General features: G+C 47.4%; 59 protein-coding genes (2 of these 59 running past the window's edge). 57 read left to right on the top strand and 2 right to left on the bottom strand.

Annotated features, from left to right (window positions below; all coding sequences use genetic code 11):
• The 15 genes from IEW26_RS16130 to trmD all read left to right on the top strand — a co-directional run.
• Positions 1 to 857, top strand: partial view of a beta-ketoacyl-ACP synthase III gene (locus IEW26_RS16130; RefSeq protein WP_111270071.1) — the 3' portion only. 133 nt of this gene lie to the left of the window's left edge; 857 of the gene's 990 nt are visible here — the last part of the coding sequence; its start codon lies beyond the left edge, outside the window; it ends in the stop codon at positions 855 to 857.
• A 25-nt stretch (positions 858 to 882) separates the two neighbouring features.
• Positions 883 to 1,815 carry an ACP S-malonyltransferase gene (fabD, locus tag IEW26_RS16135; RefSeq protein ID WP_188593107.1) on the top strand — a complete coding sequence of 311 codons (933 nt, stop codon included), beginning with the start codon at positions 883 to 885 and terminating at the stop codon, positions 1,813 to 1,815.
• A gap of 39 nt (positions 1,816 to 1,854) precedes the next feature.
• Positions 1,855 to 2,604: a 3-oxoacyl-[acyl-carrier-protein] reductase gene (fabG, locus tag IEW26_RS16140; protein ID WP_145402801.1), complete on the top strand. Its 750-nt coding sequence runs from the start codon at positions 1,855 to 1,857 to the stop codon at positions 2,602 to 2,604.
• Between the two features lie 151 nt (positions 2,605 to 2,755).
• Positions 2,756 to 2,989, top strand: a complete 234-nt coding sequence (gene acpP / locus IEW26_RS16145; RefSeq protein WP_024630176.1) for an acyl carrier protein — start codon at positions 2,756 to 2,758, stop codon at positions 2,987 to 2,989.
• 175 nt (positions 2,990 to 3,164) lie between these two features.
• Positions 3,165 to 4,403, top strand: a complete 1,239-nt coding sequence (gene fabF, locus IEW26_RS16150; protein ID WP_188593108.1) for a beta-ketoacyl-ACP synthase II — start codon at positions 3,165 to 3,167, stop codon at positions 4,401 to 4,403.
• Positions 4,404 to 4,416: 13 nt separating this feature from the next.
• Positions 4,417 to 5,115 (top strand): ribonuclease III, encoded by a 699-nt coding sequence (gene rnc / locus IEW26_RS16155; protein WP_110893220.1) that lies wholly within the window; start codon positions 4,417 to 4,419, stop codon positions 5,113 to 5,115.
• Positions 5,116 to 5,303: 188 nt separating this feature from the next.
• Positions 5,304 to 8,873, top strand: coding sequence for a chromosome segregation protein SMC (gene smc, locus IEW26_RS16160; RefSeq protein ID WP_188593109.1), 3,570 nt, complete (start codon positions 5,304 to 5,306; stop codon positions 8,871 to 8,873).
• A gap of 84 nt (positions 8,874 to 8,957) precedes the next feature.
• Positions 8,958 to 9,965 carry a signal recognition particle-docking protein FtsY gene (ftsY, locus tag IEW26_RS16165; RefSeq protein ID WP_188593110.1) on the top strand — a complete coding sequence of 336 codons (1,008 nt, stop codon included), beginning with the start codon at positions 8,958 to 8,960 and terminating at the stop codon, positions 9,963 to 9,965.
• Positions 9,966 to 10,108: 143 nt separating this feature from the next.
• Positions 10,109 to 10,756, top strand: a complete 648-nt coding sequence (trhA, locus tag IEW26_RS16170) for a PAQR family membrane homeostasis protein TrhA (protein WP_111269982.1) — start codon at positions 10,109 to 10,111, stop codon at positions 10,754 to 10,756.
• A gap of 267 nt (positions 10,757 to 11,023) precedes the next feature.
• Positions 11,024 to 11,374 carry a putative DNA-binding protein gene (locus IEW26_RS16175; RefSeq protein WP_188593111.1) on the top strand — a complete coding sequence of 117 codons (351 nt, stop codon included), beginning with the start codon at positions 11,024 to 11,026 and terminating at the stop codon, positions 11,372 to 11,374.
• A gap of 66 nt (positions 11,375 to 11,440) precedes the next feature.
• Positions 11,441 to 12,817 (top strand): signal recognition particle protein, encoded by a 1,377-nt coding sequence (gene ffh, locus IEW26_RS16180; protein WP_111269984.1) that lies wholly within the window; start codon positions 11,441 to 11,443, stop codon positions 12,815 to 12,817.
• Positions 12,818 to 12,871: 54 nt separating this feature from the next.
• On the top strand, positions 12,872 to 13,144 hold the full coding sequence (rpsP, locus tag IEW26_RS16185; protein WP_056700527.1) for a 30S ribosomal protein S16: 273 nt from the start codon (positions 12,872 to 12,874) through the stop codon (positions 13,142 to 13,144).
• Between the two features lie 23 nt (positions 13,145 to 13,167).
• Entirely contained in the window at positions 13,168 to 13,398 is a 231-nt protein-coding gene (locus IEW26_RS16190; RefSeq protein ID WP_024630185.1) for a KH domain-containing protein, read from the top strand.
• Positions 13,399 to 13,699: 301 nt separating this feature from the next.
• Positions 13,700 to 14,212, top strand: coding sequence for a ribosome maturation factor RimM (gene rimM, locus IEW26_RS16195; RefSeq protein WP_188593112.1), 513 nt, complete (start codon positions 13,700 to 13,702; stop codon positions 14,210 to 14,212).
• A gap of 1 nt (position 14,213) precedes the next feature.
• Entirely contained in the window at positions 14,214 to 14,975 is a 762-nt protein-coding gene (gene trmD, locus IEW26_RS16200; protein ID WP_188593113.1) for a tRNA (guanosine(37)-N1)-methyltransferase TrmD, read from the top strand.
• 129 nt (positions 14,976 to 15,104) lie between these two features.
• Here the strand turns inward: trmD and IEW26_RS16205 are convergent, their stop codons facing one another.
• On the bottom strand, positions 15,105 to 16,052 hold the full coding sequence (locus tag IEW26_RS16205; RefSeq protein WP_188593114.1) for a polysaccharide deacetylase family protein: 948 nt from the start codon (positions 16,050 to 16,052) through the stop codon (positions 15,105 to 15,107).
• A 402-nt stretch (positions 16,053 to 16,454) separates the two neighbouring features.
• On the opposite strand from IEW26_RS16205, the gene rplS reads away from it, so the two are divergent.
• From rplS to IEW26_RS16245, 8 genes are all read left to right on the top strand, one after another.
• Positions 16,455 to 16,796, top strand: a complete 342-nt coding sequence (gene rplS, locus IEW26_RS16210; protein WP_110893202.1) for a 50S ribosomal protein L19 — start codon at positions 16,455 to 16,457, stop codon at positions 16,794 to 16,796.
• 301 nt (positions 16,797 to 17,097) lie between these two features.
• On the top strand, positions 17,098 to 17,718 hold the full coding sequence (gene lepB / locus IEW26_RS16215; RefSeq protein ID WP_111269987.1) for a signal peptidase I: 621 nt from the start codon (positions 17,098 to 17,100) through the stop codon (positions 17,716 to 17,718).
• A gap of 35 nt (positions 17,719 to 17,753) precedes the next feature.
• Positions 17,754 to 18,617 (top strand): ribosome biogenesis GTPase YlqF, encoded by an 864-nt coding sequence (ylqF, locus tag IEW26_RS16220; protein WP_110893198.1) that lies wholly within the window; start codon positions 17,754 to 17,756, stop codon positions 18,615 to 18,617.
• Positions 18,618 to 19,032: 415 nt separating this feature from the next.
• The gene (gene rnhB / locus IEW26_RS16225; RefSeq protein WP_229729888.1) at positions 19,033 to 19,737 is read left to right on the top strand and encodes a ribonuclease HII; all 705 of its coding nucleotides are present in this window, start codon (positions 19,033 to 19,035) and stop codon (positions 19,735 to 19,737) included.
• Between the two features lie 31 nt (positions 19,738 to 19,768).
• Positions 19,769 to 21,799 (top strand): TP0910 N-terminal domain-containing protein, encoded by a 2,031-nt coding sequence (locus IEW26_RS16230; RefSeq protein WP_188593115.1) that lies wholly within the window; start codon positions 19,769 to 19,771, stop codon positions 21,797 to 21,799.
• The gene (locus IEW26_RS16235) at positions 21,796 to 22,107 is read left to right on the top strand and encodes an EscU/YscU/HrcU family type III secretion system export apparatus switch protein (RefSeq protein WP_188593116.1); all 312 of its coding nucleotides are present in this window, start codon (positions 21,796 to 21,798) and stop codon (positions 22,105 to 22,107) included. Before IEW26_RS16230 ends, IEW26_RS16235 begins: the two co-directional genes overlap by 4 nt.
• A complete protein-coding gene (locus tag IEW26_RS16240) occupies positions 22,101 to 22,499 on the top strand; it encodes a YraN family protein (protein ID WP_188593117.1) in 399 nt (132 codons plus the stop codon). Before IEW26_RS16235 ends, IEW26_RS16240 begins: the two co-directional genes overlap by 7 nt.
• Before the next feature lie 213 nt (positions 22,500 to 22,712).
• On the top strand, positions 22,713 to 23,264 hold the full coding sequence (locus IEW26_RS16245; RefSeq protein ID WP_188593118.1) for a nitroreductase family protein: 552 nt from the start codon (positions 22,713 to 22,715) through the stop codon (positions 23,262 to 23,264).
• Positions 23,265 to 23,420: 156 nt separating this feature from the next.
• Here the strand turns inward: IEW26_RS16245 and IEW26_RS16250 are convergent, their stop codons facing one another.
• Complete coding sequence (locus IEW26_RS16250; protein WP_188593119.1) at positions 23,421 to 25,040, bottom strand: YifB family Mg chelatase-like AAA ATPase; 1,620 nt, start codon at positions 25,038 to 25,040, stop codon at positions 23,421 to 23,423.
• 340 nt (positions 25,041 to 25,380) lie between these two features.
• Between IEW26_RS16250 and IEW26_RS16255 the strand changes: the two genes are divergently transcribed.
• From IEW26_RS16255 to IEW26_RS16420, 34 genes are all read left to right on the top strand, one after another.
• Positions 25,381 to 25,836, top strand: a complete 456-nt coding sequence (locus IEW26_RS16255; RefSeq protein ID WP_111269993.1) for a MarR family winged helix-turn-helix transcriptional regulator — start codon at positions 25,381 to 25,383, stop codon at positions 25,834 to 25,836.
• Positions 25,837 to 26,082: 246 nt separating this feature from the next.
• Positions 26,083 to 27,243 (top strand): ADP-forming succinate--CoA ligase subunit beta, encoded by a 1,161-nt coding sequence (sucC, locus tag IEW26_RS16260; protein WP_111269994.1) that lies wholly within the window; start codon positions 26,083 to 26,085, stop codon positions 27,241 to 27,243.
• A gap of 63 nt (positions 27,244 to 27,306) precedes the next feature.
• Positions 27,307 to 28,236, top strand: a complete 930-nt coding sequence (gene sucD, locus IEW26_RS16265; protein ID WP_110893179.1) for a succinate--CoA ligase subunit alpha — start codon at positions 27,307 to 27,309, stop codon at positions 28,234 to 28,236.
• A 243-nt stretch (positions 28,237 to 28,479) separates the two neighbouring features.
• Positions 28,480 to 29,610, top strand: a complete 1,131-nt coding sequence (gene dprA, locus IEW26_RS16270) for a DNA-processing protein DprA (protein ID WP_188593120.1) — start codon at positions 28,480 to 28,482, stop codon at positions 29,608 to 29,610.
• A 175-nt stretch (positions 29,611 to 29,785) separates the two neighbouring features.
• Positions 29,786 to 31,885 (top strand): type I DNA topoisomerase, encoded by a 2,100-nt coding sequence (gene topA / locus IEW26_RS16275; RefSeq protein WP_111269996.1) that lies wholly within the window; start codon positions 29,786 to 29,788, stop codon positions 31,883 to 31,885.
• A gap of 16 nt (positions 31,886 to 31,901) precedes the next feature.
• Positions 31,902 to 33,245 carry an FADH(2)-oxidizing methylenetetrahydrofolate--tRNA-(uracil(54)-C(5))-methyltransferase TrmFO gene (gene trmFO / locus IEW26_RS16280; protein ID WP_373288486.1) on the top strand — a complete coding sequence of 448 codons (1,344 nt, stop codon included), beginning with the start codon at positions 31,902 to 31,904 and terminating at the stop codon, positions 33,243 to 33,245.
• A 24-nt stretch (positions 33,246 to 33,269) separates the two neighbouring features.
• A complete protein-coding gene (gene hslV / locus IEW26_RS16285) occupies positions 33,270 to 33,812 on the top strand; it encodes an ATP-dependent protease subunit HslV (RefSeq protein WP_111269998.1) in 543 nt (180 codons plus the stop codon).
• A 115-nt stretch (positions 33,813 to 33,927) separates the two neighbouring features.
• Complete coding sequence (gene hslU, locus IEW26_RS16290) at positions 33,928 to 35,334, top strand: ATP-dependent protease ATPase subunit HslU (protein WP_145402790.1); 1,407 nt, start codon at positions 33,928 to 33,930, stop codon at positions 35,332 to 35,334.
• 1,007 nt (positions 35,335 to 36,341) lie between these two features.
• A complete protein-coding gene (flgB, locus tag IEW26_RS16295) occupies positions 36,342 to 36,749 on the top strand; it encodes a flagellar basal body rod protein FlgB (RefSeq protein ID WP_188593121.1) in 408 nt (135 codons plus the stop codon).
• A gap of 5 nt (positions 36,750 to 36,754) precedes the next feature.
• On the top strand, positions 36,755 to 37,207 hold the full coding sequence (gene flgC, locus IEW26_RS16300; protein WP_111270001.1) for a flagellar basal body rod protein FlgC: 453 nt from the start codon (positions 36,755 to 36,757) through the stop codon (positions 37,205 to 37,207).
• 54 nt (positions 37,208 to 37,261) lie between these two features.
• Positions 37,262 to 37,573, top strand: a complete 312-nt coding sequence (gene fliE / locus IEW26_RS16305) for a flagellar hook-basal body complex protein FliE (RefSeq protein ID WP_110893165.1) — start codon at positions 37,262 to 37,264, stop codon at positions 37,571 to 37,573.
• Positions 37,574 to 37,704: 131 nt separating this feature from the next.
• On the top strand, positions 37,705 to 39,291 hold the full coding sequence (fliF, locus tag IEW26_RS16310) for a flagellar basal-body MS-ring/collar protein FliF (protein WP_145402789.1): 1,587 nt from the start codon (positions 37,705 to 37,707) through the stop codon (positions 39,289 to 39,291).
• A gap of 11 nt (positions 39,292 to 39,302) precedes the next feature.
• On the top strand, positions 39,303 to 40,319 hold the full coding sequence (gene fliG / locus IEW26_RS16315; RefSeq protein WP_145402788.1) for a flagellar motor switch protein FliG: 1,017 nt from the start codon (positions 39,303 to 39,305) through the stop codon (positions 40,317 to 40,319).
• Positions 40,312 to 41,169 (top strand): FliH/SctL family protein, encoded by an 858-nt coding sequence (locus tag IEW26_RS16320; RefSeq protein WP_188593122.1) that lies wholly within the window; start codon positions 40,312 to 40,314, stop codon positions 41,167 to 41,169. The genes fliG and IEW26_RS16320 overlap by 8 nt, the downstream gene beginning before the upstream one ends.
• Positions 41,156 to 42,475 carry a flagellar protein export ATPase FliI gene (gene fliI / locus IEW26_RS16325; RefSeq protein WP_111270005.1) on the top strand — a complete coding sequence of 440 codons (1,320 nt, stop codon included), beginning with the start codon at positions 41,156 to 41,158 and terminating at the stop codon, positions 42,473 to 42,475. Before IEW26_RS16320 ends, fliI begins: the two co-directional genes overlap by 14 nt.
• A gap of 11 nt (positions 42,476 to 42,486) precedes the next feature.
• A complete protein-coding gene (fliJ, locus tag IEW26_RS16330; protein ID WP_188593123.1) occupies positions 42,487 to 42,939 on the top strand; it encodes a flagellar export protein FliJ in 453 nt (150 codons plus the stop codon).
• A gap of 44 nt (positions 42,940 to 42,983) precedes the next feature.
• Positions 42,984 to 43,922: a MotE family protein gene (locus IEW26_RS16335; protein ID WP_111270006.1), complete on the top strand. Its 939-nt coding sequence runs from the start codon at positions 42,984 to 42,986 to the stop codon at positions 43,920 to 43,922.
• Between the two features lie 38 nt (positions 43,923 to 43,960).
• A complete protein-coding gene (locus tag IEW26_RS16340) occupies positions 43,961 to 45,325 on the top strand; it encodes a flagellar hook-length control protein FliK (RefSeq protein WP_188593124.1) in 1,365 nt (454 codons plus the stop codon).
• A gap of 19 nt (positions 45,326 to 45,344) precedes the next feature.
• The gene (locus tag IEW26_RS16345) at positions 45,345 to 45,899 is read left to right on the top strand and encodes a flagellar hook capping FlgD N-terminal domain-containing protein (protein ID WP_111270008.1); all 555 of its coding nucleotides are present in this window, start codon (positions 45,345 to 45,347) and stop codon (positions 45,897 to 45,899) included.
• A complete protein-coding gene (locus IEW26_RS16350; protein ID WP_188593125.1) occupies positions 45,896 to 46,279 on the top strand; it encodes a TIGR02530 family flagellar biosynthesis protein in 384 nt (127 codons plus the stop codon). The genes IEW26_RS16345 and IEW26_RS16350 overlap by 4 nt, the downstream gene beginning before the upstream one ends.
• A gap of 82 nt (positions 46,280 to 46,361) precedes the next feature.
• A complete protein-coding gene (flgG, locus tag IEW26_RS16355; RefSeq protein ID WP_111270010.1) occupies positions 46,362 to 47,177 on the top strand; it encodes a flagellar basal body rod protein FlgG in 816 nt (271 codons plus the stop codon).
• A gap of 66 nt (positions 47,178 to 47,243) precedes the next feature.
• Positions 47,244 to 47,465, top strand: coding sequence for a flagellar FlbD family protein (locus IEW26_RS16360; RefSeq protein WP_056700597.1), 222 nt, complete (start codon positions 47,244 to 47,246; stop codon positions 47,463 to 47,465).
• Positions 47,465 to 47,929, top strand: coding sequence for a flagellar basal body-associated FliL family protein (locus IEW26_RS16365; RefSeq protein WP_188593126.1), 465 nt, complete (start codon positions 47,465 to 47,467; stop codon positions 47,927 to 47,929). Before IEW26_RS16360 ends, IEW26_RS16365 begins: the two co-directional genes overlap by 1 nt.
• A gap of 39 nt (positions 47,930 to 47,968) precedes the next feature.
• On the top strand, positions 47,969 to 48,967 hold the full coding sequence (gene fliM / locus IEW26_RS16370) for a flagellar motor switch protein FliM (protein WP_111270012.1): 999 nt from the start codon (positions 47,969 to 47,971) through the stop codon (positions 48,965 to 48,967).
• The gene (fliY, locus tag IEW26_RS16375) at positions 48,957 to 50,240 is read left to right on the top strand and encodes a flagellar motor switch phosphatase FliY (RefSeq protein ID WP_188593127.1); all 1,284 of its coding nucleotides are present in this window, start codon (positions 48,957 to 48,959) and stop codon (positions 50,238 to 50,240) included. The genes fliM and fliY overlap by 11 nt, the downstream gene beginning before the upstream one ends.
• Positions 50,241 to 50,268: 28 nt before the next feature.
• Positions 50,269 to 50,634 carry a response regulator gene (locus tag IEW26_RS16380; RefSeq protein ID WP_090923862.1) on the top strand — a complete coding sequence of 122 codons (366 nt, stop codon included), beginning with the start codon at positions 50,269 to 50,271 and terminating at the stop codon, positions 50,632 to 50,634.
• Positions 50,635 to 50,645: 11 nt separating this feature from the next.
• The gene (locus IEW26_RS16385) at positions 50,646 to 51,182 is read left to right on the top strand and encodes a flagellar biosynthetic protein FliO (RefSeq protein ID WP_229729912.1); all 537 of its coding nucleotides are present in this window, start codon (positions 50,646 to 50,648) and stop codon (positions 51,180 to 51,182) included.
• A complete protein-coding gene (gene fliP / locus IEW26_RS16390; protein ID WP_111270015.1) occupies positions 51,179 to 51,934 on the top strand; it encodes a flagellar type III secretion system pore protein FliP in 756 nt (251 codons plus the stop codon). Before IEW26_RS16385 ends, fliP begins: the two co-directional genes overlap by 4 nt.
• A gap of 25 nt (positions 51,935 to 51,959) precedes the next feature.
• A complete protein-coding gene (gene fliQ / locus IEW26_RS16395) occupies positions 51,960 to 52,229 on the top strand; it encodes a flagellar biosynthesis protein FliQ (RefSeq protein WP_111270016.1) in 270 nt (89 codons plus the stop codon).
• 10 nt (positions 52,230 to 52,239) lie between these two features.
• Positions 52,240 to 53,028, top strand: coding sequence for a flagellar biosynthetic protein FliR (gene fliR / locus IEW26_RS16400; protein WP_145402780.1), 789 nt, complete (start codon positions 52,240 to 52,242; stop codon positions 53,026 to 53,028).
• A 22-nt stretch (positions 53,029 to 53,050) separates the two neighbouring features.
• Positions 53,051 to 54,133, top strand: a complete 1,083-nt coding sequence (gene flhB, locus IEW26_RS16405; RefSeq protein ID WP_145402779.1) for a flagellar biosynthesis protein FlhB — start codon at positions 53,051 to 53,053, stop codon at positions 54,131 to 54,133.
• Positions 54,134 to 54,157: 24 nt separating this feature from the next.
• Positions 54,158 to 56,191: a flagellar biosynthesis protein FlhA gene (gene flhA / locus IEW26_RS16410; RefSeq protein ID WP_145402778.1), complete on the top strand. Its 2,034-nt coding sequence runs from the start codon at positions 54,158 to 54,160 to the stop codon at positions 56,189 to 56,191.
• Positions 56,188 to 57,552: a flagellar biosynthesis GTPase FlhF gene (gene flhF, locus IEW26_RS16415; RefSeq protein WP_188593128.1), complete on the top strand. Its 1,365-nt coding sequence runs from the start codon at positions 56,188 to 56,190 to the stop codon at positions 57,550 to 57,552. Before flhA ends, flhF begins: the two co-directional genes overlap by 4 nt.
• A protein-coding gene (locus IEW26_RS16420; protein ID WP_145402776.1) for a MinD/ParA family protein crosses the window boundary here: on the top strand, positions 57,549 to 57,671 show its 5' end (the start). The gene runs 765 nt beyond the window's last position; 123 of the gene's 888 nt are visible here — the first part of the coding sequence; the start codon lies at positions 57,549 to 57,551; its stop codon lies off the right edge, out of view. The genes flhF and IEW26_RS16420 overlap by 4 nt, the downstream gene beginning before the upstream one ends.

Here is a 57,671-nt window from a genome sequence, read left to right on the forward strand (position 1 = left end):
AACGTCATATCGCTGCACCGGATCAAGCGACATCCGATCTGGCGTATGAGGCGGCGTTAAAGGCGCTTGAATCCGCAGGCATGACAGGCAGTGACCTCGATCTGATTATTGTTGCAACAATTACACCGGACTCTTCTTTCCCTTCGACAGCCTGCATTCTGCAAGATAAACTTGGGGCAAAAGGAGCGGCTGCATTTGACCTGTCCGCTGCATGCTCCGGTTTTGTTTATGGCCTCGCAACAGCGACAAGCTTTATCCAGAGCGGTATGTACAACAATGCGCTCGTCATTGGAGCAGACTGCTTGTCACGTATAACAGATTATACAGACCGCAACACTTGTGTACTCTTCGGGGATGGAGCTGGCGCTGTCGTTGTCGGTGAAGTACCGGAAGGCCGCGGTTTCAAAGCATTTGATCTCGGTGCCGAAGGTGCAGGCGGCAGTCTGCTTCAGATCGAAGGTGGCGGTTCGCGTCTGCCAGCAAGTGCAGAGACGGTGGAAAATAAAAAGCATTATATCTACATGAACGGTCGTGAAGTGTTTAAATTTGCGGTTCGTGTAATGGGTACAGCAACCGTCGAGGTGCTTCGCAAAGCCGGTATGGATCGTACAGACGTTGATTTGTTCGTACCGCATCAGGCGAATGTCCGCATTATTCAATCCGCAATGCAGCGGCTTGAGCTTCCTGAAGAGAAAGTGGTTGTGAATGTGGACAAATATGCGAATACTTCGGCCGCATCCATTCCGCTGGCGCTGGTTGAAGCTGCTGAAGAAGGACGCATGAAAGCTGGAGATACCGTTCTGATGGTTGGTTTCGGCGGCGGTTTGACATGGGGCGCATCCGTACTCGTATGGTAAACTAGACAGCTGGAGGATGAATGAAATGGGTAAAATCGCTTTCGTATTCCCTGGACAGGGATCACAGACGGTAGGAATGGCAAAGGATGCGTATGAGTCCGTGCCTGCTGCCACAGAGATTTTTCGCACGGCGGATGAAGCATTAGGCTTCTCGCTGAGCAGCCTGATCTTTGAAGGGCCAGAGACTGAGCTGAAACAGACATCCAATACACAGCCTGCTCTGCTCACAGCAAGTATTGCCTTGCTAGAGGCGTTCAGAGAGAAAGGAATCGAGCCGGATTATACAGCAGGACACAGTCTGGGTGAGTACAGCGCACTCGTAGCTGCGGGTGTTCTTTCCTTCCAGGATGCAGTTCAGATTGTTCGTGCGCGTGGTCAATATATGGAAGAGGCTGTTCCAGGAGGACAAGGAGCCATGGCTGCTGTTCTGGGTGCAGATCGGGAAGCGCTGGGGGTGCTTTGCCGTGATGTGTCCGGGAGTGGTCACGCGGTTGAACTTGCCAACATCAATTGTCCGGGGCAGATTGTCATCTCTGGTGTAAAAGAAGGCGTTGCTGCCGTTTCGGAACGGGTGAAAGAAGCGGGCGGCAAACGTGCTATCGCACTTGAAGTGAGCGGTCCGTTCCACTCTTCATTAATGAAAGGCGCAGCTGAAAAGCTGGCAGACAAGCTGAGCACGGTTACGTTCTCGCCTGCACAGGTTCCTGTGGTGGCCAATGTTACGGCTCGTCCTGCGGAAGAGGGCCAATTTCAACAATTGCTGACGACACAGGTCTATTCTCCGGTTTTATGGGAAGACAGTGTGACATGGCTGATTGAGCAAGGTGTGGATACGTTTATCGAGATTGGTTCAGGCAATGTTTTGACCGGTTTGATTAAAAAAACAGATAAAACCGTAAAACTATACAATGTAAACAGTCTTGAAACGTTGGAAGCAACGGCAGCAGCTCTGAAATAAGAGTCAACTTGTGTAGATTCAGGGAGAGGAGGAATGGTTATGTCTAAACCGTTAGAAGGTAAAAATGCATTGGTAACTGGAGCATCGCGTGGTATTGGTCGCAGCATCGCACTTGCTCTGGCTGAAGCTGGCGCAAATGTAGCTGTCAACTATGCTGGCAGTCAGGCTGCCGCTGAAGTAGTAGCCGAAGAGATTCGGGCCAAAGGTGTTCAGGCCATTACCATTCAGGCTAATGTAGGTCTGATGGATGAGGCGGAACAGATGGTCAAAACGACGCTTGATGCGTGGGGGAACGTTGATATTCTAGTGAATAACGCTGGAATTACTCGGGACAACCTGATCATGCGTATGAAAGAAGAGGAGTTCGATCAAGTCATCGAAACGAATCTGAAAGGGGTGTTTAACTGCCTGAAGGCAGTCACTCGTCCAATGATGAAACAGCGCTCGGGGAGAATTATTAACATTTCCTCTGTAGTGGGCGTGCTCGGTAATCCCGGACAAGCAAACTATGTTGCAGCCAAGGCTGGTGTTATTGGTTTAACCAAAGCCTCTGCACGTGAACTGGCTTCCCGCGGAATTACTGTAAACTGCGTTGCACCAGGATTCATCGAAACCGATATGACAAAGGAGTTGTCTCAGGAACTGGTTGATGGTATGCTTAGCGGCATTCCGTTGTCACGTCTGGGACAGCCGGATGAAATTGCCGGTGTTGTTACATTCCTTGCGTCAGAGGCTTCGTCTTATATGACAGGTCAGACACTGCATGTCGATGGCGGCATGTACATGTAAACATTCCTGGACTTGAATCAAAGTCGGGGAACAGGCGCTGGACGATCCGAAATGCCGGAAAAAGGCCGGGTTCCCCGGCCGGGAGCCGCATATGTCTTCTATGGCATTTTGCCTGCGATTCTCGTATAATACCTAGGAGGAGGTGAACCGGATGTCCGATGTATTGGAGCGTGTAAAACGCATCGTCGTCGACCGCTTGGGCGCAGACGAAGCTGAAGTTACACTTGAAGCATCTTTCAAAGAAGATTTGGGTGCTGATTCTTTGGATGTAGTGGAATTGGTCATGGAATTGGAAGATGAATTCGATTTGGAAATCTCTGATGAAGATGCAGAAAAAATTACGACCGTAGGTGAAGTTGTAAACTACATACAATCTCATACCTAAAGTCAATTCAGTCCCGCTCCTGTTGTTCAACAGGCGGGACTTCTCATCATTCATTGGTTTTTCACATCCCGCAGACGATTTTGCTTCGTTGATCTTAGGAAAGATGCAAGCATAGCCGTCTGCGGCTATTCCCACAAAATACTTGCGTAATGCAGTCGATATAGAGGTGAGTCGGTTGAAACAAAGAGTCGTAATTACCGGAATGGGCGTAATGACATCGCTCGGAAAAGATTTGGAAACGTTCTGGGGCAGTTTAATGGCAGGCAAGTCCGGAATCTCTCAGATTGAGGCATTTGATGTTAGTGAATACACGACACAGATTGCAGCCGAGATCAAGGATTTCAACCCGGAAGAGTATATGGATCGTAAGGACGCGCGCAAAATGGACCGTTTCGTTCAGTTCGCTGTAGCTGCCGGCTTCAAGGCGGTGGAGGACAGTGGTCTGAAAATTAACGAGAACATTGATGCAGAGCGTTTTGGCGTATCCATCGGTTCAGGGATTGGCGGCTTGGGAACATGGGAAGACCAGCACAATGCACTTCTGCAAAAGGGTCCTAAACGTGTTAGCCCGTTCTTTATTCCGATGATGATCTCAAACATGGCTTCTGGCCAGATGTCGATTTCATTAGGTGCTAAAGGTCCGAACATTAACGTGGTTACTGCTTGCGCTACAGGAACACACTCCATCGGCGATTCATTCAAGCTGATTGCCAACGGGGATGCAGATGCGATGATCTGCGGCGGTGCGGAAGCGACCATCAGACCTACGGGATTGGCAGGTTTCTGTGCTATGCGTGCGATGTCTACACGTAATGATGATCCTGCAAAAGCGAGCCGTCCTTTTGATACAGGTCGCGATGGATTTGTTATGGGTGAGGGTGCAGGTATTCTGATTCTGGAATCACTGGAGCATGCTCAGGCACGTGGAGCGCGTATCTATGGAGAGGTTATCGGTTATGGTCTGACGGGCGATGCTCATCACATGACAGAACCAGACCCGGATGGAGCGGCACGTTGTATGACGATGGCACTTCGCAATGCAGGCATCAAGCCGGAAGAAGTGGATTACATCAATGCACACGGAACGTCAACGCCGGTTGGAGATCGTTCGGAAACGCTCGCAATCAAAAAAGCGTTTGGCGATCATGCGTACAAGCTTGCTGTAAGCTCTACCAAATCCATGACAGGTCATATGCTTGGTGCTGCGGGTGGTGTAGAAGCGGTAATCTGCGGATTGTCTCTGACACATCAGACACTGGCTCCAACGATTAACCTGGAGGATCAGGACCCTGAATGCGATCTGGATTATGTACCTAACGTTCCACGTCAAACTAAAGTAAATGTGGCGATGTCTAATTCATTTGGATTTGGCGGTCACAATGCTACCATTATTCTCAAAAAATTTGAAGCATAAGGGGCTAGTTCGTTTGAGTGAAGATCTGAAGCAGTTACAACAAAAACTTCAAATCAAATTTGACAACAGACAGCTTCTAAAACAAGCGTTTACCCATGCTTCTTATGTAAACGAACATCGGTTCAGTCAACATCAGGATAATGAACGTCTGGAGTTTCTGGGCGATGCTGTATTGGAGCTGACTGTATCGGAGTACTTGTATCATCTGTATCCTAACCGTCCGGAGGGGGAGCTGACAAAGATGCGGGCTTCCATTGTCTGTGAACCTTCCCTCGTCAAATTTGCTGAAGCACTCGGTTTTGGACAATATGTACTTCTTGGTAAAGGTGAGGAATTAACCGGGGGACGTACACGTCCGGCTCTTCTCGCCGATGTGTTCGAGTCATTTATAGGTGCATTATATCTTGATCAGGGTCTTGAGCCTGTGCGGGCTTTTCTGGATCAGCATGTGTTTCCGTTAATCGTGGTTGGCAGCAAGCTGCAAATGAGCGATTATAAAACAGAGCTGCAGGAGCTTACACAGCATCACAATATGGGGGCTCTGGAATACCGGATCGTAGAGGAGCGGGGACCAGCCCATGAACGTGAGTTTGTCTCGGAGGTCCATATGGGTCAGGAACGGCTTGGCCGAGGTACGGGACGTTCCAAGAAAGAAGCGGAACAACAAGCAGCATCCGCGGCGCTTGAACGCTTGAAGCTTCCCGAGGCCTGAAAGGTACCAGGCGGCGCATAGACAAACGAAGAGCAAAGAGCAGCCCGCGGGTCCGCCCCGGCGGAAGTAATTGGCCGGACTGCTTTTTGCTCTTTTTTTTGTAAAGAGGCTCGGGAAGTATTTTCGGATCTTTAATCGCGCTGAATGCATGATTTTGAAATTTGCAAGAGGAGGTGACGAGAAGCCCTATGTTTCTGAAACGAATAGAGTTGGGTGGATTCAAGTCATTTGCCGACAAAACGGAAATGGAGTTCGTTCGTGGCATTACAGCTGTTGTAGGCCCGAACGGAAGCGGAAAAAGTAATATCTCCGATGGCATCCGCTGGGTGCTTGGTGAGCAAAGTGCCAAGTCACTGCGTGGGGGCAAAATGGAAGATGTTATTTTTGCAGGCAGTGATGCACGAAAGGCCGTAAATTATGGTGAGGTTTCGCTTACACTGGACAATGAGGATCATGCGTTAGCTCTTGATTTTGGAGAAGTGACCGTGACCCGGCGTGTGCATCGCAGCGGGGATAGTGAATATTTTATTAACAAACAATCCTGCCGCCTGAAAGATATTACCGAACTCTTTATGGATACCGGTATCGGTAAAGAGGCTTATTCCATCATTGGACAAGGACGAATTGAGGAGATTTTGAGCACTCGCTCTGAGGATCGCCGGGGGATTTTTGAAGAGGCTTCTGGAATCGTTAAATATAAATCACGCAAACGGGATGCTACGCGCAAACTGGATGAGACGGAACAAAATCTGCTCCGTATCCACGATCTCGTAACCGAGCTGGAGGACCAGATTGGGCCGCTGAAGGAGCAGTGCGAAAAGGCAGTGCATTATAAACAGCTGCGTGCAGAGCTGAAATCGAAAGAAATTTCGATGTACGTGTACCAGATTGAACAGATTCATGCTTCATGGAGCAAAGCAAGTGAACGACTCGCGTCCCTTAAACAGGAGGAAGTTGGCTTGGCTGCCATTGTGTCTACCCATGATGCGAAGCTTGAAAATGATCGCAATGCACTCCGCAAGCTGGAAACCGAGACCGAGGAGCTTCAAGCGGCCCTGCTGCAGTTCAGCGAGGCAACAGAGAAGAGCGAAGGACTGGGAGAGGTGCTTCGGGAACGTGCACGTCATCTACAGGCGAATCAGGAGCAGTTGAAGGAAACGTTGACGGTAAGTGAAGAGAAACATCGTGAACGGGAAGCCGAGCTGCTTGCATTGCGTGAGAAATTTGGCAAGCTTGAGCTTGAACTGGCTGATGTGAAAAACCGGTTATCCGAAGAAGAAGCCAAATTGGTGGGCGTAACGGGTGGCATCAGTCAGCAGCAGGAGGAGAGTCTGAAAGGAAACCTGCTGGAGCTTATGAATCAGATGGCACAGGCGCGCAATGAAATCCGTTACGTGGACCAGCAGAAAGAAACGCTGGAGCGCAGAATGAACCGTGCATCAGAGGAATCCGGCAAATGGGAAGAACAGAAGGAATCACTGGAAGGCCGTAAAGCTGAGGTCCAGAAGAAAGTAGTTCAGTTAGGCAAGGAAATCAGCGAGCTGCGCGGGAATTACATTTCGGAAAGCGAGCGGCTGCAGTCGCTGCAGAAGCTGCTTGAGGAAAGCCGCAGCACGGTGCGTAAATGGGAGCAAAAGCGTGAGGCCCAGGTGTCCCGCCGGGATACGATGAAAGAGATGCAGGATGATTTTGACGGATTTATGCTTGGGGTCAAGGAAGTGCTCAAGGCTTCACGTAAAGGTGTACTGAATGGTGTACATGGCGCGGTGGCTGAGCTTGTCAAAGTGCCCGAGAAGGTTGAGCTTGCCGTAGAGACGGCCATGGGGGCTGCCCTGCAGCATATCGTTATGGAAAATGAAGCGGTATCCAGACAGGCCATCGCCTTTCTGAAGCAGCGTCAGTTGGGACGTGCGACCTTTCTGCCTCTGGACGTAATTCGTCCTCGTGCCATCGGTGCAGGTGAACGCTCCATGGTTGAGGGAATGGATGGATTTGTTGGCATCGGTGCCGAGCTTGTGCAATATGAGGACCGATATGCTTCGATTATTGGCAGCGTGCTTGGCAATGTTATTATTGCAGAAACGCTGGAGTTTGCGAATAAAATCGCAGCGCGCTGCCAATATCGTTTCCGTGTGGTGACGCTGGAGGGCGATGTCGTTAATGCTGGTGGTTCCATGACTGGAGGCAGTCAGCATAAGAAAAACGGAAGCTTGCTCAGCCGCAAGCGGCAGCTGGACCAGCTGGATCAGGATATTCTGGACACCGAGCAGCAGATTGTGAAGCTGCACCGGAGTGTAGACGATGTCAAAGCACAGTTAGAGCAGTGTCAGGACCAGCTGGATCAGCTCCGTCAGTCTGGTGATGATACCCGGAATGCAGAACAGCAGGCCTCCATGGAGATGAAGCAGATTGAGCATGAACTGCGTCATGTACTGGAGCAGGTTGCTGCAGCAGGGCAGGAGAAGAGCGGGTTTACGGAAGAGATCAAGGAGCTCGATCAGTCCAGAATTGAAGCGGAGAAAAAGCTGGAGCAGCTGGAGGAAGAGGAAAAGGCTACGCATCGTGCGATTCATGCGGCAGAGTTTGCCCGGAAAGCGAATGAATCAGCCAAAGAAGAGCTGCAGAGCCAGTTAACTGAACTGAAGGTTCGTGAAGGCAAGCTCGATCAGGAGCGCTTCTCCAATGAGGAACAGCTGCGCAGACTGGAGCGTGAGGTGGAATCACTCGTCAAGGATCTGCGGCAGAATCGTACACTTCTGGCTTCGATGGAAGCGGACTTCAAGAAAACGCAGAGCGAAAGTGTGAAGCAGATTGAAGATCTGAACGAATACAAGCTGAAAAAGGCAAATGCCTCTCAGGAGCTGGATTTCAAACGAGCAGCACGGAGTGAATTGTCGAAGAAGCTTGAGCTGGCGGAGAGTGAGACAAAGGAGCAGCGCACACAGCTCAAAGCCGTGGAAGAACAGATGCGCCAGACCGAAATTTCGGTGAACCGCCTCGACGTAGAGCTTGAAAACATTCTGCGCAAGCTGACCGATGAATACGAGCTCGGTTACGAGCTTGCCAAAGAGCGTTATCCGGTTCCCGAGGATGTGGAAAGCACGCAGGCCGAGGTACAGAAGCTGAAACGTGCCATATCCGCTCTTGGCGAGGTGAATCTGGGGGCCATTGAAGAGTTCGAGCGGGTCAATGAGCGCTATGAATTTCTGAATGAGCAAAAAAATGATCTGGTCGAAGCCAAAACGACGTTGTATCAGGTTATTCGTGAAATGGAAGACGAGATGGCCAAGCGCTTCAAGTTTACGTTTGATGCGATTCGCCGTGAGTTCGGCACCGTATTTACGAAGCTGTTTGGCGGAGGGCGTGCTGACCTTGTGCTGATGGACCCGGAACGGCTGCTGGAAACGGGAATAGATATCGTAGCCCAGCCGCCAGGCAAGAAGCTGCAAAATCTGCAGCTGTTGTCCGGTGGAGAGCGGGCCTTAACGGCTATGGCACTGCTGTTTGCCATTTTGCATGTGAAGCCCGTACCTTTTTGTGTACTGGATGAAGTCGAGGCTGCGCTGGATGAAGCGAACGTTGTCCGTTTTGCTCAATACTTGCGTGAATTCTCCGAACAAACACAGTTCATCGTTGTAACCCACCGCAAGGGTACGATGGAAGAAGCAGATGTCCTCTATGGAGTTACAATGGAGGAAGGCGGAGTCTCCAAGCTGGTTTCGGTTAAACTGGAGGATGAGGAAGCTGAAATCGCCTGATTCGGCTGGTGAAACTTGGAGTACAGCTATTAATTATTTTTACACACCATTACGATTTAATTATGCACACGATGGAGGGGCTTTATGAGTTTCTTTAAAAAGCTGAGAGACAGCATTGCAAGTAAAACGGAATCGGTAACCAAACAGTTCAAGGACGGACTTGAGAAAACCCGTAAAGGGCTTGTGGAAAAAGTAACCGATCTGGTCATTCGCCGTAAAAAAATAGATGAGGAATTTTATGAGGAGCTCGAAGAAATTCTGATCGGAGCGGATGTAGGCGTCAATACCGTCATGAATCTGATTGAAGATTTGCGCGCAGAGGTGAAAAAACGCAAGATTGAGGATGCGGCTGAGCTGCAGCCTGTATTATCAGAGAAGCTGACGGATTTGCTTCGTGGCGAGCAAAATAACGAACTGAAAATGAATCCGGATGGCATTACCGTTATTTTGTTTGTTGGTGTGAACGGTGTTGGTAAAACAACAACGATTGGCAAGCTCGCTCATCGCTTCAAGCAGCAAGGCAAAAAAGTAATTATGGCTGCGGGGGATACGTTCCGTGCCGGAGCAATTGAGCAGCTTGAAGTATGGGGACAACGCGCAGGTGTTGATGTGATCAAGCAGCAATCCGGTTCTGATCCTGCGGCTGTTATGTATGATGCGGTGCAGGCTGCCAAGCAGCGCGGAGCAGATGTGCTCCTGTGTGATACGGCGGGTCGTTTGCAAAATAAAACAAATCTGATGGATGAGCTGAACAAAATCTATCGTGTCATTCAACGTGAAATTCCGAGCGCTCCGCATGAGGTGTTAATGGTGCTGGATGCAACGACAGGTCAAAATGCATTAAATCAGGCCAAGCTTTTCGGTGAGAAAAGCGGTGTAACAGGTCTGGTGCTCACCAAGCTGGATGGGACCGCAAAAGGCGGAATTGTTGTCGCCATTCGTCAAGAGCTGGATTTACCTGTGAAGCTGGTTGGACTGGGTGAGAAAATTGATGATCTGCAGGAGTTTGATTCCGAGCAGTTTGTACATGCCCTGTTCGCCGGATTAATCCAGGAACAGCAGACAGAGGAAGCTGAAGGCGAGAATAATTAAACCTGATCAACAAGGTGTAAATCAAAATAGAAGTATTCATCGTATTGCCGCTGCAACATGTGAGAGCTCACGTGTAATGTCATCGGCAATACGTGTATAATGAGAATAACTGAGATAGTAGTGGGTCAGAAAGGAAGGTTGATATGGCCAATACCTATACTTACTCCCGACGTGAAGAGGTTGCTAATGCAGTGACACATGGCATTGGTGCAGCACTCAGTGTAGCTGCGTTAGTGCTGTTAATTGTATTTTCCAGTATGAAAGGCACCGCCTGGCACGTGGTCAGCTTTACGATCTATGGCATTACGATGCTGCTGCTGTATACGAATTCAACACTGGTTCACGCGCTCAAAGAGGGAAAAGCGAAAGATTTGTTTGAGTTTTTTGACCACTCCTCCATTTATCTGTTTATCGCAGGCACATACACACCTTTTTTGTTTATCGCTGTCCGCGGAACGCTGGGCTGGACCTTGTTTGGCATCATTTGGGGCATTGCCCTCGCCGGGGTGATCTTTAAAGCCTTCTTTACGAAGAAGTTTCTGTTTATGTCCACGATTTTTTACATTGCGATGGGCTGGCTGATCGTTGTAGCCTGGAATCCGCTTATAGCGGCCATTCCAACGGGAGGCATCGTGCTGCTGGTTGGTGGAGGACTGATGTATACATTGGGCACACTGTTCTATGTATGGAGAGCATTTCCGTTTCACCATGCCATCTGGCACTTGTTTGTACTGGCCGGCAGCATTCTGCATTTCTTTGCCGTGCTGATCTATTTAACTCCACTTCGCTAAACGTCTAACGAATCGCCTCGTTGTATCGAGACGTTTCGTTTTTTGTTTTTCAGGCGGGATGCATCAGGAGAATAATTGGTATCGCAAGCAGGCAAAAAAGACTCAGAAATGGCCTCGTAACAGCGTTTCTGCTTGATAGAACTTCGGAATTGCTGCTCTTTTTATTGTGACAAGTATTTTTGCTTGACATACTGATTAGTTTTAGGTATTATTAGGAACGTTGCAAGAGTGTAAAGTGTTTTTCCTTGACGAAGGGAGTGCCCCGATATGAGTCAAGAAAACCGGCTTGAGAAGACAAACCGGATTAACTTGCTTTTTGCTTTTTATGAATCGCTGCTTACAGAGAAGCAGCAAACCTTTTTGAAGTATTACTTTCATGATGATTTTTCACTTGGCGAGATCGCAGCCGAGTTTGAGATCAGCCGCCAGGCGGTATACGAGCATATCAAGCGTGCTGAGCAAGTGCTGGAAAACTACGAAAGCAAGCTGGGCTTGCTGGGGAAGTATGAGAGACGCAGCCGCTGCCTTGAAGAGTTACAGCAAGCATTGGAACGCGCTGGCGTTACGATGGATAACAACAAACCAATACACGATCTCGTTGCACAACTGGGCGAGTAACCAAAGCACAATGAATTGTGACGAGACGTTCTGACAAACGTAAGTAAGCTTAAAGGAGGTGGGATCATGGCATTTGAAGGATTAACGACCCGACTGCAGAATGTGTTCAGCAAGCTGCGCGGCAAAGGCAAGGTGTCTGACGAGGACGTAGCCGAAGCGATGCGCGAGGTACGTCTGGCATTGCTTGAAGCGGATGTAAACTTCAAAGTGGTCAAGGAATTCATCGCCAAAGTGAAAGAGAAGGCTGTCGGCAAAGAAGTAATGGAGAGCTTCACACCCGGAATGGTCATCATTGACATTGTTAACAAAGAGCTGACGGAGCTCATGGGTGGAAGTCAGGCCAAGCTGGCGAAGTCAAACAAACCGCCTACAGTGATCATGATGGTTGGTTTACAAGGTGCGGGTAAAACAACAACGTCCGGTAAACTGGCGAAAATGCTGCAGAAGCAAAACAGCAGACCTTTGCTGGTTGCGGGTGACATCTACCGTCCGGCTGCGATCAAGCAGCTTCAGGTGCTTGGAGAACAGCTTAAAGCACCGGTATTCACCCTTGGTGACCAGACAAGCCCGGTGGAGATTGCTCGCCAGGGTCTGCAGCATGCCAAGGATAACGGCAATGATTATGTAATCGTCGATACAGCAGGACGTCTGCACGTCGATGAAGAACTGATGGAGGAGCTGCGCCAGATCCACAGCGTTGTGAATCCGGATGAAGTACTGCTTGTTGTCGATAGTATGACGGGGCAGGACGCGGTTAATGTGGCAGAACACTTTAATCAGCAGCTTGATCTGACTGGTGTTGTGCTGACGAAGCTGGACGGTGATACACGCGGCGGTGCGGCATTGTCTGTCAAAGCAGTTACAGGCTGTCCGATCAAGTTTGCTTCTCTTGGAGAAAAGCTGGATGCACTGGAGCCATTCCATCCGGAACGTATGGCTTCACGGATTCTCGGTATGGGGGATATGCTGTCTTTGATTGAGAAGGCACAGTCCAACATTGATACCGAGAAAGCGAAGGAAATGGAACGTAAGATGCGTAATGCCGAGTTTACGTTCGAAGATTTCCTGGAGCAGATGGATCAGGTGAAAAAGCTTGGACCGATTGACCAGATCATGGATATGATTCCGGGTATGGGCAAGATGAAACAAGCGAAAGACCTGAAGGTGGATGACAAACAGATGGGCCGAATCGAAGCGATTGTGTATTCCATGACAACCGAAGAGAAACGTAACCCGGACATGATCAATCACAGCCGCCGGAAGCGGATTGCTACCGGAAGTGGAACATCGCTGGCAGAGGTGAATCGTCTGATCAAGCAGTTCGATGAGATGCGCCGTATGATGAAGCAGTTCTCGGATATGATGGGCCCTAAAGGTGGCAAAAACAAAGCGATGAAACAGCTCAAAGGTCTTGGTAAAGGAATGAAGTTTCCTTTCCGTTGATTGAATAGCAGTTTACATGAGAACCAGATTTCATTGAAGGAGGTGAATTTTCAAATGGCAGTTCGTATTCGTCTGAAACGTATGGGTGCTCACAAAGCTCCTTTCTACCGTGTAGTGGTATCGGATTCCCGTTCCCCACGTGACGGTCGTTTTATCGAGGAGATCGGTTACTACAACCCGGTTGAACAACCGGCTGTTGTTAAGATCGATGAAGATAAAGCGTTGCAATGGCTTCAAAACGGTGCGCAAGCATCCGACACTGTCCGCAACTTGCTGAGCAAAGCGGGCGTGATGAAGAAATTCCACGAGTCTAAATTATCTAAATAAGGTGCTGATTCGGAGGGTCATCTATGGAAGAATTAGTAAGCATAATTGCTAAGGCTTTGGTCGATCATCCGGAAGATGTGGCGGTTCGGACGGTTGAGAAAGACCGGCTTGTCGTTTACGAGTTAACGGTGCATCCCGACGATGTCGGAAAGGTGATCGGAAAACAGGGACGAATCGCAAAATCTCTTCGTACGGTCGTCACATCAGCAGCAGTTAAGATGGATAAACGGGTTACCGTTGATATCATATCTTAAAGATATACGAAAGGGGGTTAGGATGCATGTCCTAGCCCCTTTTCGTGCATGCTGAACTTAATATGTTGGATTAGTTATTGAATTAAAATATTTTGTGGTATGAGTTACTTCGGAGTAGTGCAGGGGACGGAATCGATTCTGGAGAAGCGTTAGCGTTCGCCTTTATCACCTCATTTTCACCTTTTATAATAGTTCAAAAAATGAGGGGGTAACAGCGATCGGAAGAACGAACCGTCGCCGGAACGGCCGTACGAGAGTCGAAGTACCTGTTTATTTTGATTGAATACCGTAGGAGGATTGTATGGCAGAGTTTATGAATGTAGGTAAAATTGTAAATACACACGGGATTCGCGGCGAATTGAAAATCATGCCTTTGACTGACTTTCCTGAGGTTCGTTTCGCTAAAAATGCCGAGATGTTCCTGTTTACTTCGGATGATCGGCCGGTGCCGGTTACAGTGGAGTCTGCACGTTTGCATAAAAATATGTATATTGTTCGTCTGAAAGAATACGGCAATATTAACGAAGTAGAGAAGTTCAAAGGCGGAATGGCAAAGGTATCGAAGGAAAATCTGGCCGATCTGGAAGAAGGAGAATATTATTTCCATCAGATCGTGGGATGTTCTGTAATTACCGAAGAAGGAGAAACCCTTGGTACCATTACGGAAATTCTAACACCTGGTGCCAATGACGTCTGGGTTGTCAAAACACCGGGAGGTAAAGAGGTGCTGATTCCGGTGATTGATGATGTTGTACTGGATGTGGATGTGGAACAAAAGCAGGTCAAGATTCACCTGATGGAAGGACTGCTGTAGCATGAAGGTGGATGTTTTAACATTATTTCCTGAAATGTTCGACGGGGTATTCAGTACGAGCATTTTAGGAAAGGCACAGGACAAAGGGCTGGTTTCGCTCGGGGCGACCAATTTCCGTAATTACGCAACCAATAAACATAATACTGTGGATGATGCGCCTTATGGCGGAGGTGGGGGCATGGTGCTCAAGCCTGACCCGATCTTTGCTGCGGTAGAAGATATACTGGAGCAGCGCGGAGAAGCCACAGCGGCGATGAAAGCCCCGCGAATCATTCTGATGTGTCCGCAGGGTGAAACGTTCACGCAGAAGAAGGCAGAGGAACTCGTTCAGGAGCAGCATCTGATCTTTATTTGTGGTCATTACGAGGGCTACGATGAACGTATTCGTGAATTTCTGGTGACGGATGAACTGTCCATTGGCGATTATGTGCTTACTGGCGGTGAGCTTCCGGCCATGGTGGCCATTGATAGCATTGTGCGGCTGATTCCAGGTGTGTTGGGGAACGAGACAAGTGCAGTAACGGATTCATTCAGTACAGGGCTGCTCGAATATCCCCATTATACGCGTCCGCCTGATTTTAGAGGTATGAAGGTACCTGATATGCTTCTATCGGGCCACCATCTGAATATTGAGGCCTGGCGTAGAGAACAGTCTCTGATTCGTACGCTGGAGCGCAGACCTGAACTGCTGGAGACGGCGGAGCTGACCGATAAGGAACGCAAATGGCTTGAACAGTACAAGGCTGAACGTGAGAAGAAGTAGTGTAAAAGAAAAATAGCCAAGCTACACATCGAAAAAAGCCGAGAAGACAGCTAATGCTGTGCTTATCGGCTTTTTGCATTATGTGGAGATGAGAGTTTTGAAAATCAGGCTGCAACCCTGGGTGCTGATCTAGGGCTTCTCACTGAGGATGTTGGAGCCTGTTCGCAGCAAGGTGGCCATATCGGTATCACTGGTGACGGTCAAGCGGGGTAACACCATAGGTGAGTCGCCAGGATGAACGAATCCGGGTCTAACCGTGAACCCCATGCGATATCCATGCTGATGCAGCTTATATATCATCTGTTCGCTAAAGTAACCATACGGATAGGCGATATAAGGTGTATTGATACCGATGTGCTTGATTTGTTCAATATCGTGGTCCAGCAGGCTGGTATCGAGTGTAACGGGCAGATCGTCTCCGCACACCATATATCCCTTGTGATGCAGATCGTAGGTGTGACTGTTGTATTCAAATACATCACTTCCGGCTTTCATCTCAGGCCAGGAAATATCGCTTTTTTTGCTAGGGTTAAAATCCACCGGTTTGGGCTGAATTCGACTTCCAATCACAAAAAGAGAAGCATGGAAATGATATTTTTTGAGCACCGGATAAGCTAACGTATAATTGTTCTGGTATCCATCGTCAAAGGTGATGACGATTGATTTTTTTGGCAAAGAAATCTCGCCGTTAACATACTTTTCAAGCTGGTCGAGGGTGATTGTCTTATATCCGTTATCGTACAAATATTTCATATTCTCTTCAAATGAGTCCAGATCAATAACTGATTTATTGTGAGGCTCGCGATTGTCCAAGCGAGGGGTAACATAATGATACATGAGTACCGGGACTTCTGTAGCCGTGCCTGGTTTGACAACAAAGCTTGAGCGATCGAGCTTGGATCGCATGGAAAAGTCAGGATGTGAGAATGTAAACATCTTGCGCTGTACGACATTCCAGGACGAGCAGGCTTTGTGGGATAATGCGTTTGTTGGATGATTGACAGCATATGCGTATAAAGTAATGGTGCATGTGAGCAAGGCAGCGGCGACAAGCAGAATTTTTTTTGTGTACTTCATGTTTCTCTGTTTCTCCTTTAACGTTCATCTATGTCTTTAGTTTGTATAAGTAGCTCGCGGAACGAGCGTATTACTACATGATAGACGATCTTCTATGTCGGAAAGTTACATTATTTTATCCTGCTTAAAGGTTGACTTTTTCATCTTACTGGAAATTAGTTCTTCAGTTATTATAGGAAGTCAGGCATGTTATGCATATTCATATATATAAGAAAGAGAAGTGCTTGTCGCGTAGTCTACTGTATTGCTGCTCATTGCTGTTTATTTTTTCTTGTGTTTTGATATGCCACATGATACAATAAGTCTGTTGTGTGGAATACGGCGGTCCTCTATGGATAATGAAGGAGACAAGGTGATCTCTGGAAGAAGTATGAACGCCTGTACGGAAGGAGGGAGTCATAGATGAATATCGTTCAAGCGATTACTCAAGAACAACTTCGCAAAGATATTCCGAGTTTTCGTCCTGGTGACACTTTGAAAGTGCACGTTAAGGTAATCGAGGGAACTCGTGAGCGTATCCAATTGTTCGAAGGTGTTGTGATTAAACGTCGCGGTGGTGGAATCAGTGAGACTTTTACAGTTCGTAAAATTTCTTACGGTGTAGGTGTGGAAAGAGCTTTCCCGCTTCATTCCCCTAAAATCGAGAAAATCGAAGTGGCTCGCCGTGGTAAAGTGCGTCGTGCGAAGCTTTATTATCTTCGTGAACTGCGCGGTAAAGCAGCGAGAATTAAAGAAATTCGTTAATATAACGGATACCGGGAAGGGCTTGGAGACAAGCCCTTTTCGTTTTTGTCCGGGAAAAGTTGAACCGGAGGTACACTTCCGAGTAAAATGGTATGGCGGATATGCGGCGTAAAGTCCGGGAGGATTGGACATCAGTTATCAAAGGCATTTAAAATTGTGGGTGAATGTACTGTAATGCTTGGCTGCAAGAATTACATAACTGAGTGGAGTTTTTTGCTTTCTATGCTTGATGCTGGGATGCGGCAAAAGACTGGATGTATTCTGCTATAAACATGTACTGTGAAGAGAGGAAGATCTTAATATGGAACAAGAAGTTCAACAGGACCAGGGCATACCTGCCGAAGAAAAAAATAATCGATCCAAAAAAGCGAAAAATGAAATTGTGGAGTGGCTGAAGGCCATTGTGATTGCATTGGTGCTGGTCATTCTGATTCGCTGGCTGCTCTTCAAACCATTTGTAGTGGACGGGCCGTCCATGCAGCCGAACTTCTCGACAGGAGAACGTGTCATTGTCAATGAAATTCTGTACGATATCCGTGAGCCCAAGCGTGGTGAAGTTATCGTCTTCCATGTACCTTCCGAAGGACGGGATTTCATTAAACGTGTCATTGCGGTAGCTGGGGATACGGTGCAGGTTCAGGGAGATACGGTAACGGTTAACGGACAGAAGGTTAACGAAACCTATATCCAGGGTGCTATCGATGCAGCCGAGGCGAATGGCGGTACGTATAACGTGAAGGATTTCCCGAATGAACAATTCCCGGATGGCAAGGTGCCGGCAGGGCATGTGTTTGTTATGGGAGACAACCGTCCGAACAGTACAGACAGCCGGATGATCGGTTATGTCTCATTGAAAGATATTATTGGCCGTGCGGATGTTATTTTCTGGCCAATTGGAGAGATTAAGTGGATCAACCACTAACATTCAAAGTATGTATTAAATGAGGTGAAGACAAGGTGACGATACAATGGTTTCCAGGTCATATGACCCGAGCCAGACGCCAGATTCAGGACAAGTTGAAGCTCATTGACGTGGTCATCGAACTGTTGGATGCCCGTCTGCCTGTCTCCAGCCGTAATCCGATGATCGACGAGATTTTGATGGATAAACCACGTATGATTTTGCTGAACAAGTCGGATTTGGCCGATGCCAAGGTGACGCAAGAGTGGATTGAATATTTTAAAAAAGAAGGCATTACAGCGTTTCCTGTGGATGCTTCCACAGGCACAAACGTAAAGGATATTCCTGCTCAGGCAAGACTTCTTCTCAAGGAGAAGATCGACCGTCAATTGGCAAAAGGCATTAATCCCCGTGCTGTTCGAGGGTTGATTGTCGGTATTCCAAACGTAGGCAAATCGACATTAATCAATCGGCTGGCTGGACGCAGCATTGCTGCGACAGGAGATCGTCCGGGTGTAACGAAGGGCCAGCAGTGGATTAAAGTAGGCAAGGAGATGGAACTGCTGGATACACCCGGCATTCTGTGGCCGAAGTTTGAAGATCAAAATGTCGGGTACCGTCTAGCTGTGACGGGTGCAATCAAAGAGGAAATTTTGAATGCAGAAGACATTGCGTTCTTTGGAATCAGTTATCTGATGCGTTATTATTGGGATGCGCTTGAAGAGCGGTACGGTCTTCAGGAGTTCTCCCGGGATGCAGATGATTCCGACAGCGTAATTGCTATCATGGAACAGGTTGGCCGAATCCGCGGTTGTGTCATTAGCGGTGGACGTATCGATCTGGAAAAGGCATCGCGGGCGTTTTTGCGGGAGTTACGCGCAGGTAAGATGGGACGTTTCTCAATGGAAGCTCCTTATTAAGTAGAGACAGCATTACAAGAGCCGAAGGAAGCGGCCGTTACCGGATTACCGGGAACGGTCGTTTTTGTGTTCATAGCAAGGGTCAATGCTAGATGAAATTCGATTTTTTTGGAAGAGAATTGAAGTAAAGTGTGCTTGGTGGAATTGATTCTTCTGTATATGAGTGGTCTAGTAATCATGTTATGATAATTGGTAGTGCAAATTTGTAGAAACATCTGTTTGCATGTATTCAATTTCACCTGAAAACAACCGATAAATGAAGACATCACGATGTTGTAGTATTCCTTTTTAAAACGAAACGTTGTGCAGTGATTTGATTCAATCGAAACAAAGATACGAGTGTCAACGTCTAACGTTTAATAGATGGTAAGGAACCACACGGCTGTATGAATCAGGTGTAAAGGAGATGAAAAACATGGCTGTCAACGATGAAATGCTTGAGCTGCAGCTGCCCGATCAGCCGGGCAAACGGAAGAAAAAGAAAAAGGAAGCGAGCGAACCGCAGGACCTGTTGTTGTATGAGCGGGAATATTGGGGGAGCGGCTTTGAATATATTGCCGGGATAGACGAGGTAGGGCGCGGTTGTTTGTTTGGGGATGTCGTTGCGGCTGCGGTTATTTTGCCTCCAGGGCTTATTTTGGAAGGGGTGAATGATTCCAAAAAGCTGTCCGAGAAAAAGCGCGAAGCGTTGTATGACATAATTATGGAGAACGCACTGGCTGTTGGCGTAGGATATGCAGATGCCGAAACGATTGATCGAATGAACATTAAACAGGCGGCTAGAATGGCGATGAAACATGCTGTAGAGGCACTCAGTGAAACCCCACACTATCTGCTGGTCGATGCTGAAAAGGTAGATGTGAATATTCCGCAGCTGTCTATTATTAAAGGGGATGCGAATAGTCAATCTATTGCTGCCGCGTCCATTGTGGCGAAGGTAACGAGAGATCGTCTGTGCAAAGGAGAATGGGATGCGTTATACCCGGAATATGGTTTATCGGTACATAAAGGTTACGCTACGCAATTTCATCGCGAACAGATTATGGCACTCGGGGCTACGCCGATGCATCGGCGCAGTTTTCTCGGTAATTTGTTAGGAGAGCAGCAAACGCTGTTTTGAATTGGAACTTCTCGGAAGGAGGGGGAGAGAGTTGAATATCAGCTCTATGATTCGTGGTTTGATTGGAGACGGCAAACCAGGGAATGCCAAGCCGCTCGAATTAAAGGAGGGTCAGGTTGTTCGTGGCTCTGTGGTAAGCGTATCGGATGATGGGGGCGAGGCCGTGCTGCAGATTCAAGGCGTGCAGGTACGTGCCAAACTGGAGACTCCACTCCGTCCGGGCGAAACGACACTGCTTCAGGTTCAGCCTCCAGGTGAAAATGGCATGACCGTGATGAAGCCAGTTGCGGGTTCTCTGACAGAACTGCCGCAGGCTTCACTGAACAATCTCATGCAGGAGGTTGGTCTGCCTGACACCAAGGACAACCGGGAATTGCTGATAGCGATGCAGCGCAGCGGTCTGCCTTTGACCAAGGATAATGTAGCGATGGTACAAACGATGATGGCAGCCAAGCCTGCCCAAGTGCCTGTGGAAGAATGGGTACAGGCAGCGGGGATTGCTTTTCAGCGCGGACTTCCTGTGACGGCAGAGACAGTAAAAGGATTACATCAGACTGTATTTGGACCTCCGCTGCATCAGCTGTTGAGCGGATTAGCGGAGCAGCTGGAGTCTCTGCTCTCTCAGACAGGTAAACCGGTTCCGGGAGGAGAGGCAGCGACCAATGCCAAAGTTGGAATTGTAACGGGACAGCCCGGAACTTCTGCACCGCTTGCTGCTGCGGCTGTCCAGCCAGAAGGCGAGGCAGCCACAGCGGCAGCTCTTGTGAATCGCCCGGCGGCGGGAATGCCAGGGGCAGCTGCCTTGTCCTCGCAGCAGCAGGCTCAGACTACGCAAGCTGCTAATGCTGCCTCAGCAGCGAGTGGTGGGGAAGCTGCCGCTGGCGATGTGAGTCAGACGTCGAAAGGAAGCATGCCGCAACAGACGAGCCAGACGCAGGCCAGTCCTGAGGCTGGCGCGAAAGGGGCTGCCAGCCAGGCTGAAGCGGCTGGCAGAGGCAGTGCAGGTATTCCGGCGGGTAGCGGAATACCCGGGGAGAGCCCGCGAGCTGCGGACGCGGGCATGAATGGCAGCCGCCCGGGAACTCCGGGGGCGGCGGAAGCTGTGGCTGGCCGCGGAAACGCCGGCCAGCCTGAAGGGGCGGCCGTGCGCACAGACGGCCGCCCTGACACGCCTGCTGCTGCGGCAACGCAGTCCGCAGCAGGCCAGGCCGCGCCAGCGGCGCCTACGCCAGCGCAGCTGGCGCCCAAGCTGCTGGCGCTGCTGGACGCGCTGCGCAGCGCGTCCACTGCCGCCCCTGCTGCGCAGCAGGGCGGCCAGGCGGCTGCGGCTGCCGAAGGCTCGCCGCAGCCCTTGCCTGCCGCCGCACCTGCGGGCGCGGCGGCAGCGCACGCGCCAGTCACCCACGGGGGAGACCCGTGGGTGGGGCGCGTGTTGAAGCTGCTCGGTGCGGAGCACGAGCAGCAGGCCGTTCACGGCGCGGCGATGCAGCCGCGCGTGGGGGAAGCAGCGAGTCCGGCGAACGCGGACACGCTCAAGGGCTTGCTGCTGCAGCTTGCCAGCAGCGACAGTGCTCCGGCGGCACTGAAAGATGCCGCCGCCCAAGCGGTGCAGTATCTGACAGGTCAGCAGCTGCTGCTTACCACCGACCGCAGTGCAACGTTTGCACAGATGCACTGGTTTATCCCCATCACCGGCCCGGATGGAGAACAGACCGCTTCGGTACAGATTCAGTCGCGCCGTGGTCAGCGCGGTGAGCTGGATGCGTCCAACTGCCGCTTGCTGTTTGATCTGGACATGAAGAGCCTGGGACATACGCTGGTGGATGTGCATGTGGTGAATAACATTGTCAGTCTGCGTGTGCTTAATGACAATGAGGGGATGGGAGCTTTGCTGGAGAGCGGCCGTGAGAGGATACAGCAATCACTCGACAAGCTGGGATATCAGTTGCTGACCTTCAGGGCAGAGTCTTGGCCTGCAGGGCAGGAGGCTGGGGCAGAGCGAACCGTGACCGCAGCAGACTACAGCCCTGAGCGATATAAAGGGGTTGATTTCAAAGTATGAAAGAGGAATCACCGCAGCCGGATTTGTTATCCAAAAAAGCAGTGGCGTTAAAATATGTTCCCGGAGAAACCGAAGCGCCGGTTGTTGTAGCCAAAGGCCGTGGTAAAGTGGCCGAAGCTATTCTGGATAAAGCCAAGGAAAACGGGGTTCCCGTGCAGGAGGATGCAGCACTCGTGGAAGTGCTCTCCAAGCTGGATCTGGATGAACAGATTCCAGCAGAGCTGTACCAGCTGGTGGCTGAGGTGCTGACCTATGTGTACCGAGCAGACCGGCTTGCCTCTGGTCGTGATGAGGAGGAGACATGGTAGACTCAGGGTCAGGTGAGAAGTTGAATGGCAAGCTGACTCGTCAGCAGAAGGGTCGAATTGGAGAAGAACAGGCTTGCCGCTGGTTAGAGCAGCACCAGTATCGTATCCTTCAACGAAACTGGCGCTGCCGCAGCGGAGAAGTGGATATCATCGCATCTCATGGCGATTTGTTAATTTTTGTCGAAGTTCGAAGCCGCAGTTCACATGCTGCATTCGGGACTCCGCAGGAGTCTGTCGATCAGCGCAAAATGCAGCAGGTGCGATCCACCGCCGCCGTTTACATACAAATGACCGGAGAGCATGCTTGTCAGATTCGCTTTGATGTCATTGCTGTGATGATGAGCTCCAAGGGTGAGATTATATCCGTTAATCATGTAGAGAACGCATTTTAAGCTTGTATAATTAACAAATGACAGAAAAGATGGGACTTCAGATATCGAAGGAGATATCTAAGGCTCATCTTTTTTTGTTGGATGGGTGGGATTATAGGGGATAAGAGGATCATCAAGGTCTGTACTTTGAGTCGGTTTTGAATCTCGGCAGTAGAAGCGTGTATAATGGAAGCTGTAACCTGCACGTATGATGTGGAGAGGGAGGCATGAGCCATGAGTAAAGCGACGAACACAGGTAACGCAGTCCGGCATGCGATCCAGAGCCGGCGAACCGTCAAAAAGTTTAAAAATGAGGCTGTTCCGACGGAGCAGATTATAGATTTGCTCGATACAGCGGTTTGGGCGCCCAACCATAAATTGCGTGAGCCATGGAGATTTGTACTGTTTAGCGGCAAAGGACGTAAAAAGCTGGCAGAGGCCATTGAAGCCGAGATGGGCGAAGACAACAAGTTTTCGGCCAATGTGCTGCAGGTGCCTTCCATTATGCTTGTTGTAATGGAGGAAGACCCGAGACAAGCGATTTGGGATGAGGATTTTGCTGCAGTCAGTGCGCTGGTTCAGAACTTTATGCTCGCGGCCTGGAGTGAAGAGATTGGCACGTTCTGGGTAACCAAACCATTTCTCTATGCACCCAAATTCCGTAAGGAGCTTGGTATCAAGGCCGGAGAGAAGATTATAGGCATGATCTATATGGGATACCCGGAGGTTGTTCCATCACCGAAAGAGCGCACACCAGCCAAGGACAAGCTGACTTTGTTTGAGTAACAACCTGTTTCAACGAGACGTTCTATGAATGGTATCCAAGTCTTGTTTGCTGGCATGGGATAAAAGCCTTTTTCAGGGCCGTATCAGACTCTTCATTAACATTTATGGAGAGCTCTCATACGGCTCTTTATGTTGGTCAAGCCGCATCCCGCAGTATTAAAATAAATTCAGGTCTAACTGACGATACTGTATTGCTTCCGCCACATGAGCGGTTTGAATCATTCCTTCATCATCCAGATCTGCGATCGTCTGGGCCATCTTCACAATTCGATCACGGGCACGCATGCTAAGCTGAAGCGTAGTCAACGTTTCGTCTAACAGCTGCTCCGCCGTAGGCGGCAGGTGAATCTTTTTCCGTAAAAAGGTACCCGAGAGCTGACTGTTCCAGCGAACCGGATGGTTCGCGTAACGTTTGGCCTGAATGGCATGGGCTGCAATTACTTTGCTTTGCATGTCAGCGGAGGAAGGAGAGACACCCGACTTTCGCCAATCCCCCGGTGGAGGTACCTCGATCTGCAGGTCGATACGATCAAGCAGTGGACCCGAAATTCTGGCACGGTATGCTGCTACGCGAGCAGGAGTGCAGATGCAGCGCTGATTCTCACTCTGGGCTGATAAATATCCACAGGGACATGGATTCATCGAGCAGGCGAGCATGAACTGTGCAGGAAACGTGAATGCAGCTCTTGCACGACTGATTGTTACGGAGTGATCCTCAAGTGGTTGTCTGAGCACCTCCAGAACTTGACGCTGAAACTCGGGCAGCTCATCCAGAAATAATATTCCGCGATGGGCAAGACTGACTTCTCCCGGCTTTGGAATGCCGCCGCCTCCAATCAGGCCGGATGCCGATATCGTGTGATGGGGCGAGCGGAACGGCCTGTCGGTAATCAGTCCTTGTGGTGCTTCTTTCAGTTGTCCGGCTGCGCTTAACACTTTGGTCACCTCGAGCGCTTCCTCTTCCGACAAAGGTGGCAAAATCGTTGGCAGTCGCTTAATTAACATCGTTTTACCGGTACCAGGTGGACCAACCAGCATAATATTGTGCATTCCGGCAGCGGCAATCATTAGAGCACGTTTGACATGATGCTGTCCCAGTACATCGCTGTAGTCTTCAGAGGACAAAGAGGACGTTGTCTTGCCTTGATTCCATGGTGAACTGGACGGCACACAGCTTCGCAGATGATTATAATTTTTCAAGGTAATTGGCCCTGTACTGGCCATTTCCCCCATCATATTGCCCATATCGTTTTCCGGAGGACCTGGACTGTCTGTGAGGTCAGGTGCCAGGTCCTTCAGGTGACGCAGTCCGTAAATCTCGATTCCACGAATCAGACGAGCCTCCTGTACATTGTCGGAAGGTAATAGAACCGACGTGAAGCTCTGTCTCTTAGCCAGATCAACCATGGATAACATACCGGGCACAGAGCGAATGGAGCCATCCAGTGCGAGCTCCCCCAGCACCAGAGTGCGTTCACCTGGAGGAAGCACAAGCTGACCGCTGGTTGTAAGCAGAGCAATAGCAATGGCGAGGTCAAAGGAAGACCCTTCCTTACGCAGGTCAGCGGGAGCAAGATTAATCGTAATGCGCTGCAAAGGATACTGGTATCCGCAGTTTTTAATCGCAGCACGAACTCGTTCAACGGCTTCACGGATCGCCGAATCAGGAAGTCCGATAATTGAAGTCAATGGTAAACCATTCGACAGATCCGTTTCTACCTCAATTAATACGCCGTCAATACCATAGAGGCATGAGCTGTATAACTTTCCGTACATAACAAAGAAACACCTCACTCGGGTAATCGGCTCCGCACAGGTCGGGCCGTTCTTCGAATTAAGGTGCTTCCTCAGCTTCTACTTGCATTTTATAGAAAAGCGATCAGAGCGTCAACCCGTCAGCATCAAGAGGTTGCTTGATTATATTTTATACAACTTAATTTATAATGATTTATTAGGTTTGTAAAATAATTTGTGCTCAATTATTCTTCTTTTTATCTATTTTGTGATAAGATAGAGCCAAGGCATCTGAATCACTGTAAACTTAGGTGAAGCAGTTAGGATGGCCTTAGATCCAATAATGCAATTTAATGTACATTAGGCAGGTGAGACAGACAACATGCAGACAGATCGTTTGAAGCTTGACAATCAATTATGCTTTGCCATATACGCTTGTTCACGTGAAATTACCAAGCTGTACCAGCCTTATCTCGAGGTACTGGGTGTAACGTATTCTCAGTATCTGGTTTTGATGGTATTGTGGGAGCGGCAGGAGTGTACGGTTAAGGAGATCGGTGAGGCGTTATACCTTGATTCAGGTACGTTGACACCTCTTCTGAAACGTTTGCAGGCAGCCGGACTCATCTATCGGGAGCGTTCTGCTCAGGACGAGCGTAAAGTATTAATTACGTTGACCGATACAGGACGTGAACTTAAAAATAAAGCGCTTAGCATCCCGGATGCCATTCAGGGAGATGCTTGTCTTAACAGCAATGAGTTTGAAGCACTGCTTGGACAGTTCAAAGGCTTGCTGGATAAAGTACACACAACCAATATGAATGCAGCCAAAAAATAATTGGAGCTGTCATTTCCACCGAACCTTAGCTGATTCAGCTGAGGTTTTTTTCCATTAATATCCAAGCATTCACAAAAAGGGATCATATCCATATCAAAAAGCTGTCTATTAACCATTACTTTTTTAAGGAAAGCGTTTTAAAAACATGTTACAATGAATTGGGTTTAAGTGAAAATAGTCAACATTTGTCTTTTGTTCGTCTACCAACCCGCCTTGTTGCAGTCATGTTGATAGGAGGATTCGAGAATGAATATCCATGAATATCAAGGAAAAGAAGTACTGAAACAGTATGGAGTTACCGTTCCAAATGGAAAGGTTGCTTATACAGTCGATGAAGCGGTTGCGGCCGCAGAGGCACTGGGCAGTCCGGTGACTGTAGTTAAAGCGCAAATTCACGCAGGAGGCCGGGGTAAAGCTGGCGGTGTGAAAGTGGCAAAAAGCATCGACGAAGTGCGTGCCTATGCTTCCGAAATTTTGGGCAAAGTATTAGTAACCCATCAGACAGGACCAGAAGGTAAAGAAGTGAAACGTCTTCTCATTGAAGAGGGCTGCGATATCCGCAAAGAGTATTATGTGGGTGTTGTGGTCGATCGTGCTACAGGTCGTGTAGTTATGATGGCTTCTGAAGAAGGCGGTACGGAGATTGAAGAAGTAGCTGAAGCTACACCTGAGAAAATTTTCAAAGAAGTTATTGACCCTGCAATCGGGTTGCAAGTGTTCCAGGCACGCAAGCTGGCTTACAGCATCAAAATTCCGAATGAGCTCGTGAATAAAGCTGTGAAGTTCATGCTGGCGCTGTACACGGCATTTGTTGAAAAAGATTGCTCGATCGCCGAGATCAACCCGCTGGTTGTTACCGGAGATGGAAACGTTATCGCACTGGATGCAAAGCTGAATTTTGACTCCAATGCTCTCTTCCGTCACAAGGATATTCAAGAGCTTCGTGACCTGGATGAGGAAGATGAAAAAGAAATCGAAGCTTCCAAATATGACCTCAGCTACATAGCGCTTGACGGCAACATCGGCTGTATGGTTAATGGTGCAGGACTTGCAATGGCGACGATGGATATCATCAAATATTATGGCGGCGATCCTGCCAACTTCCTTGATGTTGGGGGCGGTGCGACCACAGAGAAAGTTACTGAAGCATTCAAGATTATTTTGTCTGATGCCAAAGTAGCCGGTATCTTTGTTAACATCTTCGGTGGTATCATGCGTTGTGATGTCATTGCCAACGGTGTAGTTGAAGCCGCGAAGCAGCTTGGACTGACCAAACCGCTGGTTGTTCGTCTTGAAGGAACTAACGTGGAACTCGGTAAACGCATTCTGGGTGAATCCGGCCTGAATATCGTTCCAGCTGATTCCATGGCCGATGGTGCACAGAAAATTGTGGCCCTCGTAAAATAAGTTCATTCCTTCGTACCGGAGCTGTCCGGGAATTGAAAAATAACCGTAAGGATGTGAAGCAACGTGAGTATTTTGATCGATAAAAATACAAAAGTCATTACGCAAGGCATTACGGGTTCAACGGGAATGTTCCACACGAAGGGCGCATTGGACTACGGAACCCAGATGGTAGGCGGTGTTACGCCAGGTAAAGGCGGAACCAATGTTGACATCACGCTGGAAGACGGTTCAGTAGTCAGCCTGCCGGTATTCAACACGGTGCAGGAAGCGAAGGAAGCTACTGGCGCAACAGCGAGCGTCATTTACGTTCCTCCTGCATTTGCGGCGGATTCCATCATGGAAGCGGTTGACGCAGAACTGGATCTTGTCATCTGTATTACCGAAGGTATTCCTGTTCTTGATATGGTCAAAGTGGATCGTTTCATGGAAGGAAAAAATACGGTATTGATCGGTCCTAACTGTCCAGGTGTGATTACACCGGGCGAGTGCAAGATCGGTATCATGCCAGGATATATCCATATGCCAGGACACGTTGGTGTTGTTTCCCGTTCCGGAACACTGACGTACGAGGCTGTTCATCAGCTTACAACTCGTGGCATTGGTCAGTCTTCTGCGGTAGGGATTGGTGGAGACCCGGTTAAGGGTTCCGAGTTCATCGATATCCTGAAACGTTTCAATGAAGACCCTCAAACGCATGCTGTAATCATGATTGGTGAGATCGGTGGTACTGCGGAAGAGGATGCGGCCGAGTGGGTGGCAGCTAACATGACGAAACCGGTGGTTGGATTCATCGGTGGTGTTACAGCGCCTCCAGGTAAACGTATGGGTCATGCGGGCGCAATTATCTCCGGCGGTAAAGGTACAGCCAAAGAGAAAATTGCGAAGCTCGAATCCTGCGGTATCAAAGTCGCTCCAACACCAGCCGAAATGGGCTCCACTTTGGTAAGTGTGCTTGAAGAACGCGGCATTTTGAATCTGTGCACGACACATTAATCCTGTTCCGTTATAATAGAAGAAACGGCTTGGAAATCGTTTATTTCTGCAACCGTTAATTCAGGAAACGGTAAAGGTAAGCAACCTTTTGTCCTTACAAGGGACAAAAGGTTGCTTTTTTGCGTTTATTTTGAATAAGAAATTCGTTTTGTAAAGCCCTACAGGTGTAAACGCTTGCAATTTATCGAAACTTATCACACAATATGAGGGGAGTTTTTCTCTCCTCCATGGGAGGTAAACAAGATGGAGGAACGCTGGATTTTGTTTGGGCTGCATGAAATGGAGGGCATCGGTAGAAAAAGCATTTCCAAATTGATGTCAGGTGCACATTCACTGACGGAGCTGTTTGATTACCAGGAGGCAGATTGGATTACAGCTGGACTGAGAAAAGATCAGGCTGCCCGGTTAGTCAGAGATTTTAATCCCAGCTGGATTGAATATAGAAGAGAGCAGGTTTATAATCGTGGCCTCAAGGTTATTACTTATTTGGATTCCAATTATCCTATATTAATGAAGGAAACCGTTCAGCCTCCCTGGATTATATATGCTCGGGGGGATATTGAGCTGCTGCATACACCTTCGATTGCAATGGTTGGAACTAGGCTGCCTACCGTCTACGGACGCAAGGTAGGTGAGAAGCTTGCATCACAATTAAGTCAGGCTGGACTAACCGTTGTCAGTGGTCTTGCCAGAGGTATTGATCGTGTGTGTCATGAGGCTGTTGTACGAGAAGGAGGAAAAACCATTGCCGTTTTTGGTACGGGAATGGACTATGTTTATCCTCCTGAAAACACAGGCTTAGCGGAACAGATTGCCGAAACAGGTCTGCTTTTGTCCGAATATCCACTTGGAACGAGAGCTCGCCAAGGGCTGTTTCCCGAACGTAACCGAATTATAGCCGGATTAACACTTGGTACACTTGTTGTAGAAGCAGATCTGCGCAGTGGTTCATTAATTACCGCGGATGCAGCACTGGAAGCGGGAAGGGATGTATTTGCTGTTCCTGGACCCATTACTTCTCCGAAGAGCCGCGGGGCACATAATTTGATTCGTCAGGGGGCAAAACTGGTCACTTGTGCAGCCGATTTGTTGGAAGAGTATCGTTTGGACTTGCCAAATACCAAACAACTTCCTTACAATAGAGGACGTTCGGCAGAAATGCAGGGGCATGCAGAAGAAGGGCTGTTTGCGAAAGTGCAGCTGTCTGCAGATGAACAGCGGATTATCGTTTTAGTTGAGCAGGAAGAGCAATCCTTGGATCAACTGATTGATCAGTTAGGCTGGGATTTTGGACATTTACATTCAGTTCTGTTATCTTTAATCATAAAAAAGCAGATTACCCAATTACCTGGAACCAAATATGCAAGGGTATGACGATGCTGCAACCTGTGCAGTATGTGGAATATATAAAATATGAAAATGAAAGTACATGAACTATATAAGTTGAAAAATTATTTACACTCAAACTCTGTCATCGGAGTGTCACGTGTAAATTTCGAAGTTCAACTTATATGGCAAGAAGTTTCATGACTGAGAGGAGGATGAACCTATGGCGGATGCACTCGTAATCGTGGAGTCGCCTTCAAAGGCGAAGACGATTGGCAAATACCTGGGCAGCAAGTTCATCGTGAAAGCTTCAATGGGACATGTCCGCGATTTGCCAAAGAGTCAGATCGGCGTTGAGGTAGAGAACGATTTTAATCCGAAATATATTACGATCCGCGGTAAAGGTTCAGTATTGAAAGAACTCAAGGATGCGCGCAAGAAAGTCAAAAAAGTATATCTCGCAGCCGACCCCGATCGTGAAGGAGAAGCAATTGCCTGGCATCTGGCACATGCGCTTGAACTGGATGACACGGCGGACTGCCGGGTTGTATTTAATGAAATTACGAAGCAGGCAGTGAAGGACGCATTCAAAACGCCACGTAAAATTAATATGGACCTTGTCAATGCACAGCAAGCCAGACGTATTCTGGACCGGCTTGTGGGTTATAAGATCAGTCCACTATTATGGAAGAAAGTAAAAAAGGGCCTGTCCGCAGGGCGGGTTCAATCCGTTGCGGTCAAAATTATTTTGGATCGTGAGAATGAAATTGATGAATTCGAGCCGGAAGAATACTGGAGCATCACGGCCAAACTGAGTGCAGATGGTAATCCGTTTGAAGCGAAGTTCCATAAATTAAACGGCACCAAAACCGAGCTGGGCAGTGAAGCAGAAGTACAGGCCATTCTCAAACAGATTGAGGGCGCTGACTTTACGATCAAGGAAGTAAAAGAAAAAGAGCGTACACGTAATCCTTCTGCGCCATTTACAACGAGCTCCCTGCAGCAGGAAGCGGCTCGTAAACTTAATTTCCGGGCTTCCAAAACGATGTCGGTTGCCCAGCAGCTCTATGAGGGCGTAGACCTTGGAAAAGAGGGCACAGTCGGTCTGATCACGTATATGCGTACCGACTCCACCCGTATTGCGGCTTCAGCACAGGAAGAAGCCAAGGAATATATCATTGGCAAATACGGAGAGACCTTTGCACCGGAAAGCCCGCGCAATTATTCCAAAAAGGCTTCCAATGCTCAGGATGCACACGAAGCGATCAGACCAACTTCCGTATTGCGTGATCCGGATTCGATTAAATCGTTTATGAGTCGTGATCAGTTCCGATTATACAAGCTTATATGGGAACGCTTTGTAGCAAGCCAGATGTCCTCGGCTATTCTCGATACACTTTCGGTGGATATCGCTGCAGGAGACACCATTTTCCGGGCAGCGGGTTCAAAGGTTCGCTTCCAGGGCTTTATGAAAGTGTATGTTGAGGGCAATGACGATGGTACCACCGATGAAGATCGGTTGCTGCCTCCGCTCAAAAGTGGAGATGTGCTTGAAAAGCAGGAAATTGAGCCCAAACAGCACTTCACGCAGCCACCGCCGCGTTATACGGAGGCAAGGCTTGTTAAAACATTGGAAGAATTGGGCATAGGCAGACCGAGTACATATGCGCCAACACTGGAGACCATTCAGAAGCGCGGATATGTTGCGATCGAAGAAAAGAAGTTTATGCCGACCGAGCTCGGAGAGCTTGTGATCGAGCAGATGGAAGAGTTTTTCCCGGAAATTCTGAATGTTGAGTTCACGGCAAACATGGAAGGTGATCTTGACCATGTAGAGGAAGGCTCCGAAGACTGGGTTAAAGTTCTCGCCGAATTCTATGAATCTTTCGAAAAGCGGCTGGAGTTTGCCGAAGAAGAAATGAAAGAGATTGAGATTGAAGACGAGGTATCCGATGAGATATGTGAAAAGTGCGGCAAACCGCTTGTTTACAAGCTGGGGCGTTTCGGGAAGTTTCTTGCGTGCTCGGGTTTTCCCGAATGCCGTAATACCAAACCGATCATCAAGGATATCGGCGTAACATGTCCGAAATGCAAAGAAGGGCATGTGGTGGAACGTCGCAGTAAAAAAGGACGTATATTCTACGGATGTGACAAGTATCCTGAATGTGATTTCGTCTCCTGGGATAAACCTTCAGCCAAGCCTTGTCCTAGCTGTGGATCTTTAATGATAGAGAAACGAAACAAAAAAGGGACCAAATTGCAATGTACTTCATGTGATCATCAGGAGCCGGTGGAAGAAACGGAAGATGAGTCAGCGGATTAGCATATGATGGGGGTAAATGATTTTGACAAGTGAACAACAAGTAACGGTTATTGGTGCCGGACTGGCTGGATCAGAAGCAGCTTGGCAGATTGCCAGCCGAGGCGTACGCGTTAAACTATATGAGATGAGACCGGTCGTCAAAACACCGGCTCATCATACGGATAAATTTGCCGAACTGGTCTGCAGCAACTCGCTGCGTGCCAATGGGCTGGCTAACGCAGTAGGTGTCTTGAAAGAAGAAATGAGAATGCTGAACTCTTTGGTTCTGGGCGCTGCTGATCGTCATGCTGTCCCGGCGGGAGGTGCTCTGGCGGTTGACCGCGATGGCTTCTCAGGGGAAATTACATCCACACTGCATCAGCATCCGCTTATTGAAGTGGTGAATGAAGAGCTGACCTCGCTGCCTGAGGATGGCATTGTCGTTGTAGCTACAGGGCCGCTCACTTCGCCAGCGTTGTCCGAGCAGATCAAGGCACTGATGGGTGAGGAATATTTCTATTTTTATGATGCAGCAGCACCGATTATTGAAAAAGATTCAATTGATATGAACAAGGTATACCTCGCCTCCCGTTACGATAAAGGAGAAGCGGCTTATCTGAACTGTCCGATGACAGAAGAAGAGTTCGATATTTTCTATGAAGCGCTTATTAACGCCGAGGTTGCTCAGCTAAAAGAGTTTGAAAAGGAAATTTATTTCGAAGGCTGCATGCCGATCGAAGTTATGATGAAGCGTGGTAAACAAACGGCTTTGTTTGGACCTATGAAGCCGGTAGGTCTGGTTAACCCGCATACAGGTGAATTACCGCACGCCGTAGTACAGCTCAGACAAGATAATGCGGCGGGAACCCTTTACAATCTGGTTGGCTTCCAGACCCACCTGAAATGGGGCGAACAAAAACGGGTATTCTCTCTGATTCCAGGTCTTGAGAATGCGGAGTTTGTACGTTACGGTGTAATGCACCGAAATACATTTATTAACTCACCTAAGCTGCTGCGTCCGACGTATCAGTTCAAAGATCGCCCGAATCTGTTCTTTGCCGGTCAGATGACAGGCGTGGAAGGATATGTTGAATCTGCGGCATCCGGTCTGATTGCAGGCATGAATGCGGCCAAAGCTGCACTTGGTCAGGAGCTCGTTGTACTTCCAGTGGAAACAACGCTAGGAAGTATGGCTCAATATATTACAACAGCCGATTTCAAGCATTTCCAGCCGATGAACGCAAACTTTGGTTTGCTTCCGAAACTGGAAACTAAAATTCGCAACAAAAAAGAAAAAAATGAAGCACTTGCCCAGCGTGCCCTGGATGGGATCGCCAGGTTTGCTGCTTCCGAAGGTCTAACCGTTCCAGAACGCGTATAAATTATTCGTGGGGAGGCAGATATCATGGATATGTCATTTCATGCGACAACGATCTGTGCTGTCCGTCATAATGGCAAGGCGGCGATTGCAGGTGATGGCCAGGTAACGATGGGCCAGAGCGTTGTCATGAAAAATACAGCCAAAAAAGTGAGACGTTTGTATCGCGGACAGGTTGTTGCCGGATTTGCAGGTTCTGTGGCGGATGCAATTACGTTGTTTGAAAAATTCGAAGGTAAACTCGAAGAACATCACGGCAATCTGCAGCGGGCTGCCGTGGAGCTTGCGAAGGATTGGCGGCAGGACCGTATTTTGCGTAAGCTTGAAGCGCTGCTGATCGTCATGGATAAAACAGGTATGCTGCTTATTTCTGGCGGGGGAGAGATTATAGAACCGGATGATGATATCATCGCAATTGGTTCAGGCGGTAATTTTGCACTGTCTGCTGCGCGGGCGCTGAAACGTCACGCCGTACAGATGGAAGCCAAGGACATCGCGCGTGAATCCCTTCAGGTCGCTTCTGAGCTGTGTGTATATACAAACAGTAATATCATTGTGGAAGAATTGTAAAATCAAAGAAATCTCCCGTACAGGGGCAAGATGTTTCATCTGCCCCGGCTTACGTTAAGGAGATTCTTTGTTCTTGTAGTACTTGAACGTTAACATACATGCAGGAGGGAAGTATATGAATACTCAAGCCTTAACGCCAAGACAGATTGTTGCGGAACTGGATAAATATATTGTAGGTCAGAAACAGGCGAAAAAATCAGTGGCAGTAGCCCTTCGTAACCGCTATCGACGCAGTCTTTTGCCAGAACACACACAGGACGACATTGTGCCTAAAAATATACTGATGATTGGCCCTACAGGCGTTGGTAAAACAGAGATTGCCCGCCGTCTTGCCAAGCTGGTGGGTGCACCCTTTGTCAAAGTGGAAGCTACCAAGTTCACAGAGGTAGGATATGTGGGCCGTGATGTGGAGTCCATGGTCCGTGACCTGATCGAAACATCACTGCGCATGGTGAAGCTTGAGCGTACAGAAAAGGTGAAGGACAAAGCGGAGGAAGCGGCGAACGAGCGCATTGTACATATCCTGGCCCCTTCCCAGTCCAAGTCCAAAAATCAGCGTAATCCGTTTGAAATGATATTTGGCAACAACAATGCGGGGAATGCTGCTAATGAGCAAGACGAGCCGGAACCTGATACAGGAGTGGCAGAGCGCCGACGCAAAATCAGATTTGATTTGCTATCTGGCAAACTGGAAGATGACATCATCGAGATTGATGTGGAGGATAATACTCCAAACATGATGGATATGTTTGCTGGTCAAGGCAATGATCAGATGGGTATGAACATGCAGGAGATGTTCGGCAGCTTGCTGCCGCGTCGTACGAAGAAGCGCAAACTGGCGATCAAGGAAGCGCGCAAAGTGCTGATTCAGGAAGAAGCAAGTAAATTGATTGATATGGATGATGTAACTCAGGAATCTATAAGACGTGCAGAACAGACAGGCATTATTTTTATTGATGAGATTGATAAAGTGGCGAGCCAAGGACGCGGAAGTGGCCCGGATGTATCGCGTGAGGGGGTACAGCGTGATATTCTTCCAATCGTAGAAGGGTCGACCGTGATGACCAAGTATGGCCCGGTCAAAACGGATTATATTCTGTTTATGGCTGCCGGTGCGTTCCATGTTGCCAAACCTTCAGATCTCATTCCTGAGCTTCAGGGACGCTTCCCGATTCGGGTAGAGCTTAACAGCCTTTCACTGGATGAGTTTGTGTCTATTTTGACAGAACCTCAGAATGCATTAACGAAGCAGTATGTGGATTTGCTGCGCACAGAGAATATCGAAATCGAATTCTCCGACGAAGCGATTCGCGAGATCGCCAAATTGGCAGAATCGGTTAACCAGAACACAGAAAATATTGGTGCTCGCCGGTTGCATACCATTTTGGAGAAACTTCTGGAGGATCTATCCTTTGAAGCTCCTGAGCTTACGCTCGAGCATATGGTGATTACGCCTGAGTATGTGCGTGAGAAATTAAATGATATCGCAACTGATCGTGATTTGAGTCAGTATATTTTGTAGAATCCTCCTATGTTTGCTGATAACGTAAGTATAATGAGGCAAGCTTAGCCAATAAATTGTAACGTATGCTTGGCTAATGAGTATGTATCGGAACAGACAGCTTCTATCCTATATGTGAACTCTTGCGGATAACATGTGGAAGTTTCTGTTGTCTGGTACATACTTTTTTTATTTTTATAAATGCTAAATCTTTATTGGGGATACACCGATATAAGAGATGTAACATATTGAATAAGATATAAAAGTAGGACTTGTGCCGCAGACTAATCAGGGCAAAGGGCAGAGAAATGGCATTTTATTCACACAAAAATAAAACCATTCATTCCCATTAAAAGAATTTTAATTATTTAATTTGTATTTATTACTCGTGCGAAGCATTGGAAAAACTTGCGTAAATGCGCAAGTTGTTGATTCGTAGAAAAATGTTCAGCCGCTAAATTTTCCCCGGACATAAATTCGAAGCAGTAAACGTAATTGTTAAGAAAGTGTTGAGGAAGAAATGAAGTTCAGACAATTTTTCTATGATGAATGGTTGAGCGATATAGAAGAAACTTCAGTTAAGATACAGTTTCTAGCAGCTCTAAACCCTAATATAGCGGTAAAAAATGCTAAAGCCAACACATGATCAAGCTTCCGAAATGAATGTGATTACCCCTTGCCTCATACGAAACAGTGATAGAAAGAATCACAATTATTTTAAAAATGTTTAAGCATGTATTTCAAGATTGTTAACACATTTTTGATTTGGGACTGAATATTTACGAAAAAATTCATAATTTACAGAAAACACACAAAAAGCCCTCTCTTTCAGAAAAGATAGGGCTTTTTTCTTATTGTAATATATCCCAATCTCGAAGAAACTTATGTTATACGACAACATCAGAGTTAATTCTACCAAAGTCCTAGAAAAACGCATAAAGACGAATGTTTTTGTCGAAAAAACATAAGCAGTTTCGCGTAAAAAGATTCAATCTTTTTCCATAAATTCTAAAGAGAGGAGGGATATCGTGAATCTTTTAAATGATATCAGTTTTAAAAGATTGCAAGGTGCACTCGATGCGTCGAACATCAGACAACGAACGATTGCTGACAACATCGCGAATGCCGATACCCCGTATTTCAAGCGCTCAGACGTTTCTTTTGAAGAAATGCTGCAGGAACAGATGAACGGTGATCTGCCTGTTCTCAAAGGTAAAGTAACTGCTCCAAGGCATTTTGTCATAGGTCCTTCCTCTTCTATACCAACGCCAGTAGTTAATATGGACCAGTCCACCTCCATGAATAACAACCAGAATAACGTGGATATTGATCGGGAAATGAGCCTTCTGGCGGACAATCAATTGCGTTACAACGCTTATATCCAGCAAGTAAACGAACAGATTAAAATGATGCGAATCGGCGTAGAAGGGAGATAACATCGTTGAATATTAGTAACAGTTTTGGAATCAGTGCTTCAGCCCTTACGGCTCAACGGTTACGAATGGACGTCATCTCATCCAACATAGCAAATGCGGAAACCACGCGCGCAAGCATGGTTAATGGGGTTGCAGTTCCTTATAAAAGGAAAATGGTTGTACTTGAGCCGAATAAAACGTCCTTTAGTACAATGCTGCAAAATCAGATGCAAGGTGGAGGAACGGGTGACGGTGTCAGAGTAACCGAAATCCGAGAAGATCAGTCGCCACTCAAGCCAGTCTATGATCCTACTCATCCTGACGCAAACGCAGAAGGTTATGTATATATGCCGAATGTGGATATTGCGAAGGAAATGGTCGATATGATCTCGGCTTCACGTTCTTATGAGGCTAACGTTACAGCACTGAATTCAACCAAAGCGATGATTTCCAAAGCCTTGGAGATCGGTAGATCTTAATCTGTTGCATTTTTCGACAACAATTGAAACCAGGAGATAAGAGGAGGGACATTCATGATTCAGAATAATATGTTCAACATTCAAGGTGCCCAGCAGTTACAGATGAAAAGCACTGTTGAAAATAAACCTTCTACACCAGCCGAGAGCATTCAGAGCTTCGGTACATATTTACAAAATGCGTTGGGGTCTGTCGCTGCACAGGAGTCCCAGGCGCATGAAATGTCTAATCAGTTTTTGATCGGCAAGGCGAATGTAGATCAGGTAATGATTGCTTCAGAACAAGCCTTGTTAAGTTTGCAGCTGACCTCTCAGGTTCGAAACAAAGTGGTTGAGGCATATCAGGAGATTATGCGCACGCAGTTATAAGAAATACTTGCGCAGACAATAGCGCTGATCATTACGACAAGCAGCTGCGATGCTGCTCCTCATACAGGCTAATGGAACGCTAAGGCCTCGTGGAAGGACAGACTAAGCAAAGTTTCGGATGGGGTGACAGAGTGAATGAGAGAATTGCCCAGTACAGGGACAAGGCATCACAGTACTGGAACAGCTTTAGCAAGAAGCAAAAAACATTATTTATTTCAACCTTCTTATTTCTGATTTTGGCAGCAGTCGTTCTGACGATGCAGTTATCCAAAACGGAATATGAAGTTGCGTTCACTGATTTAAATGCAAGCGATTCGGCTGGTGTAATCAATTATCTGAACTCATCCAATATTCCTTACAAGCTCAGTGCGGATGGAAAGAGCATCTCTGTGCCTAGTACAGATGTAGCACTGACGAAAGTTAATATCGGATCTCAAGGCATTATTCAAAATGGCTCGCTCGGTTATAAAGCATTTGAAACTTCTTCATCGCCGATTGGTATGACGGATAAAGAGTTTGATGTGAAGTATAACAATGCGTTAAACGGAGAGGTAGAAAAGCTGCTTGAAAGAATGCAGGGAATTCAGGATGCCAAAGTGCTGGTTAACATGCCGAAAGATAACATCTTTGCAGGTCTGGAAGAGCAGGACAAAGCCTCGGCTTCCGTAGCACTTCAGTTCAAACCCGGTTATCATCCGAACCAGGCAGCTGTAGACGGATACTTTAATTTGGTTAAAACGGCTGTCCCGAACCTGCCGATTGAAAATATCACCATCACGAACACGGATGAAGCTGAGCTCATTCCAACAGCTCGCGGTGGCAGCGGTGGGTTGTCATCTGAAGTTCAGGAAAATATGGCTTTGCAGAAAAAGTTCGAAAGTGATGTGCGGAACAACGTTAAACAGTTCCTTTCTCAAATTGTGGGTGAGGACAAGGTTAACGTGCTCGTAGCCTCGAAACTGAATTTTGACAAGGTGACCAGCAAAGAAAATATGGTTACACCTGTGGATCAGGAAAACATGAAGGGCATCGAGATCAGCGTGCAGCAGATTCAAAAAAGCTATACAGGAGGAGCTACACCATCCGGTGGTGTCGCAGGGACCGGTCAACAGGACGTCCCAGGTTATCCTTCTTCAGATACAAACAGCAATGGGAATTCAGAGGAATCATCAAGCACCATTAACTATGAAGTGAATCGAATTGCCAGAGATATCATTTCAAGCCCATATACTGTAAAAGATTTAACCATTAACGTTGCGGTTGAACCGCCGGCAGGACAAACTGAATTGCAGCAGCCGGTTCGGGATGCCATTGAAAATATTCTGGTGAATATCGTTCGTGCCTCCCTGGCAGATTCAGGTACTACAATAACAGACGCAGATTTGACGAAAAAAGTTTCAGTCATGTCACAAGGGTTCGCAACGGCTGCAGATGCCAAAACAGGCTTCCAGCTGACACCTGCAATGATGTGGGGTGGCGGGGCGCTTATTGCAGCTTTGATTGCTACAGTTGTGATCCTGTTAGTGCGTCGTCGTCGTAAACAAAATGAGTTTGAGGAAGAAGAAGACATTCCGCTTCCAGTAGCAACAGAGTTCCCGTCCATAACACTGGACAGTGTGACGAACGAAAGTCAAGTGCGCAAACAATTGGAGAGTTTGGCCAAGAAAAAGCCGGACGAATTCGTCAATCTGCTGCGTACGTGGCTGGCTGACGAATAGAGGTGAACACATTGGCAAAAGCAGGCAGTCAAACGTTGACTGGCAGACAAAAAGCAGCAATCTTGTTAATTACATTAGGTCCGGAAGTATCAGCGCAAATCTTCAAGCATTTACGTGACGAGGAGATTGAGCAGCTAACTTTGGAAATCGCCAATGTACGTAAGGTGGATGCTTCGGAGAAGGATCTCATCATGTCCGAGTTTCACCAGATCTGTTTGGCGCAAGAGTATATCTCTCAAGGCGGTATTAACTATGCCAAAGAGATTTTGGAAAAGGCGCTCGGCTCGACCAAAGCGCTTGAAGTTATTAATCGTTTGACCGCTACACTGCAAGTCAGACCATTTGATTTTGCACGTAAAGCAGATCCAAACCAGATTTTGAACTTTATTCAGAATGAAAGTCCGCAAACGATCGCTCTTGTCTTGTCATATTTGCAATTTGAACAGGCCGCAGCGATTCTGTCATCTCTTCCTCAGGAGAAGCAGGCTGAGGTTGCTCGCAGAGTAGCGGTTATGGACAGCACGTCACCGGAAGTTATTTCACAGGTTGAGCGTGTGCTGGAACAGAAACTGTCATCTACAGTAACGCAGGATTACACGAATGCCGGTGGTATCGAGTCCATTGTTCAGATCTTGAACGGTGTCGATCGGGGAACAGAGCGTACGATTCTGGATTCACTGGAGATTCAAGACCCGGAACTGGCAGAAGAGATCAAAAAACGTATGTTCGTTTTCGAAGATATTGTCAATGTGGACGATCGTTCCATTCAACGTATTATCCGAGATATCGACAATGCCGATCTGCAGCTTGCACTCAAAGTGGCAAGCGAGGAAGTACGGGAGGCCGTGTTCCGGAATATGTCGAAACGCATGTCCGAAACATTCAAGGAAGAGATGGAATTTATGGGACCTGTACGGTTGCGTGATGTGGAGGAAGCTCAGACACGTATCGTAGGTACAATCCGCAGACTGGAAGAAGCCGGTGAGATCATTATCGCACGTGGCGGAGGAGATGATATCATTGTCTAATTTGATTAAATCTTTCCAGTACGTTCCTGTCGAAGACCATAAAAGGCTCGAAAATCATCATTACTACGGTAATGAAGAAGAGTCCGGATTGGATGGGAACGAAGCTGCAGTTTCCGAAGCAGAAGTACTTCGTGCACGAGTGGACGAAGAGACGGAACGGCTTACTGCCGAGATGCTGGAGGATGCCAAGGAGTTTGCGGAAAAGCAGGTGCGTGATGCTTCGGAAGAAGCAGAACGAATGCTTCAGGAAGCCCGGGAACAGATTGATCGCTGGTGGCAGGAACAACGAGAGCAGGATGAGCATCTGACTGAGGCTCTGCGATCACAAGGTTTCCAGCAAGGGTTTGAAGAAGGAAGAGCACAAGCTGAAGTAGAGCTCCAGGTGAAGATCGAAGAGATGATGAGAGAAGCACAAGAGGTGCTTCAGGAAGCCTATGTTGCCAAAGATCAGATTATTCAGGAGGCAGAGCCTTTCCTTGTTGAACTTGCTTGCGGCATTGCGGAGAAAGTTATTGACAAGCAGCTGACGGTGGAGCCTGAACAAACCCTCGAACTGATACGTCAGAGTTTATCAAGAAAAAGAGAACAGGGTCAGATTACACTTTGTGTGGCGCCTGAACAGTTTTCTTTTGTACAAGCGGCACGGGAAGAACTGGCTCTCTCTATTGATTCGCAAGCAGAGCTGCAGATTCTGCCGGATGCAACGGTTAAGGATAAAGGGTGTGTAATCCGTTCTGCGTTCGGGAGTGTTGATGCACGGATTGATACACAGCTTGCCGAGATAAAAAAAGAACTGATCCGCATAGCACTTGAGGATGAGGAGCGAAAACATCAACATGAAAGTTCTTAGTTCACAGCGATATATGGAGCATCTGCGGCAATTTGATCCTGTTCGGATTAACGGCAAAGTAACTCAGGTGATAGGGCTGATGGTGGAGTCCGAAGGCCCTGATGCCAGCATCGGTGATGTGTGTTACATCTACCCCGGAAAATCTGCCAAGCCGCTTCAGGCTGAGGTCGTGGGGTTTCGGGATAACAAAGTGCTGCTTATGCCGCTCGGGGAGCTTCAATCTATTGGCCCCGGCTGTGACGTCGTAGGTACAGGGAAGCCTCTCGGAGTGCAGGTGGGCTCAGAGCTTCTCGGTAAAGTGCTGGATGGACTTGGACAGCCGCTTGATGGTTCGCTGCTACCTTCCAGAATGCCGATGTACTCTACCTCCAATACTCCTGTAAATCCGATGGATCGTCCACGTGTACTTGAAACGATGAGTGTGGGTGTCCGGGCAATCGATGGTTTGTTAACGGTAGGCAAAGGGCAGCGGGTTGGTATTTTTGCCGGTTCAGGTGTTGGTAAAAGTACATTGATGGGCATGATTGCCCGGAATACCGCAGCGGATGTCAATGTGATTGCACTTGTCGGAGAACGTGGTCGGGAGGTACGTGACTTTATTGAGCGGGATTTGGGACCAGAAGGTCTGGAGCGTTCTGTAGTCATTGTTGCAACATCTGATCAGCCTGCCTTGATCCGAATCAAAGGGGCCGTTATTGCAACGACGATTGCGGAATATTTCCGGGATCGGGGAATGAATGTCATGTTGATGATGGATTCTGTTACCCGCTATGCGATGGCGCAAAGAGAAGTGGGCCTGGCTGTAGGTGAACCACCTGCAATGAGAGGGTATACCCCTTCGGTATTTGCAAGTCTGCCCAAGCTGCTGGAACGTGCGGGCACGGGACCAACGGGGTCGATTACAGCATTTTATACTGTACTTGTCGACGGGGATGACATGAACGAGCCGATTGCTGACGCGGTGCGTGGGATACTGGATGGTCACATTGTGTTAAACCGTGCGATAGCCAATAAAGGGCACTTCCCCGCAATAGATGTGCTTGCCAGCATCAGCCGTGTCATGAAGGATATAGCTCCTGAAGAACAGATTGAAGCGGTAAACAATATGAAACGTCTCATGGCCGTGTATAAGGAATCAGAGGATTTGATCAACATCGGTGCTTACCAGCGTGGATCAAATGCGGCTATAGATGAAGCGATGGACCAGATTGATCATATTTGGGAGTTTACGAAGCAGAAGGTCGATGAAAAGACATCGTTGAGTGAGGTACAGGAGCGGTTGATTCTGGAGTTTGCAAGGAGATGAATAGGTAAACGATGAAATTTCGATATCATTTCCAGAAGGTTGTTGACCTAAAGAGCAATGAGAAGACACAGGCAGAGTGGATGTTATCTTCAGCCATTGGTAAATTGCAAACGGAAGAAGAACATCTGATGCAATTAATTAATGATCGGAACAGTCTGATGGACATTATTCAATCTTCTGCAGAGAGTTGTGCATCAGCGTCCAGTTTACAGGAGTTGCAGCGTTATGCATTTCACCTGGACGAGTGTATCTCACGGAAGAGCAGCGATGTCAAGCATGCTCAGGTTAATGTGCAGCGGAATCAGACCTTCCTTAATGGTAAAGTAATAGACGAAAAAGTGTGGCTTGGAGCGAGGGATAAGGCCAAAATCAGATTTCAGCAAGAGATGCTCCTCCGGGAACAGAACGATCTGGACGAGATGGCTACTGTACGCTTCGCTGCCAAAGCCGGGCGCGCGAACTGATAGGTGAGCCGGACGCGAAGTTGTCTCGTGAAGGAGGAATAACGGTGGCTGTAAAAGACACTGATATGGAAAAAGAATCCGGGAATGGATGGGAAAAGTTTCTCATGATTTCCATTCCGATTGTATTTACGGTTGTACTGTTGGGTGTACTGCTTACCCTATTTAATGTAGATATTCGGAATAATGCACTTGAACTTGCCCAGAAAATTCCTTTTGTGAAGAACTGGGTGCCTGATCCGGTTCTGGACCCGGAGAAGGAAAAGCTGAAAAGCTCGGAAAAACAGGTAGAAAGCGCCGAAGCAACGATTGAGAAATTGAAGTCTCAAGTTACGGCCAAAGACGCTGAGATCAAAGCGGCTAAAGAAGCAACAGCTGCCGAAACACAGAAAACGGCTGATTTGCAAAAAAAACTGGATGAAGCCCAAAAGGCTGCTGAAACAGCGGCAACGGCACAGCCGGAAACGGAAAGTGATTATCAGAAGCAGATTAAAAGTTTGGCCAAAATGTATGCGGATATGAGCCCAAGTAAAGCTGCGCCGATTTTGCAAAATATGACGAATGAAGAAATGGTGCTGATGTTAAGTGCGATGCAGTCCACGGCACGTACGAAGGTCCTGGAGAAAATGGACCCGAAAACCGCTGCAGATGTGACGATGATGATGAAGGATGCGAAACCTTCAGGGGACCTGGCACTGGATGCATTGCAATCCCGCTTGAAAAAGGAAACTGCCGCCACATCTACAACAACAGCGACGAACAGCAAAAATCTGGACAAAAACCAGTTAAGTCAGACCTTTGCCTCCATGTCTGCGTCCAGTGGTGCCAAATTGTTGCTGGAAACCTACAAAATAAGTCCAGATAAAACACTTACCATACTGAATTCAGTTAATGATGCAACTCGGTCACAATTGCTTGAAAATATGTCCAAGGAAGATTCGGTTGAAACCGCTAAAGTTTTGAATCGGCTGATGGGCAATAAATAACGGTAAAATCTGATTGGTAGAGGAGGGAGGTGAAAAAAATGTCACTTGTATTTCAAATGAACTCTACAGCTTCAGCCGGGAAAGCTTCTGGTTCAACCCAAGCGGCTGGTGCACAGTCCAAAGATGCTGTTACAACTGGCGGCGAGTTTTTGCAGACGCTGGCACAATCGTTGGCTGGAGCAGGTGGGAGTGGTCAAGGCACCGATGCTGCGAATGGAGCAGCAAGTCAGACGGCTAATCCGCTTGTGTTTACTTTTGCTTCCGAAAATGAAGGAGAAAACTCTTCTTTAAATGAGGCATTGGGTTCCTTGTTTGCCGATACAGACAAAATGGATTTGAGCGATAAGCTGAAGAAACTTTTTGGTGATCTGGATGCTTTGGAAGAAGCTTTGGAAAATGATCCAGCCTTGCTTGCAGGTCTTCAAACATTAATTCAGCAGCTGTACGCCCTGTTAAACAATAACTCGAACAGCAAACAGCAAGGTTCTTTGAACGATAACGCTGCGGAACAGGCTAACGCAGGTAAGTCTGTATCAGTGATGGAACTCTCTCAGCATCCGGCAGCTGTACGTTTTGTCCTGCAGGATGTATTGACTCAGCTCGCAGAGGAGCTTCAGAAACCAGATCGTTCATTATTGCAATCTGCTCCTGAATTCAAACAGCTGCTGCAAGAGCTGCAAGCTCAATTGAAACAGGCGGGTGTTGAAACCGATGGTAAAAAAGGCTGGGCTGAACTCAGAACGATTTTGGATACATTCAGTGTGAAGGAGCAGTCTGTTCAAACGGTAAATACGGCAAAGGCGGATTCAGTTCAAACTTCTGATGCAGACGCACAGATTCATAATACTGGTGTCGTAACCGCTGGAGAGCTGTCCTTACGCAGCTCAGGTACAGCTGCAGGTAAACCGGCTGAACCTGTTATGCAAGCATCCCTTTTTGCTAAAGAGATGACAAAATTTGTGGTGAACAAGCTGGATGTTGTGCAGCAAAAAGGATTTTCCGAGGCTACGATCTCACTTCGGCCTGAGCATTTGGGCAAACTGGATGTGCAGATTACGTTGCAAAACGGACAATTGGTTGCGCGCTTTATGACAGAGCATGTGATGGCTAAAGATATGCTGGAACAACAGATGATGCAGCTGCGTTCCTCGTTACAATCTCAAGGAATTCAGGTAGAACGACTTGAGGTTACCCAGAACAGCTCGCTTGGATCAGAGATGTATCAGGATGGCGGGCGTCAACAAGGAAGTCAGTCTCAGCAGCAGCGGCGTTCCCGTGAACGTGGAGAGCAGAACGATGAAGCTGTAACAGCAGCAAGTCTTCAGGAGGAGCTGCGCAACTGGCGTAGTGAGCAAGTGGAAGACAGCGAAATTAAACGTGATTCATTTAGTGCAGAGGCTTAAACAGGAATGAGGTGAATATATGGCAAATGAATCTATTTCTACAAATAATGTTTGGCCCAATTATTCGGCTGCCAACAAAGCGACAACGAATCCGGCAACGAAAGAACTTGGTAAGGATCAGTTTCTCAAAATTTTGATTACCCAGCTGCAGAATCAGGACCCGATGCAACCGATGGAAGACAAAGAGTTCATAGCCCAAATGGCTCAGTTCAGTTCCGTGGAACAACTGGTGAATATCTCGTCTCAGCTTAAAACGTTAAATCAGTCACTTGGAGCTGTATCCGGTATGATTGGCATGGAGATCAGCTGGCTTTCTGCGGATAAAGCTGACAGCGGTACACTTCGTCAAGGAATTGTGGACTCGATTATTGTGCGAGACGGTGTACAGTATGCCAAGGTAGGCAAGGATGAGATCAAGCTGGATGAGATCATTCAGGTGAATCGCGCAAAGCAGGCTGACGAGGATGAAACCTCTGTGCAGAATGTACAGAATGATGCCGGGAATTCAAATGATGCCAATGGTACAACTGGTAACGAGACTCAAAATGCTGCGGATCGTGAGCAAACGATATGAGTGATCGCATAACCGTTGGACAAATGTACACAGGACCGGTTACTCCAGGGGTGCTTCGTAAACCACGAATGGGAGAGACGGAGAATGCTCCTGCTAAGCCTTTCGCAGAAGTCCTGGAAAGTAATCTGCTCAAACTCAGTAATCACGCGGCTAAACGATTGGAACAGCGTGGGATTGAATTGAAGTCGGAACAGATGAAACAGATTGGAACAGCGCTGGACAAGGCTGCTGCCAAAGGAGCCAAAGAATCTTTGATTTTGATGCAGGATATGGCTTTTATCGTTAATGTCAAAAATCGAACCGTAGTTACAGCGATGGACAGTGAAAGCATGAGGGATAACGTTTTTACTCAGATCGATAGTGCCGTAATTATTTCTTAACCGGCTGGCCCTTCTCGGGAGCCGGAATGCCGCTGACCGATTGACGCGGCAAACCAAATTAAGGCTGGGAGGATTTTATAAAATGTTGAAATCGATGTACTCAGGCGTTTCCGGGATGCGGGGTTTTCAAACAAAACTCGATGTCATTGGTAATAATATCGCCAACGTAAATACCGTTGGATTTAAGGGAAGCCGAGTGATGTTCAAAGACATTATGAGCCAAACGACTTCTGGTGTAACTGCTCCGACTGATACAAATGGCGGTGTCAATGCAAAACAAATCGGTCTAGGTGTCTCTGTAGGTTCCATCGATACATTACACTTGGCAGGCAGCCCAATGACTACAAATAATCCAACCGACCTGCGCATTAACGGAGATGGATTTTTCCTGGTTCGTCTGAGTGAAGACCAAGAAGTGCCTTACTTGACTCGTGCCGGCGATTTCCATGTGGATTCAGCCCGCAATCTGGTCACTTCTGACGGATTATTTGTATTGGATAGTGGGGGAGGAAACATAACGCTTGGAGATGATGTTGTTTCGTTTACGATTGGACAGGACGGAACAATTAACCAGACGATGGCTGATGGGACAACCGAAGCAGGTGTCCAACTGGGTATTGGTAAAGTGGTTAACCCTTCGGGATTGGAAAAAATCGGCGGAAACCTGTACCGTATGACAGCGAATGCCAATCCTGATGGTGAACTTGAGCCAGTGACTGCAAACAGTACGGAGAATGGAACAGGAGCAATCATTGCGGGTCAGCTTGAGATGTCAAATGTAGATTTGACGAGTGAGTTTACCGAAATGATCGTGGCACAGCGTGGATTCCAGGCGAACTCCCGGATTATTACAACGTCTGATGAAGTGCTTCAAGAAGTTGTTAACCTGAAACGTTAATAACCGATTAGTAATTTGATAATGGTGGAGGAGCATGCTCCTCCACTCTGATTGAGGGGGCTTAGCATGATTTCAGTTACGCGGTTAAATGGTTCTCCCATGTGGTTAAATGCGCTGATGGTCGAGATTGTGGAAGAGACGCCGGACACGTATATTACTCTGGTAACAGGAAAACGACTGATTGTGCTTGAAAAAGCGGATGAAGTGATTTCCAAGATCAAAGAATACAACCGTGAAATTGGAGTGCAGGCGGCCACGATTAAAGTGCAGCAAACGGAGGAGTCCTGATGAAAAAGATGATGCCCTGGATTGTAACTGCATTGCTTGCAATCACACTTATTGCGGTCGTAGTTGTTGTACTTATTCGATTAGGGGACCAAGACAAGAACGACAATACACATACGGCAGCAGCCGCTGTAGAAAAAAAGATGACTGCGGATGAAATTGTAGAAGTCTCGTCAGAGCTTCCACAAATTAAAACGAATCTGGCTGATCCTGATCGTATTATTATGGTAAGTTTCTCGTTCAGGTTATCTGATAAAACAGCCAAAGAAGATTTTGATAAAATTCAAAGCATTACGGTGAAGCCCATTATCATTCAGGCACTTGCTGACACCAAGGCTGAGGAATTGAATACGGCCAAGGGTATGAAACAATTTAATGAGAAGCTGACAGGCCTAATTAATGAGGCATTACCTGAGCCAAATTTGAAAAGCACTAGCATTTCAGACATTGTTATTGCACCAATGTAATGAACAGAACACGCTGTAGACATGTAAGGGGGTGAGGACATGGTGGATGTATTATCACAGAATGAGATTGACGCCCTTTTAGCAGCCCTTTCTTCAGGTGAAATGGACGCAGAGGAACTGAAAAAGGAAGAGACTCAGAAGAAAATCAGATCTTATGATTTTAAGCGGGCAGTGCGTTTCTCCAAAGATCACATTCGAAGCCTGACTCGTATACACGAGAACTTTGCGCGCTTTCTCACCACTTATTTTTCGGCCCAGCTGCGGACGTTCGTTCAGATCAATGTCGTTCAGGTAGAACAGTTGCCTTATGATGAGTTTATTCGTTCTATTCCCAAAATGACGATTTTGAACATTTTCGAAGCAGAGCCATTGCAGGGGAGAATGGTGATGGAGGTCCATCCAAACGTGGGTTATGCGATGCTGGATCGTCTTCTGGGCGGTACAGGTAATGCTCCAACCAAAATTGCCAGCATGACGGAGATTGAAACGACGATTATGGAGCGCATATTTAGCCGGGCCTTCGAGAGTTTGCAGGAAGCGTGGAAAACGGTACTGGATATTTCGCCAAGACTGGAAGCGCTGGAGACCAATCCGCAGTTTATGCAGATTGTGTCGCCCAATGAGACGATTGCCTTAATCTCGCTTAGCACCAAAATTGGTGACACCACGGGCATGATCAATTTGTGTATACCACATGTCGTTCTTGAGCCTATTATGTCCCGGTTATCAACACATCAGTGGTTTGTTTCGGAGAAGAAAACGAGAGCTCCGGAAGAATATGAGGCGTTGAAAACGCGTGTGAATAAAGCCAAATTACCGATTGTAGCCGAGCTTGGCGAATCCAGAATTTCGATTGCTGAATTTTTAGGATTATCGGTTGGCGATGTTATCACACTGAATAAACCGGTAGAAGAAGGGCTTTCTATCAAAGTTGGTGACAGACTGAAGTATTTCGGAAGTCCAGGAACCATAAAGGATCGTGTGGCTGTACAAATAGATCAAATTGTCACCGAAGGAGTTGAAGAATTTGACGAGTAAGGATTATTTATCCCAGGAAGAGATCGATGCTTTGCTTAGGCAGTCTGAATCCTTGACCAGTTCCGAACCTGCTCAGAAGACGGTAGATGATTTTCTGACAGAGCTCGAACAGGATGCCTTGGGGGAGATCGGTAACATCACATTTGGCAGTGCTGCCACAGCGTTATCCACCCTGCTGGGCCTCAAGGTAGATATTACAACACCTAAAGTGTCGATTATTAGCCGGACACAGTTTGAAGAAGCTTTTCCTAAACCGCATGTTGCTGTTCATGTGAACTACGTTGATGGATTCGAGGGCATTAACTCTTTGGTTATTAAAAAGAGAGATGCGCAAATTATTGCCGACCTAATGCTGGGCGGTGAAGGGAATCCGGCCGACGAAGAGCTCAATGAAATTCATATCAGTGCGGTTCAGGAAGCGATGAATCAGATGATGGGGTCTTCGGCTACATCGATGTCGACCATCTTTAACCGGTTTGTTAATATTTCGCCTCCAGGGATTGATATTCTCAACTTGGAAAGTGGAGAGGGAGTTACCAATCTGCCGCCAGATGAAACACTCATTCAAGTTTCGTTTCGTCTGTTAGTAGGGGATCTGATTGATTCCAATCTGATGCAGCTTCTCCCTGTGCCTTTTGCTAAAAATATGGTGGATATGTTAATAGGAGGAGCTCAAGAATCTACAGCCAGTGCACCTGTAGTCTCAATTCCTGAGCCTGCACCTGCGCCAGTTGCACCACCTGCTCCAACACCGCCGCCGGTTATGGAACAGCCGCCAGTTCAGCAGCAGACGCCTCCACAGGCTCCGCAGCAGCCTGTTCCGGACTACGGTGGATATGAACAAGCGCCGATGGGAATGCCTCAAGGCATGCCGCCACAGCAGCCGTATGGGATGCCTCCGCAGCAACCTTATGGTGTCCCTCAACATTATGGCGGTGTACCAAATAGGAATGTAAATGTACAGCCTGTTCAATTTGCAAATTTTCAAAATGGGTCTTATGGTCAGGTTGACGAGAACAATTTGAATTTATTGATGGACATTCCCCTTAAAGTCACCGTAGAATTAGGAAGGACCCAGAAGCAAATTAAAGATATTTTGGAATTATCACAAGGTTCGATTGTCGAACTGGATAAGTTAGCGGGAGAACCTGTCGATATTTTGGTCAATAACAAATTGATCGCCAAGGGAGAAGTCGTTGTTATCGATGAGAACTTTGGTGTTCGTGTTATAGATATCGTAAGCCAATGGGACCGAATTCAAAAATTACAATAAGCACAATTTAGGGAGGACTTGAATCAAGATGGCAAACCGAATTTTAGTCGTAGACGACGCTGCATTTATGAGAATGATGATCCGGGACATTTTGTCCAAAAATGGGTATGAGGTTGTTGGAGAAGCACCGGATGGCGCACAAGCTGTTGAGAAGTTCAAAGAGCTTCGTCCTGACCTGATCACGATGGATATTACGATGCCAGAGATGGATGGCATTGCTGCACTGAAAGAGATCAAAAAAATTGATGCAAATGCAAAAGTCATTATGTGTTCTGCGATGGGACAGCAAGCAATGGTAATTGATGCAATTCAGGCTGGTGCGAAAGACTTCATCGTTAAACCGTTCCAGTCTGACCGGGTTATCGAAGCGATCAGCAAAACACTGGGCGCTTAATTAACATGATGATGGCTCTGGGTGATTCTCCAGAACCAGCTGGCGCAGGAATCAATTACTATCTACAGCTTGTATGGGTGATTGTTGTCCTGGCCGTCATCCTGGTTCTGATTGTTTATTTGATCCGATTCCTCAACAAACGGAATCAGCAATGGTTCAGAAGCGGAACGATTCGTATTATGGGCGGGGTCGGTCTTGGACAAAACAAGTCGCTGCAAATTATCGAGATTGGCGGAAACGTTTATCTGATTGGTGTTGGCGAAAACATACAGCTGCTGGATAAAGTTTCGGATGTGGAAGAAGCGCAGCGAATTATCGATTCCTTTGCACAGGATGCTGCTGCACAGCAAGGTAGCCTCTCGCCTATCATTGCCAAACTAGCGAAACGTCTTCGTAAGGAAGAGCCGCCTAGGGAAATGGAAATTGAGGACACCGCTTCTTTTCATGAGATGTTTGAATCCAAACTTCGGCAGATGCCTAACCGTAAAGAGAAGATGGAGAAGCTCCTGGATCATGACAATACTACAGATCGGTCGAGGGATTCATGAAGAAAAAGATTTGGTTAGCGTGTTGTTTCATAGGTCTTATCAGTCTGGCATCCGTTACGGTGGCTTTTGCGGAGCCGATTCCGAACATTGGTATCCAGATCGGGAACGGTGATGGCAGTACGCCAAGTACAAGCTCATTATCTATTATTTTATTAATCACCGTGCTTAGTATTGCACCTGCTCTGCTGGTGCTGATGACAAGTTTTACGCGAATTGTTATCGTGCTTGGCTTTGTTCGGACCTCACTTGGAACACAACAGATGCCTCCGAATCAGGTATTGGTTGGTCTTGCACTTTTTCTGACACTTTTCATCATGTCGCCTACGATTTCCTCTATAAATCAGGTTGCACTGCAGCCTTATCTTAAAGGGGATTTGACACAAACCCAGGCGCTGGAAAAAGCAGCAGATCCGATAAAGAAATTTATGTTTACGCACACGCGTGAAAAGGATCTCTTGCTGTTTATGAAATACAATCAGACAGAGAAGCCCAATTCCTATCAGGATATTCCGATTACGGTGATGGTGCCGGCGTATGCAATCAGTGAGCTCAAAACAGCTTTCCAGATGGGATTTATGATTTTTATTCCGTTTCTGGTGATAGATATTGTTGTGGCGAGTACACTCATGGCTATGGGTATGATGATGCTTCCACCGGTCATGATTTCATTACCTTTCAAAATACTGCTCTTTGTGCTGGTAGACGGATGGTATCTGGTAGTCAAGTCACTGTTGCTAAGTTTTAACACTTGAACCGGAGAGTTAAAGGAGGACGGTCATGACTTCGGAATTTATTATCGGTCTGGCCGGAAAAGCAGTATACACGTCGTTGCTGGCCAGTGCGCCCATGCTTATACTAGCTCTGGTTGTAGGACTAATTATTAGTATTTTCCAAGCTACAACTCAAATTCAGGAGCAAACGCTGGCATTTGTGCCAAAAATTATCGCTGTACTGCTGGCGGTACTTTTGTTTGGTCCCTGGATTCTGAATATACTCGTCGATTTCACGTACAACATACTCGATAATTTATACAGATACATAGGGTAGGCTTTAGCCGATGGAGACATTGCTGCAAAGTTTCCCTGTCGCTCTGCTTATGTTTTGTCGAATAGCATCATTTTTTGTAACTGCACCCGTCTTTTCTGCTCGAAATGTACCTGCATCGTTTAAGGTAGGTATTTCTGCCTTTGTTACGTTGACGGTATACATGACCTTTGGCATACATCAGACAGTTCCGACGGATTTGAGCTACATTTTGCTGATCATCAGAGAGGTCCTTATAGGTTTGCTTCTGGGATTTACAGCTTACCTTCTGATGACGGCTGTGCAGACAGCGGGAACGTTCATTGATCTGCAGATTGGTTTCGGTATGGCAAATGTATACGATCCGATGACAGGAGCTTCTGCGCCACTCACAGGTAACCTGAAATATGCTTTTGCCATTCTTCTGTTTTTTACCATGAATGGACATCATTACTTGCTTGATGGGATTGTATACAGTTATCGTTGGATTCCACTGTCTAATGCTTTCTATATTAGACTGGCGGATGGAAGTATAGCTGAATTTCTTGTCAAAGCTGTGGGAGAATCATTTATGTTGGCTTTCCAAATGGCAGCTCCTATCGTTGTAGCGTTATTTTTAACAGATGTGGGGCTGGGTTTCCTAGCCAAAACCGCTCCTCAATTCAACGTATTTGCTGTGGGAATGCCACTTAAAGTTCTTGTAGGTCTTGCAATTTTGCTTCTGTTAGTTCCTAGCTTTGGTTTTGTGTTTGGTCAATTGTTTGAAGCGATATTCAAATCCATGGAGAAACTGCTTGGCACCATCGGGCAAAGGCCGGGATGAGGGGAATGGAGGGGAAGACAGCATGAAACTTCAACTTGACCTCCAGTTATTTTCCGGAGAGAAGACGGAAAAAGCTACCCCTAAGAAAAGGCAGGATGCTCGTAAAAAGGGACAAGTTGTTAAGAGTGCAGAAATTTCAGGTGCTTCCATTCTTCTATTTACGTTTCTGACTCTAATGATCTTCAGTGGTTTTTACAAGGATCGCATCGTTCGCTTGTTTACGGATATTTTCATGAACCGATTGACGATGGAAGTAAACAGTGAAAATGTGATGGCTCTGATGATGAGATACGGCATAGAAGTTATGTTGCTGCTGGCCCCTGTGCTGCTTGTAGCCTATATTGCCGCTTTGATAGTCAATTATATGCAGGTAGGTTTTCTCCTTGTAGGTGAGGGATTGAAGCCAAAGTTGGAGAAGTTAGATCCGATCAAAGGATTTAAAAACATATTTTCAATGCGTTCGCTGGTGGAATTTGCTAAATCGGTGTTAAAAATGACGATTATCGGCTACTTGGTTTACAGTACGATTATCCAATATAAGTCAGATATAGCCGCACTTTCTCATTTTTCCCTCGATGCTATTCTGAATTTTGCCGCTTCAATAACCTTGAACCTTGGTGTTAAAATTGCCGTTGCTTTAATGGTATTGGCTATCTTTGACTACATCTACCAAAAGTATGATCATGAGAAAAAACTGCGTATGTCCAAGCAGGATATCAAGGACGAGTACAAGAAAATGGAAGGCGATCCGCTGATCAAAGGTAAAATCCGGGAGCGTCAGCGTCGTATGGCTATGCAGCGTATGATGCAGGAAGTACCAAATGCAGACGTAATCATCACGAACCCGACTCACTTTGCCGTAGCGCTGAAGTATGAAGGGTCTGAGATGGAGGCTCCGCAAATTATTGCGAAGGGTCAGGATTACGTTGCCCTGCGTATCAAAGAAATTGCTAAAGAGCACGGTGTGATTACGATGGAAAACAAACCGCTGGCACGGGCATTGTTCCAGAGAGCCGAGATTGGCGACGCCATACCGGCCGATTTGTTTCAAGCGGTAGCTGAAGTGCTGGCTTACGTATATAAATTAAAGGGCAGAGTGAAATAAAAGGGATCGGAGGCCGTACATTCATTGAAAACAAAAGATTTAGCTGTCCTTGCGGGTATTATCGGCATAGTGTTGATGATGATTCTTCCGATCCCGGCCTGGTTACTGGATATGCTGCTTGTTGTCAACATTTCCATTGCTTTGATGATTTTGCTTGTTGCGATGAACAGCAAAGAGGCATTGCAGTTTTCGATCTTCCCTGCGTTACTGTTGATAACGACATTGTTCCGCCTAGCACTTAATATCTCGACTACCAAGCTGATATTGGGCAAGGGAGATGCTGGAGCGGTTGTAGCAACCTTCGGAAGCTGGATTGCGGGTGGAGAAATTGCGATAGGGTTTATCGTATTTTTGATTCTGGTCGTGGTTCAATTTATCGTTATTACCAAAGGGTCTGAGCGTGTTGCTGAAGTAGCAGCAAGATTTACCCTTGATGCCATGCCGGGGAAACAAATGAGTATCGATGCTGACTTGAATGCCGGACTGATCAATGAGCAGCAGGCTCGCGAGCGTCGATCCAAAATTGAACGCGAAGCCGATTTCTACGGAGCGATGGATGGTGCAAGTAAATTCGTCAAAGGGGATGCCATTGCAAGTATTATCATTCTCTTAATTAACCTGATTGGCGGCTTTATTATCGGTATGACCGTGCATGGTCTCGATTTTGCAACATCACTTTCTACGTATTCGGTACTGACAATTGGTGACGGATTGGTTAGCCAGATTCCTGCACTTCTTATTTCAACTGCGGCAGGGCTAATCGTTACCAGAGCTTCATCGGAAGGAAACTTGGCAGAAGATATTACGGGCCAGCTGTTTACATATCCGATATTGATCTATATTGTAGCTTTTGTTATCGCGATGCTTGGTTTCTTTACACCAATTCATGTAATTACAACGCTGCCGCTGGCCGGCATGCTCGCCTTTGCCGCCTGGAGGATGCAGAACAATCTGAATCTGAAGCAGGAGGCGGAAGAGCAACTGGAGGAAGAGCAGCAGATTGAAGAGGTCAGAAGTCCTGAAAGTGTAATTAATTTGCTTCAGGTGGACCCTATTGAATTCGAGTTTGGATATGGTTTGATCCCGCTTGCTGATAATCAGCAGGGAGGCGACCTGCTTGATCGGATTATTATGATTCGGAGACAATGTGCTCTTGAGCTCGGGCTAGTCGTTCCTGTTATCCGGATTCGGGATAACATTCAGCTCAGACCGAACGAATATGTGATCAAAATTAAGGGGAACGTGGTTGGCGGAGGCGAACTGCTTCTCAATCATTACTTGGCGATGAGCCCCGGTTACGATGAAGAGTCTGTAACGGGAATCGAGACAACAGAGCCTGCGTTTGGACTGCCGGCGTTATGGATTGATGAAGTAACCAAGGATCGGGCAGAGCTTGCTGGATATACTGTTGTTGATCCGCCGTCTGTAGTGGCGACACATCTGACAGAACTGATCAAGAAGCATGCACATGAGCTGCTTGGAAGACAAGAGACTAAGGCGCTTGTGGACAATCTCAGAGAGAATTATGCTGCGCTTGTGGATGAGTTGATTCCTTCTGTCCTTTCAATTGGTGACGTGCAAAAGGTTCTTGCCAAGCTGCTGCGTGAAAAAATCTCCATACGTGATATGGTAACGATTTTTGAAACACTTGCAGATTATGGGACTTACACAAAGGACCCGGATGTGCTGACCGAGTATGTCAGACAGTCGTTGTCTCGCCAGATTACCCAACAATATTCTCAAAAAGGCGAAACGCTTCGAGTCATTACCGTTGGCCCCGGCCTTGAGAAGAAGATTGCTGAAAGTGTGCAGCAATCGGAACAAGGCAGCTATCTGGCACTTGACCCGGTGTCCACTCAAAGCGTTTACCAAAAGCTGAGCGAGCAAGTGAACCGTTTAATTCAATCGGGCCAACAGCCTATCGTATTAACTTCTCCAACGATTCGAATGTACCTGCGTCAGGTTATTGAACGAACGATGCAGGATATTCCGGTGCTTTCCTACAGCGAACTGGAGCCGAATGTTGAAATTCAAAGTATCGGGGTGGTGAACTTATGAGAGTAAAACAATACGTTGTTGAGACCATGCCCGAAGCTATGCTTCAGATTCGCAAAGACCTGGGAAGTGACGCCGTTATTCTGTCCACAAAGGAAATCAAGGTGGGCGGAGTGCTGGGAATGTTTCGCAAAAAACGCATCGAGGTTGTTGCAGCGGTTGATAACGAAGAGGCGAAACAAGCAAAGAAAACTTCTGCAGCACCGGTTCGAAATTCATTTACACCAGTGCCTCGTGCGTTGGTGCCTGAAGCTTATGCTCAAACTGCGCGTTCGTTTGTCACTGCTTCCGATGAGGAAGCAGCGGCAAGCACGGTTGATCATAGTCCACAGGAGAAGTCGGCTGTGGCTCCAGTTGTGTCCAGATCCAATCATGAGGATGCAAAGATGGATAATGCCTCTATTTCTTTGAGCAGCGAGCATAAACCGCGACCGCAAGGGGCGGATTTTTCGGGTTCAACATCTACTAAGTCAGAGTCTGGTTCGGAACAACAGCAGGACAAGCTGCTCAGTGAGCTCCAGGATTTGAAGCAGATGATGACCAAACTTTCCAGGCAGGGGACATTGGTTGAAACTTTTCCTGAGGCATTGTTGAGCTGGCGTCAGCACCTGACAGAACAGGAAATTTGGCCGGAAGTGTGGGAGTCCTGGCTTGAACCCATTCAGGAGAATTTAACTGAGGGTGAAATGCAAGAGCAGGATATAGAGCTGGCTTTGCAATCACAAGTCATCCGTTTTCTAAACGAGCGCATCCAGGAGGGCATCTTGCCAACGACACGTATTGTGTATGTAGCAGGCCCGACAGGGGTTGGTAAAACAACAACGATTGCCAAGCTTGCTGCGGAACAGATGTTCAAAAAACAACGCAAGGTTGGATTTATTACATCAGACACGTATCGAATCTCGGCAGTGGAGCAGCTCAGAACATATGCGTCGATCTTGAATGTGCCGTTGGAAGTGGTGCAGTCTCCGGGCGATACCCAGCGTGCCATTTCCCGTTTAGCTCACTGTGATCTGATCTTTATGGATACAGCGGGCAGAAATTATAGAAATGAGCTGCTTGTGTCGGAGTTGCAAAGTCTGCTCGCTCCAGTGGAAAACAGCGAAACGTTTCTGGTGATGAGCATGACCGCCAAAAGCGCAGATATGGTACAAATCACAGAACACTTCAGCAAATACGGATTAGACAAAGTGATTTTCACAAAAATGGATGAAACAGGAACATGCGGCTCACTCTTCAACCTCCTTCATCGTTTTCCGCTCAAGCTTGCTTATGTGGCCAACGGTCAGAACGTCCCGGATGATCTGCTGAAGCCTGATGCAGAATGGCTGTGCAAGGCGCTGCTGGGAGAAGGCAAACAATGAAGGATCAGGCTGCGGCACTTCGAAGTTTGGTCTCTGCACCTCAGGGAGGCAGTGAAGGCAGGGGAAACCCTCGTTCATCCAAAATCATTACAGTGGCAAGCGGCAAGGGCGGGGTAGGC

The organism is Paenibacillus silvae, assembly GCF_014639235.1.
Lineage (GTDB): Bacteria > Bacillota > Bacilli > Paenibacillales > Paenibacillaceae > Paenibacillus > Paenibacillus silvae.

What these genes read in the sequence shown, in the direction of transcription:
- fabD (WP_188593107.1), top strand. Translation starts at nt 883, where the DNA reads ATGGGTAAAATCGCTTTCGTATTCCCTGGACAGGGATCACAGACGGTA.
- fabG (WP_145402801.1), top strand. Translation starts at nt 1,855, where the DNA reads ATGTCTAAACCGTTAGAAGGTAAAAATGCATTGGTAACTGGAGCATCG.
- acpP (WP_024630176.1), top strand. Translation starts at nt 2,756, where the DNA reads ATGTCCGATGTATTGGAGCGTGTAAAACGCATCGTCGTCGACCGCTTG.
- smc (WP_188593109.1), top strand. Translation starts at nt 5,304, where the DNA reads ATGTTTCTGAAACGAATAGAGTTGGGTGGATTCAAGTCATTTGCCGAC.
- ftsY (WP_188593110.1), top strand. Translation starts at nt 8,958, where the DNA reads ATGAGTTTCTTTAAAAAGCTGAGAGACAGCATTGCAAGTAAAACGGAA.
- trhA (WP_111269982.1), top strand. Translation starts at nt 10,109, where the DNA reads ATGGCCAATACCTATACTTACTCCCGACGTGAAGAGGTTGCTAATGCA.
- IEW26_RS16175 (WP_188593111.1), top strand. Translation starts at nt 11,024, where the DNA reads ATGAGTCAAGAAAACCGGCTTGAGAAGACAAACCGGATTAACTTGCTT.
- ffh (WP_111269984.1), top strand. Translation starts at nt 11,441, where the DNA reads ATGGCATTTGAAGGATTAACGACCCGACTGCAGAATGTGTTCAGCAAG.
- rpsP (WP_056700527.1), top strand. Translation starts at nt 12,872, where the DNA reads ATGGCAGTTCGTATTCGTCTGAAACGTATGGGTGCTCACAAAGCTCCT.
- IEW26_RS16190 (WP_024630185.1), top strand. Translation starts at nt 13,168, where the DNA reads ATGGAAGAATTAGTAAGCATAATTGCTAAGGCTTTGGTCGATCATCCG.
- rimM (WP_188593112.1), top strand. Translation starts at nt 13,700, where the DNA reads ATGGCAGAGTTTATGAATGTAGGTAAAATTGTAAATACACACGGGATT.
- trmD (WP_188593113.1), top strand. Translation starts at nt 14,214, where the DNA reads ATGAAGGTGGATGTTTTAACATTATTTCCTGAAATGTTCGACGGGGTA.
- IEW26_RS16205 (WP_188593114.1), bottom strand. Translation starts at nt 16,052, where the DNA reads ATGAAGTACACAAAAAAAATTCTGCTTGTCGCCGCTGCCTTGCTCACA.
- rplS (WP_110893202.1), top strand. Translation starts at nt 16,455, where the DNA reads ATGAATATCGTTCAAGCGATTACTCAAGAACAACTTCGCAAAGATATT.
- lepB (WP_111269987.1), top strand. Translation starts at nt 17,098, where the DNA reads ATGGAACAAGAAGTTCAACAGGACCAGGGCATACCTGCCGAAGAAAAA.
- rnhB (WP_229729888.1), top strand. Translation starts at nt 19,033, where the DNA reads ATGGCTGTCAACGATGAAATGCTTGAGCTGCAGCTGCCCGATCAGCCG.
- IEW26_RS16235 (WP_188593116.1), top strand. Translation starts at nt 21,796, where the DNA reads ATGAAAGAGGAATCACCGCAGCCGGATTTGTTATCCAAAAAAGCAGTG.
- IEW26_RS16240 (WP_188593117.1), top strand. Translation starts at nt 22,101, where the DNA reads ATGGTAGACTCAGGGTCAGGTGAGAAGTTGAATGGCAAGCTGACTCGT.
- IEW26_RS16245 (WP_188593118.1), top strand. Translation starts at nt 22,713, where the DNA reads ATGAGTAAAGCGACGAACACAGGTAACGCAGTCCGGCATGCGATCCAG.
- IEW26_RS16250 (WP_188593119.1), bottom strand. Translation starts at nt 25,040, where the DNA reads ATGTACGGAAAGTTATACAGCTCATGCCTCTATGGTATTGACGGCGTA.
- IEW26_RS16255 (WP_111269993.1), top strand. Translation starts at nt 25,381, where the DNA reads ATGCAGACAGATCGTTTGAAGCTTGACAATCAATTATGCTTTGCCATA.
- sucC (WP_111269994.1), top strand. Translation starts at nt 26,083, where the DNA reads ATGAATATCCATGAATATCAAGGAAAAGAAGTACTGAAACAGTATGGA.
- dprA (WP_188593120.1), top strand. Translation starts at nt 28,480, where the DNA reads ATGGAGGAACGCTGGATTTTGTTTGGGCTGCATGAAATGGAGGGCATC.
- topA (WP_111269996.1), top strand. Translation starts at nt 29,786, where the DNA reads ATGGCGGATGCACTCGTAATCGTGGAGTCGCCTTCAAAGGCGAAGACG.
- trmFO (WP_373288486.1), top strand. Translation starts at nt 31,902, where the DNA reads ATGATTTTGACAAGTGAACAACAAGTAACGGTTATTGGTGCCGGACTG.
- hslV (WP_111269998.1), top strand. Translation starts at nt 33,270, where the DNA reads ATGGATATGTCATTTCATGCGACAACGATCTGTGCTGTCCGTCATAAT.
- hslU (WP_145402790.1), top strand. Translation starts at nt 33,928, where the DNA reads ATGAATACTCAAGCCTTAACGCCAAGACAGATTGTTGCGGAACTGGAT.
- fliE (WP_110893165.1), top strand. Translation starts at nt 37,262, where the DNA reads ATGATTCAGAATAATATGTTCAACATTCAAGGTGCCCAGCAGTTACAG.
- fliI (WP_111270005.1), top strand. Translation starts at nt 41,156, where the DNA reads ATGAAAGTTCTTAGTTCACAGCGATATATGGAGCATCTGCGGCAATTT.
- fliJ (WP_188593123.1), top strand. Translation starts at nt 42,487, where the DNA reads ATGAAATTTCGATATCATTTCCAGAAGGTTGTTGACCTAAAGAGCAAT.
- IEW26_RS16340 (WP_188593124.1), top strand. Translation starts at nt 43,961, where the DNA reads ATGTCACTTGTATTTCAAATGAACTCTACAGCTTCAGCCGGGAAAGCT.
- IEW26_RS16345 (WP_111270008.1), top strand. Translation starts at nt 45,345, where the DNA reads ATGGCAAATGAATCTATTTCTACAAATAATGTTTGGCCCAATTATTCG.
- IEW26_RS16350 (WP_188593125.1), top strand. Translation starts at nt 45,896, where the DNA reads ATGAGTGATCGCATAACCGTTGGACAAATGTACACAGGACCGGTTACT.
- flgG (WP_111270010.1), top strand. Translation starts at nt 46,362, where the DNA reads ATGTTGAAATCGATGTACTCAGGCGTTTCCGGGATGCGGGGTTTTCAA.
- IEW26_RS16360 (WP_056700597.1), top strand. Translation starts at nt 47,244, where the DNA reads ATGATTTCAGTTACGCGGTTAAATGGTTCTCCCATGTGGTTAAATGCG.
- IEW26_RS16365 (WP_188593126.1), top strand. Translation starts at nt 47,465, where the DNA reads ATGAAAAAGATGATGCCCTGGATTGTAACTGCATTGCTTGCAATCACA.
- fliM (WP_111270012.1), top strand. Translation starts at nt 47,969, where the DNA reads ATGGTGGATGTATTATCACAGAATGAGATTGACGCCCTTTTAGCAGCC.
- IEW26_RS16380 (WP_090923862.1), top strand. Translation starts at nt 50,269, where the DNA reads ATGGCAAACCGAATTTTAGTCGTAGACGACGCTGCATTTATGAGAATG.
- IEW26_RS16385 (WP_229729912.1), top strand. Translation starts at nt 50,646, where the DNA reads ATGGCTCTGGGTGATTCTCCAGAACCAGCTGGCGCAGGAATCAATTAC.
- fliP (WP_111270015.1), top strand. Translation starts at nt 51,179, where the DNA reads ATGAAGAAAAAGATTTGGTTAGCGTGTTGTTTCATAGGTCTTATCAGT.
- fliQ (WP_111270016.1), top strand. Translation starts at nt 51,960, where the DNA reads ATGACTTCGGAATTTATTATCGGTCTGGCCGGAAAAGCAGTATACACG.
- fliR (WP_145402780.1), top strand. Translation starts at nt 52,240, where the DNA reads ATGGAGACATTGCTGCAAAGTTTCCCTGTCGCTCTGCTTATGTTTTGT.
- flhB (WP_145402779.1), top strand. Translation starts at nt 53,051, where the DNA reads ATGAAACTTCAACTTGACCTCCAGTTATTTTCCGGAGAGAAGACGGAA.
- flhF (WP_188593128.1), top strand. Translation starts at nt 56,188, where the DNA reads ATGAGAGTAAAACAATACGTTGTTGAGACCATGCCCGAAGCTATGCTT.